At 42.0% G+C, this 57,671-nt stretch carries 39 protein-coding genes, 1 pseudogene and 1 riboswitch (1 of these 41 running past the window's edge); of the genes and pseudogenes, 26 read left to right on the top strand and 14 right to left on the bottom strand.

The features are described from left to right. A protein-coding gene (locus tag LZD48_RS10335; RefSeq protein WP_255770994.1) for a CueP family metal-binding protein crosses the window boundary here: on the top strand, positions 1–321 show its 3' portion. It extends 204 nt beyond the left edge of the window; the window shows 321 of its 525 coding nt (coding positions 205–525); the start codon falls outside the window, past its left edge; it ends in the stop codon at positions 319–321. Positions 322–372: 51 nt separating this feature from the next. Here LZD48_RS10335 and gdhA read toward each other — a convergent pair whose 3' ends face one another. Then, complete coding sequence (gdhA, locus tag LZD48_RS10330; RefSeq protein ID WP_235762668.1) at positions 373–1,755, bottom strand: NADP-specific glutamate dehydrogenase; 1,383 nt, start codon at positions 1,753–1,755, stop codon at positions 373–375. A 131-nt stretch (positions 1,756–1,886) separates the two neighbouring features. Between gdhA and gltC the strand changes: the two genes are divergently transcribed. Continuing rightward, entirely contained in the window at positions 1,887–2,792 is a 906-nt protein-coding gene (gene gltC, locus LZD48_RS10325; protein WP_235762667.1) for a glutamate biosynthesis transcriptional regulator GltC, read from the top strand. A gap of 104 nt (positions 2,793–2,896) precedes the next feature. On the opposite strand, the gene LZD48_RS10320 is transcribed toward gltC, so the two are convergent. The 3 genes from LZD48_RS10320 to LZD48_RS10310 all read right to left on the bottom strand — a co-directional run bounded on the left by LZD48_RS10320 (position 2,897) and on the right by LZD48_RS10310 (position 6,840). Next, positions 2,897–4,054: an N-acetylmuramoyl-L-alanine amidase family protein gene (locus LZD48_RS10320; RefSeq protein ID WP_235762666.1), complete on the bottom strand. Its 1,158-nt coding sequence runs from the start codon at positions 4,052–4,054 to the stop codon at positions 2,897–2,899. A 616-nt stretch (positions 4,055–4,670) separates the two neighbouring features. Continuing rightward, positions 4,671–5,915, bottom strand: coding sequence for an ABC transporter permease (locus LZD48_RS10315; RefSeq protein WP_235762665.1), 1,245 nt, complete (start codon positions 5,913–5,915; stop codon positions 4,671–4,673). Beyond that, positions 5,908–6,840 carry an ABC transporter ATP-binding protein gene (locus LZD48_RS10310; protein WP_235762664.1) on the bottom strand — a complete coding sequence of 311 codons (933 nt, stop codon included), beginning with the start codon at positions 6,838–6,840 and terminating at the stop codon, positions 5,908–5,910. The genes LZD48_RS10315 and LZD48_RS10310 overlap by 8 nt, the downstream gene beginning before the upstream one ends. A gap of 539 nt (positions 6,841–7,379) precedes the next feature. On the opposite strand from LZD48_RS10310, the gene LZD48_RS10305 reads away from it, so the two are divergent. Together LZD48_RS10305 and LZD48_RS10300 are read left to right on the top strand one after the other, a co-directional pair. Next, positions 7,380–8,573 (top strand): MFS transporter, encoded by a 1,194-nt coding sequence (locus LZD48_RS10305; RefSeq protein ID WP_235762663.1) that lies wholly within the window; start codon positions 7,380–7,382, stop codon positions 8,571–8,573. Positions 8,574–8,649: 76 nt separating this feature from the next. Beyond that, the gene (locus LZD48_RS10300; RefSeq protein ID WP_235762662.1) at positions 8,650–11,817 is read left to right on the top strand and encodes a DEAD/DEAH box helicase; all 3,168 of its coding nucleotides are present in this window, start codon (positions 8,650–8,652) and stop codon (positions 11,815–11,817) included. A gap of 99 nt (positions 11,818–11,916) precedes the next feature. On the opposite strand, the gene LZD48_RS10295 is transcribed toward LZD48_RS10300, so the two are convergent. Beyond that, entirely contained in the window at positions 11,917–13,197 is a 1,281-nt protein-coding gene (locus LZD48_RS10295) for a hypothetical protein (protein WP_235762661.1), read from the bottom strand. Positions 13,198–13,487: 290 nt separating this feature from the next. On the opposite strand from LZD48_RS10295, the gene LZD48_RS10290 reads away from it, so the two are divergent. The 6 genes from LZD48_RS10290 to LZD48_RS10265 all read left to right on the top strand — a co-directional run bounded on the left by LZD48_RS10290 (position 13,488) and on the right by LZD48_RS10265 (position 20,255). Continuing rightward, positions 13,488–14,528 (top strand): TAXI family TRAP transporter solute-binding subunit, encoded by a 1,041-nt coding sequence (locus tag LZD48_RS10290; RefSeq protein ID WP_235762660.1) that lies wholly within the window; start codon positions 13,488–13,490, stop codon positions 14,526–14,528. Positions 14,529–14,621: 93 nt separating this feature from the next. Next, a complete protein-coding gene (locus tag LZD48_RS10285; protein ID WP_235762659.1) occupies positions 14,622–15,149 on the top strand; it encodes a DUF1850 domain-containing protein in 528 nt (175 codons plus the stop codon). Beyond that, complete coding sequence (locus tag LZD48_RS10280) at positions 15,142–17,178, top strand: TRAP transporter permease (protein ID WP_235762658.1); 2,037 nt, start codon at positions 15,142–15,144, stop codon at positions 17,176–17,178. The genes LZD48_RS10285 and LZD48_RS10280 overlap by 8 nt, the downstream gene beginning before the upstream one ends. Before the next feature lie 121 nt (positions 17,179–17,299). Next, positions 17,300–18,646: an MATE family efflux transporter gene (locus LZD48_RS10275; protein WP_235762657.1), complete on the top strand. Its 1,347-nt coding sequence runs from the start codon at positions 17,300–17,302 to the stop codon at positions 18,644–18,646. A gap of 45 nt (positions 18,647–18,691) precedes the next feature. Then, a complete protein-coding gene (locus LZD48_RS10270) occupies positions 18,692–19,069 on the top strand; it encodes a RidA family protein (RefSeq protein ID WP_235762656.1) in 378 nt (125 codons plus the stop codon). 16 nt (positions 19,070–19,085) lie between these two features. After that, positions 19,086–20,255 carry an iron-containing alcohol dehydrogenase gene (locus LZD48_RS10265; protein ID WP_235762655.1) on the top strand — a complete coding sequence of 390 codons (1,170 nt, stop codon included), beginning with the start codon at positions 19,086–19,088 and terminating at the stop codon, positions 20,253–20,255. 96 nt (positions 20,256–20,351) lie between these two features. On the opposite strand, the gene LZD48_RS10260 is transcribed toward LZD48_RS10265, so the two are convergent. Both LZD48_RS10260 and LZD48_RS10255 read right to left on the bottom strand, forming a co-directional pair. Further along, on the bottom strand, positions 20,352–20,597 hold the full coding sequence (locus LZD48_RS10260) for a YuzB family protein (protein ID WP_188855923.1): 246 nt from the start codon (positions 20,595–20,597) through the stop codon (positions 20,352–20,354). Between the two features lie 151 nt (positions 20,598–20,748). Further along, on the bottom strand, positions 20,749–21,951 hold the full coding sequence (locus LZD48_RS10255) for an MFS transporter (protein ID WP_235762734.1): 1,203 nt from the start codon (positions 21,949–21,951) through the stop codon (positions 20,749–20,751). Positions 21,952–22,222: 271 nt separating this feature from the next. Between LZD48_RS10255 and LZD48_RS10250 the strand changes: the two genes are divergently transcribed. The 4 genes from LZD48_RS10250 to LZD48_RS10235 all read left to right on the top strand — a co-directional run bounded on the left by LZD48_RS10250 (position 22,223) and on the right by LZD48_RS10235 (position 26,871). Then, the gene (locus LZD48_RS10250; RefSeq protein WP_235762654.1) at positions 22,223–23,110 is read left to right on the top strand and encodes a DUF1002 domain-containing protein; all 888 of its coding nucleotides are present in this window, start codon (positions 22,223–22,225) and stop codon (positions 23,108–23,110) included. A 216-nt stretch (positions 23,111–23,326) separates the two neighbouring features. Beyond that, positions 23,327–24,121, top strand: a complete 795-nt coding sequence (locus LZD48_RS10245) for a 3D domain-containing protein (protein ID WP_235762653.1) — start codon at positions 23,327–23,329, stop codon at positions 24,119–24,121. A gap of 498 nt (positions 24,122–24,619) precedes the next feature. Beyond that, on the top strand, positions 24,620–25,810 hold the full coding sequence (locus tag LZD48_RS10240) for a glycine C-acetyltransferase (protein WP_235762652.1): 1,191 nt from the start codon (positions 24,620–24,622) through the stop codon (positions 25,808–25,810). A 101-nt stretch (positions 25,811–25,911) separates the two neighbouring features. Beyond that, the gene (locus LZD48_RS10235; RefSeq protein WP_235762651.1) at positions 25,912–26,871 is read left to right on the top strand and encodes an L-threonine 3-dehydrogenase; all 960 of its coding nucleotides are present in this window, start codon (positions 25,912–25,914) and stop codon (positions 26,869–26,871) included. 216 nt (positions 26,872–27,087) lie between these two features. Here LZD48_RS10235 and LZD48_RS10230 read toward each other — a convergent pair whose 3' ends face one another. After that, positions 27,088–28,707: an ABC-F family ATP-binding cassette domain-containing protein gene (locus tag LZD48_RS10230; protein ID WP_235762650.1), complete on the bottom strand. Its 1,620-nt coding sequence runs from the start codon at positions 28,705–28,707 to the stop codon at positions 27,088–27,090. A gap of 268 nt (positions 28,708–28,975) precedes the next feature. On the opposite strand from LZD48_RS10230, the gene LZD48_RS10225 reads away from it, so the two are divergent. From LZD48_RS10225 to LZD48_RS10200, 6 genes are all read left to right on the top strand, one after another. Further along, entirely contained in the window at positions 28,976–29,608 is a 633-nt protein-coding gene (locus LZD48_RS10225) for a hypothetical protein (protein ID WP_235762649.1), read from the top strand. Between the two features lie 288 nt (positions 29,609–29,896). Continuing rightward, entirely contained in the window at positions 29,897–40,309 is a 10,413-nt protein-coding gene (locus tag LZD48_RS10220) for a Cna B-type domain-containing protein (RefSeq protein WP_235762648.1), read from the top strand. A 213-nt stretch (positions 40,310–40,522) separates the two neighbouring features. Then, a complete protein-coding gene (locus LZD48_RS10215) occupies positions 40,523–41,470 on the top strand; it encodes a metal ABC transporter solute-binding protein, Zn/Mn family (RefSeq protein WP_235762647.1) in 948 nt (315 codons plus the stop codon). 5 nt (positions 41,471–41,475) lie between these two features. After that, positions 41,476–42,213: a metal ABC transporter ATP-binding protein gene (locus LZD48_RS10210; RefSeq protein WP_235762646.1), complete on the top strand. Its 738-nt coding sequence runs from the start codon at positions 41,476–41,478 to the stop codon at positions 42,211–42,213. Between the two features lies 1 nt (position 42,214). Next, positions 42,215–43,126: a metal ABC transporter permease gene (locus tag LZD48_RS10205; protein ID WP_235762645.1), complete on the top strand. Its 912-nt coding sequence runs from the start codon at positions 42,215–42,217 to the stop codon at positions 43,124–43,126. After that, the gene (locus LZD48_RS10200; RefSeq protein ID WP_235762644.1) at positions 43,123–43,995 is read left to right on the top strand and encodes a metal ABC transporter permease; all 873 of its coding nucleotides are present in this window, start codon (positions 43,123–43,125) and stop codon (positions 43,993–43,995) included. Before LZD48_RS10205 ends, LZD48_RS10200 begins: the two co-directional genes overlap by 4 nt. Positions 43,996–44,096: 101 nt before the next feature. Here the strand turns inward: LZD48_RS10200 and LZD48_RS10195 are convergent, their stop codons facing one another. From LZD48_RS10195 to rarD, 5 genes are all read right to left on the bottom strand, one after another. Continuing rightward, entirely contained in the window at positions 44,097–45,722 is a 1,626-nt protein-coding gene (locus tag LZD48_RS10195; protein WP_235762643.1) for a catalase, read from the bottom strand. Between the two features lie 167 nt (positions 45,723–45,889). Continuing rightward, on the bottom strand, positions 45,890–46,528 hold the full coding sequence (locus tag LZD48_RS10190) for a YpmS family protein (protein ID WP_235762642.1): 639 nt from the start codon (positions 46,526–46,528) through the stop codon (positions 45,890–45,892). A gap of 3 nt (positions 46,529–46,531) precedes the next feature. Next, positions 46,532–47,416, bottom strand: coding sequence for an SGNH/GDSL hydrolase family protein (locus LZD48_RS10185; protein ID WP_235762641.1), 885 nt, complete (start codon positions 47,414–47,416; stop codon positions 46,532–46,534). 176 nt (positions 47,417–47,592) lie between these two features. Then, positions 47,593–49,302, bottom strand: coding sequence for a PLP-dependent aspartate aminotransferase family protein (locus tag LZD48_RS10180; protein WP_235762640.1), 1,710 nt, complete (start codon positions 49,300–49,302; stop codon positions 47,593–47,595). Between the two features lie 113 nt (positions 49,303–49,415). Beyond that, a riboswitch (SAM riboswitch) is annotated at positions 49,416–49,534 on the bottom strand. Positions 49,535–49,808: 274 nt separating this feature from the next. Continuing rightward, on the bottom strand, positions 49,809–50,714 hold the full coding sequence (rarD, locus tag LZD48_RS10175) for an EamA family transporter RarD (protein WP_235762639.1): 906 nt from the start codon (positions 50,712–50,714) through the stop codon (positions 49,809–49,811). Positions 50,715–51,003: 289 nt separating this feature from the next. Between rarD and megL the strand changes: the two genes are divergently transcribed. The 5 genes and pseudogenes from megL (at position 51,004) to LZD48_RS10150 (ending at position 55,522) form a co-directional block, all read left to right on the top strand. Beyond that, entirely contained in the window at positions 51,004–52,191 is a 1,188-nt protein-coding gene (megL, locus tag LZD48_RS10170) for a methionine gamma-lyase (protein WP_235762638.1), read from the top strand. A 294-nt stretch (positions 52,192–52,485) separates the two neighbouring features. Beyond that, complete coding sequence (cls, locus tag LZD48_RS10165; RefSeq protein WP_235762637.1) at positions 52,486–53,922, top strand: cardiolipin synthase; 1,437 nt, start codon at positions 52,486–52,488, stop codon at positions 53,920–53,922. Between the two features lie 18 nt (positions 53,923–53,940). Then, the gene (locus LZD48_RS10160; protein WP_235762636.1) at positions 53,941–54,459 is read left to right on the top strand and encodes an acyl-CoA thioesterase; all 519 of its coding nucleotides are present in this window, start codon (positions 53,941–53,943) and stop codon (positions 54,457–54,459) included. Positions 54,460–54,664: 205 nt separating this feature from the next. Continuing rightward, positions 54,665–55,324: pseudogene (locus LZD48_RS10155) on the top strand (aromatic amino acid lyase); the annotation flags it as partial. Then, on the top strand, positions 55,307–55,522 hold the full coding sequence (locus LZD48_RS10150; protein ID WP_438822757.1) for an arginase family protein: 216 nt from the start codon (positions 55,307–55,309) through the stop codon (positions 55,520–55,522). The pseudogene LZD48_RS10155 and the gene LZD48_RS10150, both read left to right, overlap by 18 nt. A 199-nt stretch (positions 55,523–55,721) precedes the next feature. Here LZD48_RS10150 and LZD48_RS10145 read toward each other — a convergent pair whose 3' ends face one another. Continuing rightward, positions 55,722–56,066, bottom strand: coding sequence for a winged helix-turn-helix transcriptional regulator (locus tag LZD48_RS10145; RefSeq protein WP_255770988.1), 345 nt, complete (start codon positions 56,064–56,066; stop codon positions 55,722–55,724). Positions 56,067–56,276: 210 nt separating this feature from the next. Between LZD48_RS10145 and LZD48_RS10140 the strand changes: the two genes are divergently transcribed. Continuing rightward, positions 56,277–57,521 (top strand): aminopeptidase, encoded by a 1,245-nt coding sequence (locus tag LZD48_RS10140; RefSeq protein WP_235762635.1) that lies wholly within the window; start codon positions 56,277–56,279, stop codon positions 57,519–57,521. The last annotated feature ends 150 nt before the right edge of the window (positions 57,522–57,671 follow it).

Genomic DNA, 57,671 nt, shown 5'->3' with positions numbered 1-57,671 from the left:
ATTTATGAACTGCCAGCAGATAAATTTTTCCTTTCCATTGCTCCATTTGAAGAGGTGACCCATCCTTGCTTTGACCACAGCTTAACCGGTTGTCAGGGAGAAATGGTGAACGAATCATTTGCAGTAGAAATTATCGATAGTGGAGGCGACATGATTGTGAATGAAACGATGGAAACAATGGATAATGGCTTCATCGATCTTTGGTTGCCGCGCAATGATGATTATGAAGTAAAGATATCGTATGAAGATAAAACAGCTGAACAAACTCTATCCACTTATGAAGGGGATGGAACTTGCGTAACAACGATGCAGCTGCTATAAAAAAGAAGACCTGCCAATCAAGAAGAATGGCAGGTCTTTTCTTATCTGTTTTTAGATAACACCTTGAGCAATCATTGCATCCGCAACCTTCTTAAATCCGGCGATGTTTGCACCTTGGATTAGGTTTGTTGCATTATCGAATTGTTCCGTTGCATCTACACAGTTATTGTAAATACTCTTCATAATATCTTGGAGACGCTCATCAACTTCTTCAAACGTCCATTTGAGGCGCATGCTGTTTTGTGCCATTTCTAGCTGGGAAACAGCTACTCCACCAGCGTTTGTTGCTTTCGCTGGTCCGAATGCGACACCATTTTCAAGAAAGACATTCGTTGCCTTTTGTGTGCTTGGCATGTTTGCTCCTTCAGCAACTGCGATGACACCATTTTTGACGAGTGCAATCGCATCTTCTTCATCAAGTTCGTTCTGTGTTGCACAAGGTAAGGCAACGTGACAAGGTACACTCCAAATCCCTTTACAGTTTTCATAGTAAGTTGTATCTGGATCGAATTCCAGATAATCGCTTACTCTACCTTTATCCACTTGCTTAATTTTCTTAAGTACTTCGATGACAATTCCATTTTTATTATAAATGTAACCGGAAGTATCACTACAAGCGACGATTTTCGCTCCAAGTCGGCTTGCTTTTTCCATCGCATAAATCGATACGTTACCAGAACCGGAAACGACGATGGAACTTCCGCTAATGTTATGTCCAATATCTCTCAGCATTTCTTTCAAGAAATAGATTGTCCCATAACCAGTTGCTTCCGTTCTTCCAAGACTTCCACCATAATCTGGGGATTTCCCAGTGATTACTCCAGCCTCATAAGCACCACGGATTCGTTTGTACTGGCCGAACATATAACCAATTTCCCTTGCGCCGACCCCGAGGTCGCCAGCAGGAACATCAACGTCTGGACCAATATATCTGGCAAGTTCCGTCATATAACTTTGACAGAAGCGCATAATTTCATTATCTGACTTACCCTTCGGATCGAAGTCTGCGCCACCTTTACCTCCACCGATCGGCTGGCCAGTTAGTGAGTTTTTAAATGTTTGTTCAAACCCTAAGAATTTAACGATACTTAAGTTAACGCTTGGATCAAAACGAATGCCGCCTTTGAACGGTCCAATGGCACTGTTGAATTGTACCCGGTACCCACGGTTTACTTGGGTTTTGCCGTTGTCATCCACCCATGTAACGCGAAAAGAAATAACGCGTTCGGGTTCAACGATTTGTTCGAGAATACCCATTTCCATATAATGAGGCTCTTTTTCTAGTAGAGGGAGAATCGATTGGAGGAATACAGCAACAGCTTGGTGGAACTCAGGTTCATTCGGGTCGCGTTTCACAACCGAACGATAAATTCCATCCAGATATGCGGATACTTCTTTATTAGCGGTATCTAGTTGATTACTGATTGTGTTCATATATGCTCTTCCTCCTTATGTCTATACGTATAATTATACCTCTATTTTACCTTTTTATATCTATCTAAACAATATAAAAGATAGATATAATCAATGCCGATATGAGATAATAAGTTTGGGAGGGCTCGAATGTGGAACTAAGACAGATTAAATATTTTATTGAAGTAGCGAAAAGGGAACATGTAACTGAGGCGGCAAATCACCTGCATGTCGCACAATCTGCGGTTAGCCGGCAGATTGCAAAGCTTGAAGAAGAGCTGGGGGTGAGCTTATTTATCCGTGAAGGAAGAAATGTCCGGCTCACTCCAATCGGGGAAATCTTTTTAAAGCATATGGAGCAGGCGATTCATGTGATTGAAGATGCCGAACAGGTCATTCATGAATATACCGATCCAGAAAAAGGAACGATTCATATCGGTTTCGTCAGTACATTAGCGTTGTATATTTTGCCGACCTTGATTTCTGCTTTTCGGCGGCATTATCCGGCGGTAAAGTTTAAATTAATTCAAGGGAATTATTATGAGTTAAAAGACTATGTATTGAAAGGGAAAACGAATATGGCATTACTTGCGCCCGTTCCAATGGATGAATCTCGCCTGGTGGGGAAGGTGTTGTCGACCGAAAAAATTGTGGCCTTAGTTCCATTGCATCATCCGAAGGCGAATCAGCAAGCATTACGGCTCACCGATCTTCGTGATGAATCTTTCATCATGTTCCCGGAAGGCTTTATCTTACGGCGTATTCTCATGCAAGCTTGTGAGCAAATTGGCTTTACCCCAACTGTTACGTCTGAAGGGGATGATATTGATGCACTTAAAGGGCTTGTTTCGGCAGGGCTTGGTATTTCCCTCGTTCCGGAAAGCACGCTTGTCGATAACTTACCACGGGCAACCGTCCGAATCCCTTTGATTGATCCAGTCGTCACCCGCACGGTTGGGATGATTATTCCGGCCGATCGCGAACTACTACCGACTGAAAAAATCTTTTATGAATTTGTCGTTGATTTCTTCAGCCGTTTAGAACAATTTAAAAAATAACTATCCTGCAAGTTAGTTCAATGTTTCCACATTATGATGTTAGCCGGAGCAGGTTTATTTGATTATAAAATCCCTTCAACCAAAAATGGTGAAGGGATTCGTGTCTAATGAAAATAATTTAATAATCCTTTGGCAATCGCATCCGCCACCGTTTGTTGATAATCGGCTGTTTGAATAACCGATAAATCATAAGGGCTCGTAATAAATCCTAACTCCAATAAAATGGCCGGTGCATTCGTGTTACGGAGAACTTTATAGCCGGCTTGTCCAATTCCGCGGTTCGCTAAAGGAACAGCAGAACTTATACTCGAATGGACATGTCTTCCAAGTTGATGACCAGCTTCTGTATAATAGAATGTATTGAAGCCTTGAACAGAAACAACTGGGAATGAATTATAATGGATACTAATGAATGCATCCGTATTATAAGCGTTGCTCAAATCTGCTCGCTCGTCCAATGATAAATAGTAGTCCGATGTCCGTGTTTCAATTACGGTTGCCCCGTAATTCCGAAGCGTTTGCGCAATCTGGTTTGTAGTCTGGTGAACAAGTTCTTTCTCATACACACCGCCAAGACCAATCGCACCAGGATCTCTTCCGCCATGACCGGCATCTAATACGATATTGAAGCCAGATAGAGAGCGGTTTGCTGACGTTGGTTCCTTATCGGTATTGACACTTGCAACTTGTGTGGTAGCTGTCTCTGTTGCTTGTTCACTTGAACTTGCAGTGCTCGCACCCGATGAACTTGTCAGCCAGGAAGCAATCCAGCCGGTATTTCCATTGTTAAGTTCAACATTTATCCAATCACCTGATTTGGAAATCGTATTAAATGTTTCCCCTTGGGATGCTCCGGCAATGACCGCATACTCAAGGGTTGGACCAGAACGGATATTGACACTTGGAGCAGTAACGGTCACTGAGTTTGCAGCAGCTTCCGTTGTCTTTGCTGGTGTTGCAGTTTGTTCCGGATTTGCTGCAGGTACTTCGGGGCTCGCCTGAATCAAATGATGCTTTGCAACCCAAGCGGTGCTTCCGCCATAATAAGTCTGCACCCAGCCGTATTGTTCCTGGAAGACTGTAAGCCTATCTCCCTTATGTAGAAGTCCAATAATAGTTGCATCACTTGCAGGATCCTCGCGAACATGAAGAATATTTGCTCCCACTTCATAAGTTTGTCCGCTTGCTGCCTCCATTTTTTCCACATGAATAAAGAAAGTAAGTAATACTATTACGATAAAGCTAATCTTGAGGTTCCTCATAAATGCCTCCTTGTATTTGGAAAAAATTAGATTAATAGTTTTATAATAATATGAATGAAACGAGTAAACAAGGGAATAGAAGAAATAAATCCATAATGATGATAAAGAACTATTCGGAATAATTGGGAAAAAGGTCCTTAGAGACTGGTTGCTTAAAAGGCTTACTTTCATTCCGGAGTATAACCTTCTCCCCCCTAGGCTCTGGATTGCTTTGTGAGAAAGCTTAATTTGAAACGTTATTTCATATATTTTCCGAGTAGCTCGTTTACCTATCTTTAGTGGGAAAGCAATCACGTTTAATCTTCCCATCAATACGCTGACTTTACTCTAATGGAAAGTAACCAGGTTTATTCTCAATCAGCATATGCATCTGGTTTTCATCGGAAAACGCCCGTCCCAAGCAGGGCAACTGGACACTACATAAAAAAAGAGCACATCCAAACCGTGGATGTGCTCTTCGCATCTTATTAATCCCATACTTCGCTTGCGATAATTAAACTGATGCTTACTCCGATACCTAAGGCTATAACATACATTAACATATGAATACCTCCCACAAGTGAATGCTATTATACTAATATTATAGTATATATTTAAATGAAAAGGAAAAAGAAGTTTAGGCTTTTAACCATTTCCAAATTTCACCCGGGGTTGCGTTCTTCCCGTACATGAGAATTCCGACCTTAAAGATTTTGCCAGCAAGCCTGACAAAGATAAAGACACTGACGATGATAATCGCAAGAGAGATGCCGATTTCAAGCCATGGCCAAACATCGAGCATCGTAAGGCGGAGCAGCAATACTCCTGGAGCAGTGAACGGAATGTAAGTTCCGATTTGCGCCATTAAACCAGAAGGGTCTGCAACGACCGGACCGATGAAAATGAATGGCAAGAATGGCAGCATCATGACGATCCCTTGGAAGTTGCCGGAAGTCGTCACATCTTCAATCGTAGCACCGATTCCCACAAAGATTGCTGCAAACATCAAGTAGTTCAGCACAGCAATGAATACAAACAGCAGTGTTTCCGGAACGAATAAATACTCAAACAGCGGGATATCGGTCGTGAACAGGATAAATGGCACTAAGAACACGAGCAATACAGCCGCTTGCACAAGTCCAAGAACAAAATAGCCGATAATTTTCCCTTGCATTAATTCTTCAGGAGTGACGGAAGAGAGAATGATTTCGGCGATTTTATCTTTTTTCTCTTGAGAAGCACTTTGGAACATTGCCATCCCGGTGAAAAGAATCGAAATGAAAATGATACCACCAAAAGATGCTGGAACGATTCCCGCTAGGAAATCTTCACCGGCTGCCTCGTCTTCAAGAGCTCCATCGTCCGTGATTTCTTCTGCATCCATTTCCGCAAAATGAATCCCGCGAGAGACAGCAAGTGATTGCTCTTCCGTTAAGCCAAGCGTCTCCATCTGATAGCTAAGAATTGGTGCTTGAAAAATGGCCAGCTGATTTGAAAAGAATGAATCCACATCTTCAGCGATATACACTGGAATGACGCCTTCGTTCAAGGCAGCCTCATTTAAGAATACATAGGCAGTATCTTCCGCTTCCTCTAACTCAGCAGCAACTTCGCCAATTTCCACATTCGTTTCCTCTATCCGAAAGTCCAGTCCACTTTCGGAAGCATACTGCGAGAGTTCATCGATAATGCCAATCTCATCATTGATGAAAACAGTCATCTCATCTCCTTCAGCGCCATCGTCTGAATCGCCGCCAATCCAGCTGCCAATCAGGCCGAAACCGACAATTAAGAGGGGAGTAAGGAATAATCCGATTAGAAAGGTTTTATTTTTCATATTTCGCTTGATTTCCCACTTCGCCACTTTCATCGCATTACGCATGGACTTCACCTTCTTCCGGCATTAAGTGCTTATCTGTTGCGATATCGATAAAGATTTCATGAAGAGATACACGGTCAATCGCTAGTTCCTGAATCGTAACATCGTCTGGCAGTTGTTTCAGCCAATGGTTTGGATTGACATCCTTCGTTAAATAAAGAATCGAGACATCGCCGTCCTGTTCAATATTTTCAACGTCAGGAATGGCCTCTAAAGTGCTTCTTTCATTGCTGCCGCGGATGGTGCATTTAAAGTTGGCATACTCTTGTTTCACAGCATCAAGTGAACCATAAATGACCTTCTCTCCGCGTTGGATCATAAATAATCGGTCACACATTTCTTCCACTAAGTTCATTTGGTGGGATGAAAGTAAAATTGCAGTGCCATTATCCCGGAGACTGCGAATTTCATCTTTGAAAATTTCCTGACTTACCGGGTCAAGACCAGAGAATGGTTCATCAAGAATCAATAATTCCGGTTCATGAATGACTGCACCGATAAATTGTACTTTCTGTCCCATTCCTTTTGATAGCTCTTCCATCTTGACGTTTTCTTTACCTTCCAAGTCAAATTTTTTCAAGTAGGCAAGTACTCTTTCTTTTGCCTTCCCAACGGGATAATCTTTCAAATCGGCAAGGTAAAGCAAGATGTCCATGACCTTTACGTTTTTGTATAAGCCCCGTTCTTCAGGAAGGTAGCCAATTTTATTTTGCGGTATTCCTTTCCCTTGGTGGTTATGGAACGTGACAGTTCCATCGTCGGGGTACATGATTCCCATTATATTGCGGATGGTTGTTGATTTACCAGCACCATTCGGGCCAAGAATCGCCATTATTTCACCCTTCTTGACTTCGAAGGAAATGTTTTTTAAAACTTGTTTGTCTTTAAAGGATTTATTAAGCCCATTTACTTCCAACATCAAATCCATTCCAGCACCGACTCCTTTCGAATAAAAAATATGTATGTTTCGTTGTAGTAGGTTATACGGGTGAAATGGATAAAAGTTTCAAGAAATAGCATATTAAAAAAAATCCTTCTTAGCCGACCTCCCGCAGGAGTCTCGAGGTGTCTGGACTGCTACCAGCAAAGGTCGAATTTGAATCACTATTTAATGTTCTGGAAAAAGTATACTCCTTATCTTGACGGAATAATTTCTATTTATAATAATCATCTTACCAGTTCAGTTGCCCGGGGGACGGTGACTCCTACGGGAAAAGCACGTGTCCGAAGACCCCGCAGGAAGCGGTTTTCTTCCGAGGAGGCTGAGGCCGTGCCCGTGGAAAGCATCCGTCCCCCGGGCAACTGAACGGTAATTAAAGCTCTGAATATGTTAATGAGCCAAATCACTTACGCTGAATGAAAGCAATTATCCTCTTCAGTGTGCGGGTTGGGATATTAAATATTTCCATTCTCGAAATAATCCGGTATAATCTAGTATTAAGCATTTAGGAGAGGGAGTCTGATCAAATGGGAGAGGCAAGACTTTATTCGAACCCAAAAGAGAACAGAATTTGGACAAAAGACTTTGTTTTTATTTGGTTAGCGAACTTTTTTGTTTTTCTTGGCTTTCAAATGACACTGCCGACTCTTCCGCTTTATGTAAAAGAACTTGGCGGCAGTGACCAGATGGTTGGGATCATCGTTGGAATCTTTACCTTTTCAGCGTTATTATTGCGCCCCTTTGCAGGTCATGCACTAGAATCAAAAGGGCGTGGTTTTGTATATATTATTGGACTTACTATTTTTGTCATAACAATGGGAATTTATGGGTTCCTCGCAAGCATCTTCCTGCTTGGCCTGGTTCGGATTCTTCAAGGTGCGGGCTGGGGATTTTCAACAACTGCAGGAGGGACGATTGCTACTGATTTAATTCCACCGAAGAGAAGGGGAGAGGGGATGGGATATTTCGGTTTATCGGGAAATATCGCATTGGCTATGGGGCCATCACTCGGGCTCTCTCTTGTCGGTATTATTTCGTTCCGAGATATCTTCTTCATTTCTGCGGCGCTTGGGCTTACCGCTTTACTATTATCGCTTGGCATCGGATATAAAAAGGTAGAAGTACCGGATAGGCGATCAAAACCTGCCCGTTTTGATGTACTGGAGAAGACTGCGTTACAGCCGTCGATTCTTATGTTTTTTATTACGGCGACATTTGGCGGGATTGCTACCTTTTTACCCCTCCATGCGCTGGAGCGGGATGTGGAAGGAATCGCAACGTATTTCCTTGTCTATGCCATTTTTCTCATGATATCCCGGCTTTTTGCAGGGAAAATTTATGATAAGAAAGGACATCTCTATGTGTTCGTGCCAGGTGCAATATTCATATTTGCCGCTATGCTATTGCTCGCCTGGTTGCCGAGTACGACGATTCTGTTGACGGCAGCAGCGTTATATGGATTTGGATTCGGAACCGTTCAGCCAGCACTTCAGGCATGGGCGGTCGATAAAGCGGATGCAGACCGAAAAGGGATGGCAAATGCGACATTCTTCTCCTTCTTTGATTTAGGGATTGGGGTTGCCGCAATATTTTTCGGAATGCTCGCATCGAATTTTAATTACGCATCAATTTATATCGCATCATCCATTTCAATTCTTTGTTCGATCATCATGTATATTTATTTTTATATAAAAGGAAGAAAGCAGGAGAGCAATGCATGATTTCTTTTCACTTTTGTTCTTGCTTCCTTTAAAATAGAAATTGAGGCAATAGCAGATAAAGGCAGGTAGTATGATCTTGAAACCATTAAAGGATGTTAACATCAGCAGATTATTCCCATCGGTTATCTACCGGCGGGGACTCGATTATTATAAAAAGGGCAGGGTCAGTGAACCGCTTTATGATAGGAATCATGGAGTATGGACAACAACCGTTGCTGGTACAGAAGATTACTTTGTCGAAATCGATGTAAAAGACATCGATAAAGGTACGATTGATACGTATTGTGATTGTCCTGCTTTCGACACATACGGGTCTTGTAAGCATATCGTAGCAACTTTGCTCATGATCCAAGCGAAGGACGGAGCCGGAGAGCAGGCAGTTTCCTATGATTATAAAATTACGGATCGTTTCATCGAGCAGATCAGCGAACTGCAGCAATTGGAACAGAAGAATCCGAGCCTAGTCATGGATCAGACGCCGGTGCAAGTAGAGTATCATTTGCACGTAAGCTATAGTGGGAACTTGCTCATCGAACTGAAATTTGGTGAGAATCGCACCTATGTTGTAAAAGAACTGTTCGAGTTAATTGATGCAGTCCTAGCTGGAAAAGAATACTTTTTCACGAAAAACTTCACGTACAGACCAGAAGAAAATTACCTCCTGCAATTGGATGAAGAAGTATTCCAGATGCTCCACGCGATTCAAAAGAATGAAAATATTTATCATTCCACCTTCTATTCCATGACAAATACAGCCGATGACCGGTATATGACAATCCCACCGCTTGCCGCCCGTGATTTGCTTTTAAAGCTTGCAAACCGGAAGACAACGGTTACGGTAGCAGACCGGACATATGAGGATATAACGATTGCGGAAGAGGGTTTCCCTTTTCAATTTATGCTTGAAAAAAGTAATGAACAAGACATTTTGCTGCGTCTTGCTGAAGGCAGTGGAATGTCCATTTTACAAGAATATAATATGCTGTTAAATAATGGGGTCTTTTACTTTATTACGCCAGAGCAAACGAAGATCGTCGCTAACCTTTTTAAATTCAATATCAATCATTACGCTCTTGCAATTTCAAAACAACAGGCAGATCGTTTCTTTTCAGAAGTCATTCCGTCTTTAAAAACGGTAGGTGATGTGACGGTTGCTGAGAATATTATTGAAGAAGTCATTCAAGTACCACTCCAGGCGAAACTGTACCTCGAATTACAGGAGGACGTAGTGAATGGAAAACTGGAATATCATTATGGAAAGCATCTCGTTCATCCATTTAACGGAGGCGGTCAGGAAGACGTCATTATTATTCGTGAAGTCGAGAAAGAACGGGAAATCATGGAGCTGATCGAGCATGCGAACTTCCGGTATAATGGAAAAGAGCTCTACCTGGAGACGGAAGCAGAAGAGGAGCTTTATGAATTCCTTTATGAAATCCTGCCGCTTCTAGCAGAAAAGGTGGAATTGTTCCTGACGTCAGACTTGAAGTATATGATTGTGGAGCATGAACCGACAGCAACGACGAATGTGAATCTTGATTCAGCTTCCAATCTGCTTGAAATCAGCTTTGATATCGATGGAGTGGATGAGTCGGAAGTGGATGCGATTTTGCAGGCTGTTATTGAAAAAAGACGATTTTATCGTTTAAACAGCGGAGCATTGCTCTCGCTTGAAAATGATGCCTTTTCCTCGATAAATGACTTTTTCGATCAACTGGATATTAAAAAACAAGATGTAACTAGCGGAAACGTGCAAATGCCGCTGTACCGGAGTACGCAAATCGATGAACTGATCGATACAAAGAAGAGCTATGATCCGGAATTCCGCTCGCTCATTCATCACTTACGTTCACCGGAAGAACATGTCGATGAATTACCGAAGCAGCTTGATGCCGAACTTAGGACCTATCAGGTTACTGGTTACCAATGGTTCAAGTCACTTAGCCGCTATCACTTAGGTGGAATTTTAGCAGATGATATGGGACTTGGAAAAACATTGCAGACGATTGCTTATCTTGCATCTGAACCGAGTGAGAAGCTGCATCTTGTCGTCGCACCTTCATCCGTTGTTTACAATTGGAAGAATGAATTCGATAAATTCACACCACATTTAAACGTTGAAATATTAACCGGGACACCTGCGGAAAGACTGGAAAAAATCAAGAATAAGCAGGGTGCCGATGTTTGGATTACGTCCTATTCTACGGTACGGCAGGATATTGAACACTATAGCCAACTCGACTTTCAGACCTTGATTCTAGATGAAGCACAATATATTAAAAATTATGCAACAAAGACATCCCAGGCAATCCGCCAGATCAATGCTTCCCGCCGATTTGCTTTAAGCGGAACGCCAATTGAGAACTCGATAGAAGAATTATGGGCCATTTTCCAAGTCATCTTGCCAGGTCTAATGCCGAATATACGGAAGTTCAAGCAGCTTTCCAATGAACGAATCGCGAGTATAACAAGACCATTTATTTTACGCCGCCTGAAGCAGGATGTATTAAAGGAATTACCTGATAAAATTGAATCTGTCAGTCTTTCTGAATTGACCCAGGAGCAGAAGGAGTTGTACGTCGGTTATCTTCAGCAAGTACAGCAAGATGCTTCCGAGTCATTAAAAGACAGCGGCTTTAATAAGAACCGGATGAAAATACTGGCGGGACTCACGAGACTGCGTCAGATTTGTTGCCACCCATCCTTGTTTATCGAGAATTATCAAGGAGAATCGGGCAAGCTGATGCAACTGATGGAGACGGTGAAGACGACTCTTGAAAACGATAAACGGATGCTGATTTTCTCCCAATTCACGAGTATGCATGAATTGATTATCAAAGAGTTGAACAAAGAAGGAATTGATTTCTTTTATTTGAGCGGAGAAACGGGTTCCGAGGAACGGCTCCATATGAGCGAACGCTTTAACAGTGGAGAGAAGAGTGTCTTCCTGATTTCACTGAAAGCAGGGGGGACCGGGCTGAATTTGACAGGGGCCGATACGGTTATTTTATATGACCTTTGGTGGAACCCTGCCGTGGAAGACCAGGCAACCGGGAGAGCTCATCGTTTCGGACAGAAGAAGATTGTTCAAGTGATCCGTCTCATCGCGGAAGGAACGATTGAAGAGAAAATTTACGCCCTGCAACAGAAAAAACGCGAACTCATCAACCAAGTCATTCAACCAGGCGAACAAATGCTGAGTAGCCTAAGCGAAGATGACATCCGTGAATTACTGAGCTTGTAAAACGAAACTTCATTCCGCGGGGGTTTTACACTTGGGTTCGCATCATCATGAATGAAAGAATCCTCCATACCGTCCTTTTAGGAACGATAGGGGGATTTTTTAATGATTCAACGTAAATAGTTTTCGTGGTCTGCCTTTTTTATAGGGGCGTTCTTCACCGGCAATTTTAATAACATTACCCGTCAACAATTTATTTACTGTCCGCTCGGCACTTCTTTTCGTCACTTGATAAAACAGTGCCACATCATTTGTTGAAAAAGGCTCATTATTTCGGTCGGTAATAAAGTCAATGAAATTATAGGAAAGCTCATTGTTCAGGCGGGCATGATGAATTAAAGCCTGATAAAGACTGGATGTATCGATTTCTTTTTTCACGCCAATCGGCCCAATCATCTCTTGCCTCTCATTCGTAATATAGCAGATGCTGTGTTCGCTGCGTTGACAGCTTTCATGGGCTATTTCCGCATTTTTTGCAGATTCAAGTGCACTGAGCCCAAGACCGAACCCAAGATGAACCGGAAGTTTAATACTGCTTTTCATTTCTTGTAATAATGGAAACGACCGGTAATGTTCTTTCAAATGTTTATGTAGCTTCTCACTGCCGTATAAAACAAATTTTCTTTCCTCTGTTTCTACAAAGGTTGTGTCTGTTCGTGTACTAAACCGCGTCAATATTCTCCTAATCCGCTTTAAAATATCTAAACTATGACCGATGATTTCTGTTTTTTCGTCAATGCCTTTAACTGAAATATAGCCTGTAACCATTTGGTTATTCTCTGACTCACTCAGTTTAGCGAGTGAAATTGTTTGATTGAGTGCTTCTTTCAGCCGAAGCTCAGGCAGATGGAGTGTACTTGCCGGAATATCTCGTCCTCTTAACTCTGCAGCGATTTCCTCTGTGCTTGCAAGTACATATTCAATATTACCTTCGTTCCAAAGAGTTGTATAAGAAGTGATTAGCTTCTCTGTATCTGGCTTTTCCCAGCTGTCAAATAGGATAGGCTTGATTGGTTCCTCATCCAAGTTCAGCTCTCGCACAACATCATCAAGATATGATTCATCAAACAAATCAAAGGCAATTCGTTTAACGTTTTTTTCCGCTTGTAGACGGTATAGAGCCACGCTCACCATATAAGGATCCGGTTCAATCTGAATCGTAGGCAGGCGTTCTTTTTCAATCTTGTTGTAAACATATAAGTAAGATAGATATTCTGTAAATAAATAAACATCACAATTATAAACGGTATCAAGGAGAGTAGTTGTCTCCTCTGCTTTTGAATAGGTGAAAGGTAGTAGTTCAATTTCTTTATTTTCTTCTAAAAGCGAATGGATTCGGTCGATCGTCGGTTGTATTCCAAATACAGCTAATTTTAGTTTCATCTCATTACCTCCAATCATGAGAAACATCTAAATATTTACACATCATCATATTGAATTTTCGTAATATTGTCAAGAACTCTGCTGGAAGCGGATACAATATTATTGCTTTTTTTATTTAAAGCAGGTAAAGTGGATAGAAAGAAATAGTGCAAACAGAATCTATGTTTATCTAATAGATTATCGTTAATTATCTGTTAAATATTGCTAATTTGTCGATAATTACTAAGAATTATATTGACAAAATAAAGCTTTTTGTTAGAATTTTACGTATAACGAAAGGGGGATGTAAGATGAAAAAGAATAAATTATCCATTATCTTCGCACTATTGATAGCGCTTGCTTTGTTTTTAGCAGCGTGTGGTGGCGGTGGAGATGATGAGGGAGATGCAAACGGCGACACTGGCGGCGATGACGCTGGTAGCGAAAATGGTGAGGAAACAGAAGCAGGAGAAGATGCACCAGAGTTTCTAAGTATGCTTACTGGTGGAACAGGCGGTACTTATTACCCACTTGGAGGAGAAATGGCGCAGATTATTTCTGAGGAGACAGGGATTCAGACAGATTCTCCATCATCCAATGCTTCTGCGGATAACGTTATCTCTCTCAAGGAAGGGGAAGCAGAGCTGGCGTTTGTCCAGACGGACGTTGTAGCTTTCGCAAAAGAAGGAATTAATGCATTCGAAGGGGAGCCGGTTGATAATGTATTAGCACTTGGATCCCTTTACCCGGAAACGGTACAGATTGTGACAACCGCAAGTTCGGGAATTGAATCGATAGAAGACCTGGCAGGTGCAACTGTATCAGTAGGTGCGCCAGGTTCAGGGACTTACATCAACGCAGAACAAATTCTTGAAGCGCATGATCTAACAATGGATGACATCGATGCTCAGCACTTGGATTTTGATGAATCTACTAGCGGTATCCAAGACGGTAATATTGATGCTGCATTCATTACAGCTGGCACACCAACTGGATCAGTTGAAGGTCTAGGCGCAACTACAGATGTTACTGTTATTCCGATTGAGCAGGACAAGATTAATGCGATCATTGAAGAGTATCCGTACTATGCGGAAGATACGATTCCTGGTGGAACATATAGCGGGATTGATGAAGAAATCAAGACGGTAGCTGTTCTTGCGATGATAGCCGTGACGGATTCTTTATCAGAAGATGTCGTTTATGAGATTACGAAAGCAATCTATGATAATGCGGACTCGATCTCACACTCCAAGGGAGAATTCATCTCACCGGAAACGGGAGTTGAAGGAATTGGAATTGACTTCCACCCTGGTGCCGAGCGTTATTTCCAAGAGGCAGGAGTACTTGATTAATAATTGATTTAATATAAAGGCCGGCAATCAAGACGGTAAACTAGTTTTGAAAGCCGGCCGTTTTATTGACCGAAAAACTGGTGGTTACATAGAATGAAACTTAAAATTATAATTCCTATTTTTGGCATCCTGCTAATTGGCTTCATTTTATTGATTCCTTCAAAGTCAGCACTTACTTTTCATGAAAGGAATTCAAATGAACTGGTTGCATTGTTGCCGCTCGATCAAGGTGACCGATTCGATATTATATTCACTCATTCCATCCACTTAACCGATGTGGTAGAAAGATATATTGTAACCGCGGACTTGAATATTGAGCAGTACGAAATGATTTTTGAATCCTATGGAATTGGCATGCCTTCCAATGCCGAGGAAGGGCAGACGTTTGAAGTAAAGGATGGCAAATATCATGTCGGCAATTTAAATTATATCTTTGAATCGATGGATATCCGCAACGGGAAGACAGTATCTGAGCATCGGCTCCGCTGGCAGTACGGAGGTGAAGCGGAGAAGCAGATGGTTTGGTTCAATGACTATTTTGAACCTGGTGAAACATATACTGTACAAATAGATAAACTGCCGCTATGGAAATACTTGAAAGGAGTGAAGATAGATGAGTGACAAAAATGAACAAGTAGATATGGTACAATTGTCAGAAGAAGAACAGCAGAAGTTGATGGAAAAGTATGATGTGGAATCAAACCAGAGAAAATTAGGTGGGATTCTTGGCTGGCTTGTCTTTATCATCCTTATCGCATTTTCTCTATTCCATCTTTACACCGGAGCATTTGGTGCCTACACCGCATATATCCAACGAACGATTCACCTAGGTTTCGCTTTATCACTCATTTTCTTACTGTTCCCGGCGAAGAAGGGATTAAAGAAATCAAGTGTTCCATGGTATGACTGGATCCTCATCATCTTGTCCGTTACCGTGAGTGCCTACTGGCCTGTATTCTATGAAACATTGGTAATGAAAGTCGGAGGAATTGATAACACCCAAATGATCATTGGGGGAATCGCAATTCTGCTCGTTTTAGAAGCGGCGAGACGAGCAGTTGGATTACCAATTGTCATCATTGCAGCGCTGTTTCTCGTTTATGCTTATTTAGGTCCGCATATGCCGGGAATGCTGGCCCACCGTGGGTTGACGTTGAATCAGTTAATTAATTCGATGTTCTTTACGACGGAAGGGATCCTGGGTACGCCGTTACAAGTATCGTCCACGTATATTTTCTTATTCCTTTTATTTGGGGCATTTTTAGTTCAGACAGGTGTTGGTCTTTACTTCAATGACTTGGCACTTGCAATTGCAGGACGTCGGGTTGGTGGACCTGCAAAGGTAGCTATTTTCTCCAGTGCCTTGAATGGGACGATTTCTGGAAGTTCCGTAGCGAATACGGTAACAACCGGTTCATATACGATTCCAATGATGAAACGTCTTGGATATAAATCGAACTTTGCAGGTGCAGTTGAAGCAGCCGCTTCAACCGGCGGACAGATTATGCCACCGATTATGGGGGCAGCCGCATTTCTCATGATTGAATTTGCCGGTGTCCCGTATTGGGATATTGCAAAAGCAGCGGTTATACCCGCATTACTCTATTTCACTGGTATTTGGGTGATGACACATCTGGAAGCCAAGCGATTAGGGCTAGTTGGATTACCAAAAGAAGAGCTTCCGAATAAAATGCAAGTGCTGAAAAAACTGTACTTGCTTTTACCTATCGTAGCGATTGTCTATTTCCTGTTTGAAGGTTTTAGTATTGAGCGGACTGCTCTTTATGGTATCCTTGCTGCAATTATTGTGAGCATGTTCAGTAAGGAAACGAATATGTTCCTTGACAAGAAGGGCAAATTTACACTTGGTAAATTCTTGACTGCGTTAACAGACGGTGCACGAACTGCTTTAGGGGTAGCAGCAGCGACAGCCTGTGCGGGGATTATTGTTGGGGTAGTGACCAGAAGTGGGCTAGGATTAAAATTAGGAAATAGTTTAGTTGGAATGGCAGAAAGTATTGCATTCAATGATATGATGCTTATCTTGCTCACGCTATTCTTTACAATGATTACGTCGATTATTATTGGAATGGGATCACCGACAACTGCGAACTATATTATTACTTCAACCATCGCCTTGCCAGCAATTTTAGCCTTGAGTGATCAGCTGGAGCTGGCAATCCCGATTCTTGCAGCGCACATGTTTGTGTTCTTCTTTGGAATTGTGGCAGACATCACTCCACCAGTTGCACTGGCAGCCTTTGCTGCGACGGGTATATCTGGCGGAGAACCGATACGAACGGGTGTAAATGCTACGAAACTAGCGATTGCAGCCTTTATTATTCCATATATGTTTGTCTTCGAACCGCAACTGTTAATGATTGACGTTACCATCTTAGGGATTACTTGGATTATTATTACCGCAATTACCGGTATGATTGCAATCGGAGCAGGCCTAATCGGATTCTGGTACCGGAAGCTGCACTGGATTGAACGAATCATCGCTTTCGTTGCAGGTATCCTGCTTATGTATCCGGAAGGTAATACGGATCTTTTTGGTGCAGTCATTTTCGCAATCATGCTCGTGATTCAGTTCATGGATAAAAATAAAAACAAAAACGATGCGGAAAAACAAGTGGTAAATGCTTAAACAAAAAATATGTTACAAAGAGAGGCTCCTGATTCGGTTTCAGGAGCCTCTCTTTTGCTTATATTTATCAATCCGGTATTATGAAGGATAGACTAAATATGGATATAAAGGCTGATCGGATATGACAAGGCAATATGACTTTACGGAAGGAAATATTTTAAAGCAATTATTTCATTTCTCCTGGCCGATTCTACTTACGAACTTGCTGCAGACATCCTATCAATTTATTGATAGTTTATGGGTCGGTAACCTACTCGGCGCAACTGCGCTTGGGGCGATTGGAATATCAAGTACAATTCTATTTACTGTCCTCGCGTTTATTATCGGACTGAACAATGCAGCACTCACAATCCTTTCCCAGCAGAAGGGGAAGCAGAATGATGATGGTTTGAAGCGCTATTTAAACGCATTTGTTGTACTGATGACCTCACTTGCTGTTCTCCTTGGTGTCATTGGTTTCTTTTTTGCTGAACAATTATTGAATCTATTAGGCACGCCGGAAACGATGATGCAGGATGCGAAGGCATACCTCCAAATTAATTTTATGGGAATCTTATTTTTGTTTGGCTATAACTTCATCAGTACGGTCATGCGCGCACTCGGTGACAGTAAGACGCCACTTCGATTTGTAACAGTCGCAGTAGTTGCCAACGTTATCCTTGATCCGTTATTCATTTCGGTGTTTGATTGGGGAATTCAAGGAGCGGGCTATGCGACGATTGTATCTCAAGGACTTGCATTTTTATATGGATTCTATTATATGAGACGCGAGCGCTTGGCACCATTCACCGTGCCGACTGTTCCCGCTTTAAAAGATATTCGCCTCATCTTTCATCTTGGAATTCCATCTGGTCTGCAGATGGCGGTTATCTCAGCTGGTTCCGCTGCGATCATGAGTGTTGTGACGTCATTTGGCGGACCTGTTGTTGCCGGTTTTACAAGTGCTCAGCGCCTTGACAGTATTATTATGCTTCCTGCTCAAGCTTTAAGTACAGCTATAACGAGTATGGCTGGGCAAAATATAGGGGTGAGAAACTGGAAGCGGGTAGACAAAATCGCCAAATATGGTGTGTTATTTAACTTTGTGATTATGGTGACGATTGGCATATTCATCATTTTATTTGGTGAATATGGTATTAAATTATTTACACGAGACGCAGCTTCGGTTGATTTCGGCGCCAGATATTTATCGATTATCGCGCTCTGCTATCCGTTTTTAGGAATTAACTTTATTTTGAATGGAGTCGTACGGGCTGCAGGAGCAATGTATCAAGTGCTCATTTTGAATCTATTATCTTTTTGGGTATTGCGTTACCCGCTCACCTGGCTCTTCTCTCGGTGGTTCGGTGACACGGGGATTGCGATGGGGATGGGTGTAAGCTTTATGATTAGCAGTATTTTTGCCTTTTTATATTATCGTTATGGAAAATTCCGTGAAAAAGACTTATTCGAATCGAAAGATAATTAGTATAATGGTAGAATAGAGTTAGTTGAAGAAAGAGGAGGAATATTCATGGTAAAAGCAATTCATACAGAAAATGCACCAGCAGCAATTGGACCATATTCACAAGCGATTCAAGCAGGAGATTTCCTATATATTTCCGGACAGATTCCAGTTGACCCGGAAACAGGGGAGGTTGCGGAAGGTATTGAGAAGCAGACAGAGCAAGTAATGGAAAATCTGAAGGCAATCTTGAAAGAAGCAGGAACCGATTTTTCTCAGGCGGTCAAATTCACAATTTATTTAGACTCGATGGAACACTTTGGAACCGTGAATGAAATCTATGGGTCTTACTTAATTGAGCCATATCCGGCACGGGCTACCATTGAAGTGAGCCGGTTACCGAAAGATGTCTTAGTTGAAATGGATTGCATCGCACATATCGAGTAATAGAGGAGGGTATATAATGGATAACTTCGTATTTCGAAATCCAACGAAACTATTGTTCGGGAAGGATCAGATTCAAGCCTTGCCGAAAGAAGTCTCCCGTTATGGCAAGAAAGTGTTGCTCGTCTATGGCGGTGGAAGTATTAAACGAAACGGCATTTATGATGAAGTGATGGGGAAGTTACAGGAAATGGAAGCGGAAGTATTTGAGCTTCCTGGAGTAGAACCGAATCCAAGGCTCTCCACTGTTCGAAAAGGAGTGGAAATCTGTAAGCGGGAAGGAATTGACTTCTTGCTTGCAGTCGGTGGCGGGAGTACGATTGATTGTACGAAAGCGATTGCGGCTGGCGCAAAAACGGAAGCGGATGTGTGGGATATTGTCATGAAGAAGGAAAAGGCAACAGACGCCCTTCCGCTCGGTACTATACTTACATTGGCTGCAACCGGATCAGAAATGAATACGAGCTCGGTCATTACAAATTGGGAGACGAAGGAAAAGCATGGCTGGGGTTCTGTATTTGTTTATCCGAAGTTTTCTATACTTGACCCTGCTTATACGTTTAGTGTGCCGCGAGATCAAACGGTTTATGGAATTGTTGATATTATGTCCCATGTGTTTGAACATTACTTCCATGTTACAACAAATGCACCGATGCAGGACCGTTTCTGTGAATCCATTTTACAAACGATGATGGAAACAGCGCCCAAACTGATTGAGCATCCGGAGAACTATGAATATCGGGAAGTCATGATGTTAAGCAGCACGTACGCATTAAATGGCATGATTAATGTTGGAGTCCGCGGTGACTGGGCAACCCATAACTTGGAACATGCAGTCTCAGCAGTCCATGATATCCCGCATGGAGGAGGGCTTGCGATTCTTTTCCCGAACTGGATGAAGCATGTACTGAATGAAGGAAATGTCGCTCGTTTCAAACAGCTCGCTGTTCGGGTTTTTCATGTTGAGACAGCTGGAAAATCTGATGAAGAAGTGGCGCTTGAAGGGATTGAAGCATTACGGATGTTCTGGAACGAAATCGGCGCACCGAGTAAGCTCTCTGATTACAACATAACCGCTGATAGCCTTGAACTTATTGCAGACAAAGCGGTCGCTGTCCGTCCAGAGTATGGAGTGTTCAAGAAATTGAATAAACAAGATTCCTTGGAAATTTTACAGGCAAGCTTATAAGCACTGACTGTTTTCGACAAAAAGAGTTAAATTATTTCCAGGGAAATGACGGACAAAGGCGGAAGTGCCCGCTTAACAACAAAAAAAAGAACTTGCTCATTCAAATTGAGCAAGTTCTTCTTTTATGGCAACTCTTATTTTATCGAGACATTCTTCCGGTGTTTTTCCGAAGACTCTCTTGTTATTGACTAATGCATACGGGCGGACGGCACATAATCCGCAGAAGTTTAAGCATTCATTCATAATGACTGCAACTTCTGGAAATTCGGATTCTAAAATACCTTCGACGTCAACTAACGTAATGGTATTTCCATCGCAAATTTCTACGACAACAATTCCCATTTCCATCACACTTTCTCTTTTAGGCTGACAATTGCTTGCCTCGTTGTCTTATTGCTGTTGCTAGTATAATCGGTTGCTTCGTCAAATGCAATATTTCTGCATAAAAAGGCCGGGACGGAGCAATTAAGCTACGTTCCGGCTTTTACTTCATCTATTGTTTCAGCATGGAAAACAGTTTCGATTCTTTTCCTTCGTATTCGGAAGTGTACCATGTATAGAGCATAATGACACCACTTAAAACAAGTATTCCGCTCGTAATATAAAATACAGCTGAGAAACCAAATGATGCGGCAATCAGACCACCGAGTGCTGGTCCAATGACGTTCCCTAAAAAGCGCAGACTCGTATTGTAGCCAAGCACTTCACCTTGCATGGATAACGGAGCGGCCTGCCGGATATAAGCGATCCGCAGCGGAACGAGTCCACCAAGAGCAACTCCAAGTAAGAATCTTAGGATAATTAGTTGCCACACGCTTGAGACGAAGGCGCCTGGGAAGTAGACAATACCTGCCGCAAATAAGAGAACGGTCAGTACTTTGACATGACCAACCTTATCGCCAAGCTTGCCTAATCTGCGTGAGAATAATAGGTTCCCAAGTCCTGCTGCCGAGAATGCCATCCCAGCAAAAAAGGCGATATTTACAGGTCCATGAATCTCCTCTACAAATAAAGAGAGAATCGGCTGGATACTGAAATGTGCCACTTGTATGAGTAACGATAATAGCATGACGACGAGCAGTACTGGTCTACTAACAATGTGCTTTAATACTTGTTTACTGGAATATGTTTTATAATCTCGTTCATCTTTTGAAACCTTATATTGAACTTCTTTAACAAAGAATACGAGAATAGCAGAAATGAAAATTGTGACGGATACCCATTTGAATGTATTCGTAAATCCAAACGCATCTGCTAGAGCTCCGCCGAGCATTGGTCCCATTAATGCACCAGTAACACTACCTGTCTGCAGGGTACCGAGTACTTTACCGGCTGTTTCCTTAGGTGTTTGCACGGCGATAAGCGCTTGGGACATTGGGATAAATCCTGTTACAACCCCCATGATTAATCGCAATAAAAAAAGCTGCCAAACTGTTGTGGCAAACCCCATCAATAGTACGGATAGTCCAATTCCAATAGCGGACATGATCAAAATCTTTTTTCTTCCGAACCGATCGCCAATCCTACCCCAGATTGGTGAAAAGATAAATGCAGTAATGAACGTAACTGCAAATGTCAGTCCGGACCACGTTTGCACATACGCATCAGAGAAATTCCCCATTGAAGCGATGTACAATGAAATAAATGGAATTACCATTGTCATACTTCCGCTAACAAAAAAGTTAGCAAACCACATGATTGCTAAATTCCGATTTGTTATTTGACGATAACTAATTTGTAATGCCCTTCCTTCCAACGAAATGTTTCGTTACTCTAAATATAACGTATCCCGAAGTAAAAATAAAGGGATTAGCTCATATTTATATAAATTTGTCAAATATGAGTGCGGTTATTTTAAAGTGTTCATTTTCACGGAGAAAAGGTATAATAAATGCAAGTTCCCTTTCCATATAATAGGGAGCAAGGAAAGGTAACATTGAACTTCTCTATTCAAAGGAGTGTTTATGATGCGAAAAATAACAAAATCGATACTATCCCTTCTATTAATAGCCGTCTTATTGGTCGGACTTGCTACACCTGCAGGAGCTGTGTCAGAGAGTATCCTGATATACGGGGAGAAACTTTCAGAGTCCGAGCGCCAGGAAGTACGAGCTGAATTAGAGCTCGGTGAGAATGCTGCAGTGGAGGAGCATGATGTAACTGGACAGGATTATGCAAATTACATTAATGGAAATCCAAATGCGAATATGTACTCTTCTGCCATGATTACAATGGATAATGGTGGAGAAGGGCTTGTCGTTAATATCTTAACGCCAGGAAACATTACGAAGGTGACGAGTGAAATGTATGAGAACGCACTGCTCACTGCCGGTGCGGAGAATGTGACTGTCGATGTTGTATCTCCTGTGGCGGTAACCGGTCACTCAGCACTGACTGGTATTTATAAAGCATATGACGTGGAAGGTGTGGAACTTGATAAAGAGCGGATGGAGCTTGCGAATGATGAACTTGTCGTAGCGACAGATCTCGCAGAAAACGAAGACGTCTCTGATGAAGATGTTGCCCATCTTTTAACGGAAATTAAACAAATGATCGCGGAGCAGAACCCGGTAACCAGGGAAGAAGTTGAAGAAATTGTCAGCGAACAATTAAGTAAACTCGAAATTAACTTAAGTGAAGAAGATCGTCAAATGTTAATCAACTTAGTTGATCGCATGCGTGAATTAGATATTGACTTCGGCAGTGTACGTGATCAATTGAAGGATATTGCGGACAGTGTCGCTGAGCGGGCAGAAGAGCTCGGTCTTGATGAAGGATTCTGGAAGAGTGTTGCCAATTTCTTCGCTGACATTTTCGGTGCATTGAGCAATTTCTTTAAAGGATTGTTTAACTAAGCAAAAAGGCAGGGGGATTTTATACTCCCTGTTTTTTCTTTGTAACATTGTAATATATCTTTACGCTTACACCCGCTAATATTTCAGGAACATTACACCTAGACGATTATGTAGGAAAACTGTAAAACCTGTCATGGACTCTTAATTTTCCTGTAACTGTATTCCTCTTTTTCCTGTGGTACGATAGTGACTGTCAGAAATTAAGGAGGAATTGATTTGAAGAAAATAGTAGCGGCTTTAATGACTGGATTAATCCTGTCAACTGTAGCTGTAACTACTGCTTCAGCAGAGGAACATGAAGTTCAACCAGGAGAGAACCTATGGGACATCGCAAATGAATACAATACAACGGTTGACAAGCTCGTCCAAATCAATGATTTAAAAACGACAGTGATTCAACCAAAGCAAACTATATATATAAATAACACATACGTGGTACAACAAGGAGATACCTTACTTAGTATCGCAAAAGACCATGAAGTTTCCCTCGAAGAACTAAAAGAGTGGAATAACTTGGATTCAGCCCTGATTGTCATTGGTCAGGAATTAGAGATTCAAAATGTCGGGGGCGATCAAGTTAAGCGTGAGGCTCCTGAAGAAGTAAAAGAAGAGGAACAAGCTGTTGCGAAGAAAGAAGAAGCAACACAACCGGCACCAAAACAAAAAACAAGCAGCAATACAGCAGATTCATCTAATACAACAAAAGAACAACAGCCACAAGGAAAAACAATTTCCGTAACTTCAACTGCATATACAGCAAGTTGTGATGGCTGTTCAGGAATTACTTCCACTGGTGTTGACTTGAATAAGGATCCGTTCGCTAAAGTAATCGCGGTAGACCCAAATGTGATTCCCTTAGGTACAAAAGTTCATGTTGAAGGCTATGGTTACGCAATTGCAGCTGATGTTGGCGGAGCAATTAAAGGAAATAAAATCGACGTTCACGTCCCAACGAAAGACGAAGCATATAACTGGGGTGTACGTACGGTTAACGTTACAATTGTAGAGTAATAGATTCACAATAACACAAAGATAAAAAAGGAAAGCATCCATTTAAATGGGGTGCTTTCCTTTTTTGCTGTCAATTCGTTTCTATCGTTTGCTCGATTTCACGAGACGGGCTGTCATCATAGAAATAACCAAATAGAACGAGTGCAATCATGAATGTGATTAATAGGCCTAACAATGCTTTCTTCATCTTTTTCTTTTCCTCCAACAAAATATTCCTTCCAATTGAATGAATTTCATAATTACCAAAGTCGGCTTTGCCATCACCATATGTAGTTGGGAACGAACCAACTCAACTACATATGGTGATGGTGAAGCATTAAATACGTATTATGAAATTCATTAAATTATATAAAAGTCTTTAACAGAACGCGACAGGGAACTTGAGGAAATGTTGAAAAGAATAAAATTGGGTTAGCTTTTAACATTTTCCAATGTCTATGTTAAACTTATAGATATAAAGTAAGCGCATACATTATAGTTAAAAGGAGGTTTCCCACAATGTCCAGCAAAGCTTTGGAAAAGTTTATCCATGATCATATTGCAGATTTAAAGAATAAAGGTTTATATAATGAAATTGACACTGTTGAAGGGGCAAATGGACCAGAAATACAAATAGACGGTCAGAAGCTCATCAACTTATCCTCGAACAACTACCTTGGTCTTGCAACAAACGTTACGTTAAAAGAAACAGCGAAAGAAGCGGTCGATTCTCATGGGGTTGGAGCAGGTGCAGTTCGGACGATTAATGGGACACTTGATTTGCACCAGGATTTAGAGGAGAAGATAGCTGCGTTTAAAGGAACAGAAGCGGCCATTTCCTATCAATCTGGTTTTAATTGTAATATGGCTGCGATTTCAGCAGTAATGAACAAGCATGATGCTATTCTCTCCGATGAATTGAATCATGCCTCGATCATTGACGGTTGCCGTCTTTCACGAGCAAAAATTATTCGCTACGGGCACTCAGATATGACGGACTTACAGAAGCAGGCAAAGGCAGCAGTGGAGTCTGGTGAATATAATAAAATCATGGTGATTACAGATGGGGTATTTTCCATGGATGGAGATATCGCTAAACTACCTGAAATTGTTGAGATTGCGGAAGCGTACGACCTCATCACCTATGTCGATGATGCTCACGGCTCCGGTGTCCTCGGAAGTGGTGCCGGTACAGTAAAACACTTCGGCCTGCAAGACAAGGTAGACCTGCAGATGGGGACGTTATCAAAAGCAATCGGTATTGTCGGAGGTTACGTGGCAGGGAAACAAAACCTAATTGACTGGCTGAAAGTGGCTTCCCGTCCATTTTTATTCTCCACAGCAGTTACTCCAGCTGACGCAGCGGCGAGTACGAAGGCAATTGAACTATTAATGGAAAACAATGAATTGGTTGAGAAACTCTGGGAAAATGGTGATTATTTAAAAGCAAGATTGAAAAAGTCAGGTTTTGATATCGGGAACAGTGAAACACCAATCACCCCGGTCATTATCGGTGACGAGAAAGTGACACAGGAATTCAGCAAACGCTTGTTTGAATCTGGTGTTTATGCGAAATCGATTGTCTTCCCAACGGTTCCAAGGGGCACAGGACGCATACGCAATATGCCAACAGCTGCACATACGAAGGAAATGCTTGATGATGCAATTGGAGTATATGAGAAAATCGGTAAAGAGATGGGCATCATTTAATCAGGGGAATGAATTTCATCATTACTAAAGCACTAAATACGTATTATGAAATTCATTAAGGAGAATATAAATATAGAAGAAGAGTGAAAGGAATTTTTGCCATGAAAAAAATTCTCGTAACGGGAGCATGCGGCCAAATCGGTTCTGAACTGGTGATTAAATTACGGGAGCTTTATGGAGAAAACAATGTGGTGGCTACAGATATTAAGAAACCGCAAGACGGATCAGAAGATTCCTTATTTGAAACCGTGGACGTCATGGATGAAAAACAACTCCATGAAACTGCGAAAAAGCATGAAGTGGATACGATGCTGCACTTAGCCGCAATCTTATCCTTTAAAGCAGAAGAAACACCAAGGCTTGCTTGGAGACTAAACATGGGAGGCTTAATGAATGCGCTGGAAGTAGCCCGTGAGCTCAATCTTAAATTCTTCACCCCAAGTTCCATCGGTGCCTTTGGTCCGAAAACGCCAAAGGAAAACACCCCGCAAGAAACATTGCAACGCCCGACAACGATGTATGGCATTAATAAAGTGGCGGGAGAGCTCTTAGCTGACTATTATTTCGAACGGTATGGAGTTGACACGAGAAGCGTTCGTTATCCGGGGCTCATTTCTTCCAAAACAATGCCGGGTGGCGGCACGACTGATTATGCCGTCGAGATATTCTATGAAGCATTGAAAAATAAAAAATATAACTGCTATATTGCTGAGGGGACGTATATGGATATGATGTATCTGCCTGATGCATTGCGTGCCGTGATTGATTTAATGGAAGCGGACCCGGATAAACTTATTCACCGGAATGCGTTCAATATTACAGCATTCTCCGCAGCACCGGAAGATTTTGAAAAAGCGATTCAACAGCATATTCCAGAATTCCGGATGACTTATGAAACAGACCCAGTCCGGCAAAAGATCGCCGACAGCTGGCCGAACCGTCTTGATGCAACTGCTGCTAGAGAAGAGTGGGGTTACACGTATCAATATGATTTAGATAAAATGACGAAGGAAATGCTAGAGCGATTAAGTAATAAATTAGGGTTGGGTAATGTATCTTAAGCAGATGAAACAAGACATGAGGAAATACAATTGTGTTTCTTTATGTCTTTTTCTTGACTGTGTGATCCTGTAATCACCTTGAAATAAGGATTGATATGCAATTCGGTCGTTTATATCCCCCCTAATCACTCGCCCTCACACCCGAGCATATTTATCAATAGTTAAGAAGTGGTTGAACAACAAAAACGTTCCTCCAATAAAAGAGGAACGTTCATTTTAGGCATACATTTTATCAATTTCTTTCTGTAATGCTTGATCACGTACATAATCATCATAACTCATCTCTTTATCGACGATGCCGCTTGGTGTAATTTCGATCAAGCGATTCGCGATACTATTAACAAACTGATGGTCATGGGATGCAAACAACATGGAGCCTTTGAATTTAATTAGTCCGTTGTTGAGTGCTGTAATGGACTCTAAATCCAAGTGGTTGGTCGGCTCATCCAAGAGGAGCACGTTCGCATTGGATAGCATCATTTTCGAAAGCATACAGCGGACCTTTTCTCCGCCGGAAAGGACTTTCGCTTGTTTCAACGCTTGTTCCCCGGAAAATAGCATTCTCCCTAGGAAGCCGCGCAGAAATGTTTCTGTTTGGTCCTCTGGTGAGTATTGCCGGAGCCAGTCGACAAGATTCAATTCCACTCCATCAAAATACTCCGAGTTGTCTTTCGGGAAATAGGACTGGGAAGTCGTGACACCCCATTTAAATGTCCCGGCATCCGGTTCCATTTCACCCATTAAAATTTTAAACAGTGTGGTCTTCGCAATATCATCGCGACCAACGAGTGCAATCTTATCGTCCTTATTCATGATGAAGCTGACATTATCGAGTACAACCGTATCACCAATTTTCTTCGTTAACCCTTCGACGCGCAGTAAATCATTCCCGATTTCACGTTCCGGAGTAAAAGCGACGTATGGATATTTTCTCGAAGATGGCTGGATATCATCAAGTGTAATATTGTCGAGCATCTTTTTCCTGGAAGTCGCCTGTTTCGATTTTGAGGCGTTCGCACTAAAGCGCGCGATAAAGGCTTGAAGTTCTTTAATCTTCTCTTCCTTTTTCTTATTCTGATCTGCCGCCATTTGTGCTGCTAATTGACTTGATTCATACCAGAAGTCATAGTTCCCGACTGTAATCTGGATTTTACCGAAGTCAACATCAGCTATGTGGGTACAAATCTTATTCAAGAAATGACGGTCGTGGGAAACGACGATAACCGTGTTTTCAAAGTTGATCAGGAACTCCTCCAACCACTGAATTGCATGGATATCAAGACCGTTCGTTGGCTCATCCAGCAGCAGGATATCCGGGTTTCCGAATAGGCTCTGGGCAAGCAAGACTTTAACCTTCTCATCATCTGCAAGCTCGGACATCAATTTATCATGAAGCTTTTCTCCGATACCCAACCCTTTCAGAAGGATTGCGGCATCTGATTCTGCTTCCCAGCCGTTCATCTCCGCAAATTCACCTTCAAGCTCTGCAGCACGGATTCCATCTGCTTCTGAGAAATCTTCCTTCATATAAATTGAATCCTTTTCCTGTTTCACTTCGTATAATTTACTATGACCCATTAAGACAACTTCAAGTACGGGATATTCTTCATAAGCGAAGTGATCCTGTTTTAATACAGCAAGTCGCTGACCCGGCGTGAGGGACACTCCTCCAGTTTGAGGCTCGATCTCACCGGATAAAATTTTAAGGAAAGTGGACTTCCCTGCACCATTGGCACCAATTACTCCATAACAGTTACCAGGAGTAAATTTCAAATTGACATCTTCAAACAGCTTCTTATCGCCGAAACGTAAGCTGACATTCGTAACTGTAATCATATAAATCCTCCATTATAAAAAATCCAGGCTGTTTAAAATTGAACAACCTGCACGATTCGTGTTAATTGTAACTATCCACAGTAAGCTTACGTTATTTGCATGGATTCGTCAATGAAAAATCGCTTGTCATTCGCATTTCAATGGGGTTTGAACAGGTTCCTGAAAAAATTAATATAATGGATAAAAAAGAACTTGGCGAAAGATGATTTTTGTGTAATAGTAAATGAAGCTCGCCTCTTCGTATGAATGGAAGAAAGGGGGAATGACAATGGAAGAAAGAGAGATTTATTTTCTGTTTACGGACACAGGTACCAGCTTAGCGAAAGTGATCAAATTTTTTACGAGGCGGGATTTAAATCATGTTTCGATATCCTTTACAAAGGATTTTTCAACCGTATATAGTTTTGGCAGGAAGCGGCCAAAAAATCCGTTTATCGGAGGATTTGTGAAGGAAGATATAACGAGCGACTTCTTGGCGAATGCTGACTGTGCCGTTTACTTACAAACGATCAGTGAAGCAGACTACTGCATCATGATGAAGAAAATACAAGAAATAGAAGCGAGACAACATGAATATCGCTATAATTTTATAGGACTGTTTGGTGTACTGTTCCGAGTCAGGATAGAGCGGCGCGCTGCCTTGTTCTGCTCGCAATTCGTCGCAACAATTGTTCAAGATTCAGAGAAGTTCAATTTTGAAAAGCCGACCCATTTTATCACGCCATATGATATCCGGAAATCCTTGGAGAACAAACTGATTTATTATGGGAAGTTAAAATATTATAGAGAGAGTTTACAATCAATTCCGGTACCTCGGCTAGTCTTCGGGGAAGGCACGATACCAAAGCAATCATTTATATTTTATATATCTAATAAATTTAAGAGGTTAGTTATTAAATAGTGGGAGCCGTATACGTGGGTATAGGCTCTTTTTTTATGGTCTTAAAAGCTCTGGGTGCTGGCTCTGGGAAGGGGTTAGCGCTTTTTTTTCTGTAGACATGATATTTGTCATATTACATCTTAAAAAGTTAGAGACTTCTCCTATAATTATCATATTCCGAATAGGTCTTTATACCTGTATTTTGGGTTTTTGAATGGAAATTATGATGATTTGTATAGTTTTTGTTTAGAAAGCATACATATACTTAGGTTTGGTGAAAAACGAATGGAAAGGAAAGGGGTACGAGGAATGTCTAGGAAAATGGGCAGTAGAATCAGTGTATTGTTCGCAGTAATGTTGCTGTTCCAAACCTTGCTAAGCAGCTTTGCTTATCCGAGCCAGATTTTTGCAGCAGGTTATAATGACTCTGTCTTTACCGGTATTTCAGCCGAAGAGACAGGCGAACAGCAAGATACAGAAGATGGAACCGTTGATTTAGTCGATGTGCAAATTAATTGGTCCATTGAACATCTAGAGATTAAACCAGGAAATACGGACTCACTTCAACTTTCTGAAGATCTGTCAATTGAAGCAGATCAAACAGGAAGACTTCTTACGGAAGAGGGGGTGGATATTGGGGAATACAAAGCCTCCATAAATAATACGGTAATGGTAACTTTCGAGGAGGCGACGGAAGAATATCCAGACTCGAAGGGAGTATTTGTTGTAGAGGCGACACAACCACATCCGGAGAGTGAAGATGTGAGCTCAGAAGAAGTTGCTGAAGAGGGAGATGAGGATAAACCTACAACAAAACCTGAAGAAGAGATTGATAAGGTAGAAGAAACTCCTGAGGAAGACGAGGAATCTTCAGAGGAAATTGATAAAGAGGAAAATTCCGAAGAGGATCCCCCAGTGCAAGAAGAAAATGAAGAATATACTGATGAAAAGGCATTAGAAGATAAATCGATAGAAGATAAAGAGGATAAAGAAAGAACTGTTAGCACTTTCGCAGAGTTACAGGAGAATATCTTTACTTTCTCAAGCCTGACTCTTAACGGAGAAAAAATTGAAGATGGAGAAGTCATTGATGTAAGTGATGGAACTGAAGTTCAAGTTGAATTTACTTGGGATACAATCGGGCTTGATGTTTTTGCTGGAGATACTGCTACCATGCAATTGCCAGATGTTTTCCTACAGGTTAGTACCCCAAGTGCGCCCATAATGGTAGAGGGTGTTCAAGTTGGTACTTACAGCATTGTTGATGGTGAATTACAATTTGTATTTAATGAAAATATTGAAGGCCAGGAAGTGCACAACGGGGTTGTAGGATTAAAACTACAGTTTAACTTGGAAAAATTCCAGGGAAATATTGAACAGGAAATCCAATTTCATGATGAACAAGAAAGTACATTCACTGTTATTGCAAGGCCAGGTGGTGACATCAGTGGTATAACAAAAGAAGGTCATCCGGACAGAGAACGTGATGCAAGAGAAATAACCTGGACGATTGATGTGATGAATGATCATGAAGAACCAATAACGGAGGCCACTTTACGTGACATTCTTCCAGAAGGTTTAGGTGAACCAAGAGATTTTGCTGTTAATGAATTAACAGTTGGAATCAATGGTGATAAACATGTTGGGGCTGGAGTTGAAGCGAATCCACAAGTGAGTGGAGATGAATTCAGTATTGATTTTGAAAGTATAGCACCATTTCAGGGTTATAGAATTCAATATACAACTACGATAGAAGATTATACAATCGACAGCTTTACAAATGATGCATTATTCTCTTATGGAGATACTGAATTACCTGCAAAAGCGACTGTAGATAAACTTGAAAGAAGTAATCCTATTCAAAAAGAAGGTTCTTATAATTGGGAGAACCATCAAATTGACTGGGAGATAATAGTGAATGAGTCAGGTGGAGAAATTGATGAGGCAATTGTAGATGACATTCTTCCAGACGAACTGTCTTTATCAGAGGGTTCTATTGAGGTTTATCGTTATGATAGTAACTGGCAAAATCGGGAAAGAGTGCAGATAGATTCAGATGACTTCCCGATTAATTTAGGCCAAGTAAATGCTAATGAAATCTATAAAATAGAATTCAGCACAGATATTGACTGGACCGTGGTAAATGGTGGCGAATATCAGCATCATAACCAATTTACCAATCAAACGGAGTTATATGATGGGAACATTAAAATTGGTGAAGCTGAAACAACTGTTGACCATTGGAGAGACACGCTTCTTGAAAAATCAGGAGCATCCAATGTAGATTACGACAATAATACACTTACTTGGACAGTTGAAGTGAACAATGCTAAACATCCATTAGATAATGTCGTAGTAAATGATGTCATACCTGAAGGTTTAAGCATCGATGAAGGCGATATTGTCATTACAGGTGAAGATGATGAGCCATACAAAGCAAACAACGTATCAGTCAATGGACAAAATATTCAAATTGACTTGGGGAATATTGGAACAGAAACAATCACAATAACGTATACAACGACAATTGAAAAATTCACAATTGATGAGTTTGACAATAAAGCATCATTAGATGGCGATGGTATTGGAGAAGATAAACCTGAGGATAATGATGTTATTTATCCGCCAGCCAATAGCTTTGCCAAAGATTTCGCAGGTATCAACTATAATGAAAAGACAATCGATTGGAATTTAACAGTTAATCCGATTAGAGAAGCAATCACAGAGTTGACGATTGCTGATACATTCCCGAATAAAGGAATGATTTTACTTCCTGATACATTAGAAATAACAGTTGATGGAAAAGAAGTTGAAGAAGGCTTTACATTAACACGAAACGAAGAAGATGGAGAAACTGGCTACCATAAAGGTTTCATAATCCAATTTGACAATGAACTTTTACCATTGAATGCGCAGATGGAGATATCCTATCAAACTTCTTATGACCCACAACTTGATGTTGACGGGAACACCTTAGACCCGCATGTTGGCGGAGAAGGTCAAGATAGAGTTTATGAGAACCATGCTCAATTTACAGGTAAAACTGAGCAAACAGAGTTTGATGAAGGTAGAGATGCAAAAACAACAGTAAGAGAAGATTCATGGAACAGTGGATATAAAGAAGGTCAATTGGTCCATGAAAATGAAGATGAAAATCTGATTGATGGCTGGATAAGCGGTTCGGAAAGAAAAATCGCATGGCAGTTATACACGAACTACCAGCAGCAAGATCTTGGAACTGGAGTTGTCATTGAAGACACGCTCGATTATGAAGGAACAATCGATGAAGGCAGTGTTGTAGTATCTGTTTATAATGTGGCTGCTAATGGCGACACAACAATCACAGATGAAGTTTTAAGTAATGAAAACTATACAGTGAATTATGATGGTGACTCCTTCACGTTAACATTCAATGATGATTTTAAAGTGGATGAAAGATATGTCGTACAATTCACAACAACCGTTCCAAATATCTCACAACCAAATTACACCAATAATGCAACAGTAAAAGTTGGTGATAATGACTATCCTTATGAAGGAACAGTGAATTATGATAAACATGATCACTTCCTGAAAAAGGGAACTGTTGGTCTTGACGGTAATGATGTCTTCACTGGAGAAGAAATTGATTGGCAAGTTACATTGAATGAAAGCTTATCTGTTATTCTGCGTGATGTGGCAATCATAGATACAATCAGTCCAGGACTGGTCTATGTAGAAGACAGTTTAAAGCTTGCAACAATTGACGGCACTGTTTTTGAAGAGGGGGAAGATTACTCTCTTGATGTAGAAATAAATGAGGATGGGGAAACAACATTAGCTATAGAACTTCTATTTGATTTGGAAGAAACACTAGTATTAAACTACACAACGGTTGTAACCGAAACAGATGGTGAAGTTAATAATACAGTTTCTTTTGAAGGTACTGGTATTGAGGAAGAAAACGTAACAACTGAACAGCTAAACGCTAGGGAATTCTCATGGGTAGACGGCGAGTTTAATCCTGAAAGAGGCGCGTTCAGGGTTACGAAGTTAGATGCTGAAGACAATCAAGTAATTGAAAACAACGAAGCTACATTTATACTTGAATTCGACCTTAATGGAGAAAGAGTTCAATTTGGTGAAGAGTTTACGACAGAGAATGGTATTCTGGAAATTGGAAACTTACCGCTTAGAACTTACTATCTGAAAGAGGTAGAGGCGCCTACAGGGTATATTATTGATGAAGAAGAGAAAACAATTGATGTCACTGAACCATATGGCACTGAAGAACATGTTTATGAAGTAGAGTTTACAAACACTAAAATGAAAACAGATATTTCAGTAACAAAAGAGTGGGATGATGAGAATAACCAAGATGGTCACCGCCCAGGGAGTATTGAAGTTCAATTAACAGCTGATGGTGAAGCAATTGACGATGCCGTAGAAATACTTTCAGTTGATAATGAATGGTCATATACTTGGACAGATTTAGATGAATATCATTCTAATGGGAACCTAATTGAGTACTCTGTTGAAGAAATCAATGTTCCTGAAGATTATGAGTCTACATCCGAAGTTGGAAACAATGGTGAAATAACCATCACAAACTCCTACGAACCAGAAACAACAGAAATCGCAGTAAACAAAGTCTGGAATGACGAAGAAAACCAAGATAACGTCCGTCCAAACAATGTTACAGTAAACCTATTAGCTGACGGGGAAATAGAACGACAAACTGTTCTAAATAAAGATAATGAGTGGCAATACCTATTTACGGATCTTCCGGTCTATGAAGATGGTCGTGAAATCAAATATACTATCACGGAAGATGCTGTAACTCATTATTCAACAGATGTTGAATCTACTGGAACAGAAGAAGAAGCAGCTTACACAATAACCAACAACTATACACCAGAAGAAACATCCGTAACCGTGACGAAATCTTGGGATGATGACAATAACCGAGATGGTAACCGTCCGACTGAAATTCAATTACAACTTCTAGCAAACGGTGAGCCACACGGGGACTCTGTAACAGTAGACCAATCAGATTGGACTTATACATGGTCTAATTTACCTGCTAATAAAAATGGTGAACCAATTGAGTATACAGTTGAAGAAGTTGATGTTCCAGAAGGTTATACTGAAAGTGTAAATGATAATGATCATGGAAACATTATAATCACGAACAGTTACGAACCAGAAACAACGGAAATAGCTGTAAATAAAGAATGGGATGATGCAGACAACCAAGATGGCAATCGCCCAAGTGGCGTAACTGTCAATCTATTAGGTAATGGAGAAGTTGTTAAAACAACTGTTTTAGATGAAGAGAATGAATGGAATCACACATTCACAAATCTGCCAGTCTATGAAAATGGAGAAAAAATTACCTACCGAGTGACAGAAAATAATGTGGAAGGCTACACTCCTGACATTAAGTCGGATCCAAACAATGAAAATGGATTTGTTATCACGAATAGTTACACACCTGAAGAAACAAGCGTAACCGTAACAAAGGGTTGGAACGATGTAAACAACCAAGATAATAAACGTCCAGAAAGCATTGACGTTCAATTAACAGCTGATGGTGAAGCGATTGGCGACACACAAACATTATCAGAAGAAAATAATTGGACATATACTTGGGATGAACTAGATTTAAATGCGGATGGTAAACCAATTGATTATTCCGTGGAAGAAGTAAATGTTCCAGAAGGCTATACATCATCTATTAATGATAACGACCACGGCAATATCATCATTACCAATAACTACACACCAGAAGTAACAGAAATCCCTGTTAAAAAGGTTTGGGATGATGATGACGATAGAGACCGCGTTCGTCCAAACAACGTAACAGTAACCCTTCTTGCTGATGGAGAAATTGAAAGGCAAGCGGTACTAAACGAAGCGGGAGATTGGGAGCATACATTTAAAAACCTTCCAGTCTACGAAAATGGCACGAAGATTAACTACAGTCTAACGGAAAACACTGTTCTAGAATACTCTACTTCAGTTCAACCGGATGAGAATGGATTTGTAGTAACAAACTCTTACACGCCAGATGAAACAACAGCAACCGTAACAAAAAATTGGAACGATGCCGAGAACCAAGATGGTGTCCGCCCAGAAAGTATCGAAGTTCAGTTATTAGCAAATGACGAACCAACAGGAGACCCAGTCGAAATCCATGCAGAAGATGGATGGACGTACACTTGGGAAGGTCTGCCGCTAAATGCGGATGGTGAACCGATTAAATATTCTGTTGAAGAACTCAATGTACCAGAAGGGTATGAAATGACGGTAAACGATGAAGATCATGGCAATCTCATCTTAACGAATAATCATACACCTGAAGAAATCAATATTTCCGGTACGAAAACATGGGATGATGCGGACAATCAAGATGGCATCCGTCCAACAACAATTACAGTAAACTTATTTGCAAATGACGACTTTGTTAAGTCAGTTGATGTAACAGAAGCAGACGATTGGAGCTACAACTTCAATAACCTGCCGAAATACGAAGCAGGTGAAGAAATAACTTACACGATTACAGAGGATGAGGTTGAAGGATACGAAACTGAGATAGACGGATTCGATATTACGAACACTCATACACCTGAAGTAATCGATGTAAACGGCACGAAAACGTGGGATGATGCAGATAACCAAGACGGCATCCGTCCAGACACAATCACAGTAAACCTGTTGGCAGATGGCGAGCAAGTTGCTTCTACTAATGTAACGGAAGAAGATAATTGGTCCTATAGCTTCACAGATTTACCGAAATTTGAAGCAGGAGAAGAAATTGTCTACACCATTACAGAAAATACAGTAGAAGATTACACGCAAACCATCGATGGATTCGATATCACGAATGAATACACACCAGGTGAAACAGCAGTAACCGTAACGAAAGACTGGGATGACGCCAACAACCAAGATGGTATCCGCCCAGAAACGATTGAAGTTCAACTAACAGCTGATGGGGACGACCAAGGCGAACCGGTAGAGCTTTCTGAGGATAACAACTGGACACACACTTGGACGGAACTAGATGAAAAGGCTGCAGGTGAATCAATTGTTTATTCCGTTGTTGAAGTTACCGAATTACCAGAATATGAAACAAGTGTAAACGATGAAAACCATGGCAACATCATCATTACAAATAGCTACACACCAGAAACAACAGAAGTAGCTGGAACGAAGACTTGGGATGATGCGGATAACCAAGACGGTATTCGTCCTGAATCCATTACAGTAAACTTGTTATCAAATGGCAATCCAATTAAATCCGTAGAAGTAACCGCAGAAGAGGATTGGAGCTATCAGTTCAACAACTTGCCGAAATACGAAGCAGGTGAAGAGATAGCTTACACGATTACGGAAGATGCAGTGGAAGGCTATGAAGCATCGGTGGATGGATTCGACCTAACGAATACACACACACCTGAAGTAATCGAATTAAATGGCACGAAAACATGGGATGACGCGGATAACCAAGACGGTATTCGTCCAGCGTCCATTACAGTAAATCTTCATGCAAATGGAGATGAGGAAGCAATTGATTCTGTAGAAGTAACAGCAGATGACAACTGGGAATACAGCTTTGATAACTTACCGAAATTTGAAGCAGGCGAAAAAATAACCTACACGATTACAGAAGATGTTGTAGAAGGCTATAACACAACAATCAATGGCTTCAACATTACAAACAGTTACACACCAGAAACAACAGAAGTAGCTGGCACGAAAACATGGGATGACGCTGATAACCAAGACGGTATCCGTCCTGCATCCATTACAGTGAACCTAGTTGCAAATGATGAAAAAGTTGATTCTGTAGATGTAACCGAAGAAACTAATTGGAGTTACCATTTCGATAACTTGCCGAAATACGAAGCTGGTGAAGAAATCGTCTATACGATTACGGAGCAACCTGTAGAAGGCTATGACACCATAATCAACGGCTTCAATATCACAAACAGCCACACACCAGAACTAACCGAAGTAACCGGCACGAAAACCTGGAATGACGGTGACAACCAAGATGGCATCCGTCCAGACTCAATCACGGTCAATCTTTTAGCAAATGGTGAGCCAGTTGATTCCGTCGAAGTATCAGCAGAAGATAACTGGAACTACAGTTTCACGGATCTACCAAAATACGAGAATGGCAAGGAAATAAAGTATACGGTAACCGAAAATACAGTCAAAGATTACTCACAAGAAATCAATGGTTACGATATTACGAACCACTACACACCAGGCGAGACTGCAGTAACCGTAACAAAACATTGGGATGATGCCGCTAACCAAGACGGCAAGCGTCTCGAAGTGATTGAAGTTCGGTTAACAGCAAATGGCGATCCGGTAGGTGACCCAGTTGAATTATCAGAAGCGAATAACTGGACACATACATGGACAGAACTTGATGAGAAAGCAGCAGGCGAAGCAATTGTTTACTCGGTGGAAGAATTAACAGAGGTACCGGAGTATGATACAGAAATAAATGATGAAAATCATGGCAGCATCGTTATTACGAATTCCTATACCCCAGAAGTTATAGAAGTTTCTGGTGAGAAGACGTGGAAAGATGCAAATAACCAAGATGGGATTCGTCCAGACTCGATTATGGTCAATCTTTTAGCAAATGGTGAGCCAGTTGATTCTGTCGAAGTATCAGCAGAAGACGATTGGAGCTATAGCTTCATAGATCTGCCGAAATACGAGAATGGCAAGGAAATCAAGTACACTATAACGGAAAACACGGTCACAGATTACTCGCAAGAAATCGATCGTTACGATATTACGAACCACTACACACCAGGCGAGACAGCAGTATCTGTAACAAAACATTGGGATGATGCGGGTAACCAAGATGGCAAGCGACTTGATGCAATCGAAGTACAATTAACAGCAAACGGCGATCCGGTAGGTGATCCTGTTAAACTATCAGAAGAGAACAACTGGACATACACATGGACAGAACTCGACGAAAAAGCGGCAGGTGAAACAATCATCTACTCTGTCATCGAACTTACGGAAGTGCCAGAGTATGACACGGCAGTAAATGACGCAGATCATGGAAATATCATCATCACGAATGCTTATACGCCAGAAGTTATAGAAGTTTCCGGTGAGAAGACGTGGGATGATGCGGATAACCAAGACGGTATTCGCCCAGACACTATCACGGTGAATTTATATGGTGACGGTGAGTTTATTGCATCCGTTGAAGTGACGGAAGCAGACGACTGGAGATATAGTTTTACAGATTTACCGAAATATAGTGAAGGCACAGAAATTGAGTACACGATCACTGAAGTTCCGGTAGAAGGCTATGAAACGGAAATTTCCGGATTCGATATTACAAATATTCACGAACCGGAAGTTGTAGACGTTTCTGGCACGAAAACGTGGAATGACGAGAACGACCAAGATGGTGTACGGCCAGATTCCATCACGGTCAATCTTTTAGCGAATGGCGAACTCGTTGATTCTATAGAAGTAACCGCAGAAAATGACTGGAGCTACGAGTTCAGTGACTTACCGAAATACGAAAATGGTGTAGAAATTAAGTACACCATTACAGAAAATACGGTCGCAGATTACTCGCAGGAAATCGATGGTTATGATATTACGAACCATTACACACCAGGCGAGACAGCCGTAACCGTAACAAAACAGTGGGATGATGCGAATAACCAAGATGGCAAACGACTTGATGCTATCGAGGTACAGTTAACGGCAAATGATGATCCGATTGGGGACCCTGTTGAATTATCAGCAGCGAATAACTGGACATATACATGGACAGCGCTTGATGAGAAAGCAGCGGGCGAAACAATCGTCTATTCCGTAATTGAGTTAACAGAAGCAGCAGATTATGTAACGGAAATCAATGATGAAAATCATGGCAATCTCATCATTACAAACAGCTACACACCAGAAACTATGGACGTTTCCGGTGAGAAGACGTGGCTCGATGGTGACAACGAAACGAATGATCGACCGGAAGAGATTACAGTTAATCTCTTGGCAAATGGTGAAGTTCTTACGAGCACGAATGTGACGGAGGCAGATGACTGGAGCTACCAGTTTACAGACTTGCCGAAGTATAGCGCTGGTGAAGAGATCACCTACACGGTTGAAGAAGTACCGGTAGAAGGTTATGAAACTATCATTGATGGTTATAACATGACGAACCTTCGAGTAGGTACGATTGATGTAGAAGGTGTGAAAACATGGGTTGGTGACAGCGAGGAAGTTCGTCCAGAATCCATCACCGTCCATCTTTTACAAAATGATGTCGTCATTGATACGGAAGAAGTAACAGTGGCAGATGACTGGAAATACAGCTTTACAGATCTTCCGGCGTTTGACGAAGTAGGTGCAGCTTATGTTTATACCATTGAAGAAGAAGCAGTAGAAGGTTACGAAACAACAATCAATGGCTATAATATTACGAACACGTATACCGTAGAAGTTGATGAAGGCGGAGAAGATCCGATAAGCGGAGATGAAAAAGATAAAGATAAAACTCCGAGCACACCAGTTGATAAAGAGGATACAGAAACATTAGCGGGTGTGGACAGTAAAGATTTAGACCCTGGAAAAGGAAGCAAGCTTCCGAAAACAGCGACAAACATCTTTAACCTGTTAGCAATCGGAATCGGCTTAATTGTATTAGCAATCGCGATTACAATTTACCGCCGTAGAAAAGCTGCATAAACAAACAAAAAGGACTCTAATCGTCTTAACGACGGTTGGAGTCTTTTTTTGTGCCGGACATGAGGTGGGGGCGGGACAAATGCTCTGATCCCAGTGTCCCGCTGTTTAAATTAAAATTTTTAGTAAAAGGTCTTGACAAATGTGGGGAGAGGTAATATTGTGGTGTTTAGAACATAATGTTGCGTGAGGGAAACTTTGGGGGAGGAAGTAAAAATGAAGGTGTTCAGTAAAAAGTTGTGTGTAGTTACAGCATTAGTTTTTACGCTTTTACTAGCCGCTTGTAGCGGAGAAGAAAAGTCGGCAAATGATTCTGAAGCCTCTTCAGATGAGAAGATTCAAGTTTTAACAACGATTGCTCAAATTGGTGAGCCGCTTTCGGCAATCGGGGGTGATCGTGTAGATGTCGAGAGTTTGATGGGACCATCGGTAGATCCACATTTATACAATCCGACCCAGAGTGATATGACCAAGGTCGATGAAGCCGAAGTTATTTTTTATAATGGTTTGAACCTGGAAGCGAACATGGTAGATATGTTCCAGTCCATCCGTGATTCGAAACCGGCATTGGCGATTGGGAAAACACTTCCTGAAGAAAGCCTTTTAGATGATGAAGACGGGGCGCGTGACCCGCATATATGGTTTGATATTGATCTGTGGGAAGCGGCACTGGATGCGGCTGTAGAGGAGCTTAAGGCTTATTCACCGGATGATGCGGATTACTTTGAAGAGAATAAACAAAATTATTTTGCAGAACTGGATGAGTTGAGGGAAGAGGCGAAGAAGTTAGCTGAGATTCCGGAAGAAAACCGGGTTCTCGTAACTGCGCATGATGCTTTTGGCTATTTCGGAAATATGCATGATATTGAAGTTGTTGGTTTACAAGGTTTAAGTACAGAAGATGAGATTGGCATCTCTGATATTGATGAAACAATTGGAATTATTAAAGAACGTACGGTACCAGCGATTTTTGTAGAGAGCAGTATTAATTCCAATACGATTGAAGCAGTACTCGAAGGTGCACAAAGTGAAGGGGTTCCGGTTGAACTCGGCGGGGAGTTATTTTCCGATGCAATGGGAGCGCCCGATTCGGAAGAAGGCACATATATTGGTATGTACCGCTATAATGTGAATACGATTTATGAAGCACTAAGTGGAGAGTGAAGGAAATGAATGAAGTCGTGTTAAACGTGAACAATTTATTCGCTTCTTACCGGAAGACGAATGTGTTGCACAGTATCAACATTGATGTGCATGCGGGATCATTAACAGGGATTATTGGTCCAAATGGAGCGGGTAAATCCACTTTAATCAAAACAATATTGAATTTGCATCCACCGCTTACCGGTTCTGTGAAGTTTTTCAATGAACCTTTCCGGAAAGCGAAAAGGCGTATTGGATATGTCCCACAGCGCGGGGCGGTGGATTGGGATTTTCCGACCGATGCTTTAGATGTTGTGACAATGGGGCTATACGGTAAAATCGGCTGGTTGAAGCGGCCGACGAAGAAAGATAAAGCGAAGGCATACGAAGCATTGGATAAAATGGGGATGGCTGACTTTGCTGATAGGCAGATCAGCCAGCTCTCAGGAGGTCAGCAGCAACGTGTGTTTTTAGCAAGAGCCCTTGTACAGGATGCTGATTTATATTTCATGGATGAACCGCTTGCCGGTGTAGACGCGGCAACAGAACGGGCGATTATGACGATTCTCCAGGAATTAAAGGCAAAAGGGAAAACCGTGCTCGTCGTTCATCATGATTTACAAACCGTTGAGGATTATTTTGACCATGTCCTTTTGCTGAACCGTACAGTCATCAGTCATGGACGGACCGCAGAAGTTTTCACAAGGGATAAGATTGCGGAAACGTACGGCGGAAATATGCGCTGGATGGGAGCGAGCAGTTAAGATGCTGTCAACTTTATGGAATAGTAATCTTGGTTGGGTGCTTCTGAGTACGATGACTTTAGGGATTGCGGCTGGTGCAATCGGCTGTATCGCTTACTGGAAACGGCAGAACTTGATGAGCGATGCCCTTTCCCATGCGGCACTCCCGGGTGTAGTGATTGCATTTTTCATTTTGGGAGAGAAAAATCTCCTCGTTATCATTATAGGTGCTGCGATCAGTTCCTTGATTGGGGCGCTATTTATCCAATGGATCACCACCTCCAGTAGGATTTCAGAAGACTCGGCAATGGGCATGATTTTAGCTGTGTTTTATGGCTTCGGTATTATGCTTTTGACTATTGCGAACCGGTCAGCTGGAGGAAATCAGAGTGGACTGGATAGCTTTATCTTCGGTCAGGCGGCAGCAATGGTGCGTTCGGATGTCATAACGATGCTTATTCTTGCGCTCATCGTATTGTTTATTGTGTTCATTGGATTTAAAGAGTGGAAAATATTTCTGTTTGATCAGCAATTTGCGGGGGGAATCGGCCTATCCGTTAAAGGGATGAATACGTTATATACAATCGTACTTGTGCTGACGATTGTGATTGGAATCCAGGCTGTTGGAGTGATTTTAATGGCGGCATTGCTTATCATTCCTGCGGTGAGTGCCCGTTACTGGACGCAATCCTTTCGAACGATGATTCTTTTATCAGCAGTAATTGGCGGTTTGTCAGGAGCAATTGGCACGTTGATTAGTTCCTATGGGCGTGGATTACCGACCGGGCCGTTCATCGTTGTGATCGGTGCAGGATTTTTTGTATTATCGTTAGTTTTTGGAAAGGAAAAGGGAATACTGATCCATTATGTACAGTATAAACTTCAGCGGAAAAATCAGCTGCAAGGTTGGAAACAGGAGGTGGGAGGACGATGAGTTATACAGCATGGATTCTGTTGACAGCTTCATTAGTAGGCTTATCTTGCGGTATTATCGGCGTCTTCCTCATCTTGCGGAAAACGGCGATGATGGCAGACGCGATCAGCCACACTGTTTTACTTGGAATCGTACTAGCGTTTATTGTAACAAGGGAAGTAAGCGGGACGGCGATGTTAATTGGTGGAATACTTGCAGGGTTACTGACAGCTTTTCTTGTGCAGGCCCTGCATACCCTCGATGTGCAGCATGATGCCTCGATGGGGATTGTGTTTACGACATTGTTTGCAATTGGTGTGATTTTAATTGCTACATCAATCGGGAATGCCCACTTGGACGTTCAGCATGCATTAATGGGGGAAATTACCTTCATTCCATTCCATACGATTACATTGCCGATTATCGGGGAAATTCCCCAAGCGACTGCGATGTTGTTATTTGTATTTCTCGTTGTTTTAATTTCGATTGTGGCATTTTATAAAGAGTGGAAGATTACCACTTTTGATCCAGCATTGGCAGCAAGTTTGGGAATTCCGGTGCTGTTGATGCATTATGTATTTATGGGGTTAGTTTCCGTGACAACGGTCGCTTCTTTTGACGCGGTGGGGGCGATCATGGTCGTTGCGATGCTCATCACTCCAGCAGCATCTGCCTATTTATGGACCGATAAATTGTCGCTTATGATTGTACTAAGCGGCGGTTTCGGAGTTGTGTCCGCTCTTGTCGGTTACTGGATTGCTGCATGGATTGACACATCGATTTCAGGCTCCATGGCCTTTGCTACCGGACTGGTCTTTCTATTAAGCTTCATCTTCTCAGCAGCCCATGGCCTCATCGCCAAACGAATGAAACCAGAAATCGGGACATAGGGGGTCAGAGCATTTGTCCCACTGTGCGTCGGGACAAATGCTCTGACCCCGTGTCCCGCCTACCACAACTGGGACAGCTGCACTGACCCCAATGTCCCGCTTTAATATGGTTCGGCGTCGTGTCCTTTTCGGGTTGCTTCTTTAACAGCTTTGTCTGCGTTTTTTGCGCCGAGGGGATGCATTTCTTCCGCAGCTTCCGCCATAGTGGAAGCTTTTTGTTTATTTGCTTGTTCCAGACCTTCGCGTAATCTTCTGCCATATTCTTCATCCGCTGCCTCCGCAAGAGCAATCATTTTATCCTGGATGACTTGCGCACAAGTTGCAAGGTCGTTCACGAGGTTATGGATGAGCTCATCTTTTTCCCATTGTTCGAATTTACGATAGGTTTCTCCAGCTTGTTTCGTATTATCATCCCGGTCGATCGATTTGCGGACAATATTACCTTCTACATAAGGAGTGTACTCTTTCCCGGTCTGTTCAGCTTCTTCAAGACCGCCTAAGCTGGAAGGTTCATAGTTCACATGTAAGTTTTGTTTGGATCCTTTATCATTATCAAAACGCATTTGGCCGCCTTCCTGATTCGTTGCGACACGTCTTTTTGCGGCATTAATTGGCAATTGTAAGTAGTTGGCGCCAACGCGGTAACGCTGAGTGTCAGAGTAGGAGAAGGTACGTCCCTGCAGCATCTTGTCATCGGAAAAGTCTAACCCATCGACAAGTACCCCTGTTCCAAAAGCGGCTTGTTCTACTTCTGTAAAATAATTCTCCGGGTTGCGATTTAAGACCATTTTTCCAACTGGAAGCCACGGGAATTGGTCATCCGGCCATAATTTTGTATCGTCAAGCGGATCGAAATCCAGTTCTGGGTGTGGGCCGTCTTCCATAATTTGGACGAACAGCTCCCATTCAGGATATTCTCCTCGTTCAATCGCTTCATATAAATCCTGTGTTGCATGGTTAAAGTTTTTTCCTTGGACTTCTTGCGCTTCTTTCGTAGTAAGGTTCTTGATTCCTTGTTTCGGTTCCCAGTGATATTTAACGAGAACCGCTTTACCTTCCGCGTTTACCCATTTATACGTGTTCACGCCGGACCCTTGCATCATACGGTAATTGGCAGGAATGCCCCAAGGTGAATAAATAAATGTCACCATATGGAAAGATTCCGGTGAGTTCGCGCAGAAATCAAAGAAACGCTCACTGTCCTGAACGTTTGTCACAGGATCTGGTCGGAAAGCGTGGATCATATCAGGGAACTTCATCGCATCACGAATGAAGAATATTTTTATATGATTTCCGACTAAGTCCCAATTTCCATCTTCTGTGTAAAATTTTACGGCAAAGCCTCTTGGGTCACGTACGGTTTCAGGGGAATGATTCCCGTGTACAACGGTTGAGAAACGGACAAAGACAGGGGTTTGCTTCCCTTTCTCTTGAAAAACTTTCGCCCGGGTATACTTAGCAACAGGTTCATCTCCGACGGTACCGTATGTTTCAAAATAACCATGAGCTCCGGCACCTCGGGCATGTACAATCCGCTCCGGAACTTTTTCGCGGTCGAAGTGGCTGATTTTCTCAATAAAGTCATAGTTTTCAAGCATCGCCGGTCCGCGGTTTCCAACGGTTCGGATATTCTGGTTATTCGTAACCGGATGACCTTGCCGCGTCGTTAGCGTGTTCTCGTCTTCCTTATGTGTCTCGTAATTGTCTTTGGGTGGTTCTTTACTCATTGTTCATCCCTCATTTCGTAAAGTTAACAATGATTAGCCTGCCCTAGTAAGAAAAATTCATGCAAAAAGGAACGAGAGGCTCAGAGCAGTTGTCCCACTGGGACAGTTGCTCTGACCCTCACGTCCCGCTCCCAAATGGGACAAGTGCTCTGACCCCAATGTCCCGCTCAAGGGAACATTTTCCAGCTTTCGATGCCAAATGTTTCGTAGGGGACGCTGATGCGGAAGGCGAGATTGTTTTCCTTCAAGTCAAGACTTTCGACGGCAAGTTCGAAGTTACTGCGGATATCCATGTCTGTAATTGCAATATAAATTTCTTCTTCATTTGGATCGACAATGACCCAATCTGGCATTGGTAAATATCTGTCCAAGTATTGCATAATTCTTCGGTTCGGTAGTTCCAATAGTCCAAGTGAAATCGATTCCTGTCGCAAAATAATATCCCCGTTTTCCACGACTTCCGGTTCAAAGCGCATGGAAATAGGAACAGTGGTTGAGAAAACCGGAAGTTCACCGATTAAATGCACATCCTCCTCTAACTCAATGCGGTACTTATGACGCGTATTTTCAGTTAAATGTTCAATATATGCGTTAATCAAGCTATTTAAATTTTCCTTGGATGTCCGGACGACGAATTCGGAGCTTTCCTGTTTCACTTTTTCTGTTTCGCTAGGCAGTTCCACATCTTCCGCCGGCCAAAAAATCAAGCTGATAAGCAGCAGGAAGCCGGCAATATTTAACGCTAGAATCAGGAAAAAACCTTTTTTCCAATTTAGTTTTGGTTTATGCTTATCGGTTCTTGCCATGAGTCAACCTTCTTCTCTAGAAATATAGTCTAACACGCGCTCTGCCATCAAATAATAACCAGCATAATTTGGGTGAAAATTATCATCGGCAAATATAGGATCCTCATTCCCGGCAAATAAATCGATGATCGGGATGAACGTAATATTATCCATTTCGTTCGCCAAGCTGCTTCCTGTCTCATTCCAGGTATTTACAATCTGATTTAATTCCTCGATATCTTGGAAATACCTTTCAAAGGGATTGTAAATTCCGAGCAGATAAATATCGGCATTCGAATTAATGTCAGAGAGCGTTTCAAGAATTTCCTCAAGCCGTTCTTCGTAATCGCTATGTTCTTGAATGAAGTCTTTTATTTCCAGGTTTGTAATATTTTCCTTCGCCACTTCCATAATGTCATTCGCACCAATTGTGACAAGAACAATATTCGCTTCTTCCAGCGCTTCAATGATTTCAGGTTGCCCTAAACGGATTAAAAGCTGATCCGTCCGGTTACCAGGTATACCAAAGTTTTCAAATGTCGCAATTTCTTCTTCCTGGTTTAATGAGCGTTCTAAAATTCCTACATAACCGCCGCTATTTGTCGTATCACCGACTCCGCGGGTGAGTGAATCCCCAATCGCGACTATTTTTACTTCACGCTGAAAAATCCTTCCGAACGTATCTTTAACGACGTGGGATAGCCGTTCGGAAAAGCTGTTTTCTTCCTCTGCCGTTTCCTCTACCTCATCCTGGTCATCTTGAATTGGTTCAGTTTCTTCCATTAATTCTTCTTCGTTCTCCTCAGGGATTAAAGGCTGGTTTAATGCCGGGGGCTGACTATCTATATAATAAAGTATTCCTATTGTTAAAAGAATGATTGCAAAAAGGATAAATAATATTTTTTTCATCGTATCACACCTATAATCTGTCTACTACCAGTATAAAACGTGGATTTAATTTGTCTACTATTCTCTACTTACCCTATTATACTACTCCTAAAAAACTTAAGTTAAACAAGAGGAAGGGAGGAGACAAAAAAGAAACGAACGCACCTGGCATTCGTTTCTTTTTGAAAGCTCCATTTCTATATTTCAATTGTCTCTTTTGCTGCTTTACTGCCGCGAATACGGTCCAATTCACTCGCAATGGACTTGCTTTCAACCACCTGAATGCCTGCAGCTTGCGCATGTTCAGCTGTAGCGTCATCAGCGTTAGTTTCAAGCCAAAGAATCTTGCTTTCTTTATTGATAAGCTGCTCGATGATTTCTTTTGGAAGCTCCTCTGCGTTTACGACAAGTGCATCAAGGGATCCGGAAACATCGCTCAATTGTTCCGCATTTTCAACAGCTATTACTTCAAAACCGTAGTTCCTTAGTTTTTTCTCTGTCGCATCTTCAACGCCAGCAACCGCAATTGCTTTCTTGCGTAACCCTTCTGAACGATCAAAAGGCGAATGGAGCAGCCAGTTTACTGCATCTTCTGCTGTCGGTGTGATTTGCGGTGCCTCGCCAGTTGCTTTTGCAATTGCTTGGTCAAGGTCTTTTAAAATATCTTTCGTTGATTCAAGACCAATTGACAAGCGGACGAGTTCTTCCGGTGTACCGCTCTTTTTCAAATCTTCCGCATTTAGCTGCTGGTGTGTCGTTGAAGCAGGGTGGATGATCAAGGATTTCGAATCTCCAACGTTTGCCACATGGGACCAAAGCGTAATGCTATCGATGAGTTTACGTCCCGCTTCCCGACCACCTTTAATACCGAATGTAATGATGGAACCTGCACCGCGTTTTAAATATTTCTTCCCTAATTCATAGGAAGGGTGCTCTTCAAGACCTGGATAGTTGACCCATTCTACTGCCGGATGGTTTTTCAAATAAGCGACGACATCTTTCGTATTCTCCAAGTGACGGTCGATTCGCACTTGTAAAGACTCAAGCCCTTGGATGAACGTGAAAGCACTCTTTGGACTTAATGAAGCACCAATGTCACGTAATAGTTGGACACGTAACTTTGTTGCAAATGCAGCTGGTCCAACGTCAACGTATTTTAAGCCTTTATAGCTCTCGTCCGGTGTTGTGAACTCAGGGAAACGCGGGTTATCCCAGTTGAAGCGTCCACCGTCTACAACGACTCCACCAATAGTTGTACCGTGACCGCCAATCCATTTCGTTGCGGAGTGGATGACGATATCGGCACCCCAGCTAATTGGTTTTGTAATGAATGGGGTTGCGAACGTGTTGTCGATGATGAGCGGGAGTCCATTTTCATGTGCGATTTCGGCAACTGCTTCAATATCGAATACGTTTAAGCTCGGGTTCGTGATCGTTTCACCGAAGATTGCTTTCGTGTTGTCGGTAATTGCTGCACGGAAATTCTCTGGGTTTGTCCCGTCGACTAGTTTGAAGTTGATTCCGTATTTTGGCAATGTATTCAGGAAAAGGTTATACGTTCCACCGTAAAGGTTGCTATCTGCAATAATTTCGTCACCTGTTCCAGCGATATTTAAAATAGCGAGTGTAATGGCAGCCATTCCAGAAGATGTTGCTACTGCTCCAACACCATCTTCAAGATCTGAGATTCGTTGTTCAAAAGCTGCCACCGTCGGGTTCGTGATCCGTGTGTAGACGTTTCCTGGAGTTGTAAGTCCAAAAACACCCTGCGCATGCTCTGTACTTGGGAAAACGTAGGAAGTTGTTTCGTAAATAGGTACTGCTCTTGCTCCGGAAGCTGAATCTGGCTCCTCTTGACCTGCGTGAAGGGCTTGTGTTTCTAAATCGAAAATATTGAATTCTGACATTGTATTTCCTCCTTGGTTTTTTAAAATATGTAGTTCGTTTGTTCTGGAGAGAGGGATAATAAAAACGCCCTCTTCCTTAAGAAGAGGGCGTATAGTTTACTATACATGTCCTCTTCTTATCTTCCAGATCAGGTTAGATCTGTAGGAATTAGCACCATTAAAAGTAAAAGTTGCTTACTTCAAGGTTGCCGGGCTTCATCGGGCCTAATCCCTCCGCCGCTCTTGATAAGAAGATTTCTAACTTAAAATTTTCAGGAAAAGCGCTAACTGCGCTACTTGAAAATCTTTTATAAATTTACTGATGATTATAACGCCTTCCTCAACCGAATGTCAACCCCTTTAGTTGGTTTTCTTAAAAAAGATTTTAGCGTGGGGACAGATGGAGACAAGGGGGTCAGAGATCTTGTCCCAGGCGTCGCGGGACATTGGGGTCAGAGAAACTGTCCCGCTGGTGACTGGGACAAATGCTCTGACCCCAAGACCCTAAGCAAAGTTTTTCCTCAGTTTTATGTTTTTGCACGTTTTTTTGCTGGGTGATGATAAACCGAACTTAAATAAAGAATGAGTGCAAACCAGATAAATAAGAAGGCGATAAAATTTTCCATTGAAAAAGGTTCATGATAGACGAACACACCGAGGAAAAGCATCATTGTCGGTGTGATAAATTGTAAGATCCCTACCATGGATAATGGAATTGCCCTGGCACCACTTGCAAATAATAAAAGAGGAATCGCAGTGGCAATTCCTGCTCCGACAAGTAACAGATTTGTCCCTGAAATAGCTGGTGAGAGTGTGAAAGCTTGAGCCGGAAGCAGGAAAAGATAGCCTGCTGCAATCGGGGTGACAAGCATTGTTTCAACCGTAAGCCCGTGAGTTGCACTAATGTTGATTTTCTTTTTTAACAGACCGTAAATTGCAAAGCTTGTAGCAAGGGCAAGAGAGACCCAAGGGAATACGCCGCTAGAAATTGTCAGATAGAGAACACTTACGATACAGAGCAAAAAAGCGAACCCTTGCCGCATCGTAACTTGTTCCCTTAAGACGACAATACCTAAGAAAATGCTCATTAATGGATTAATATAATAGCCGAGACTTGCTTGGAGGACGTATCCATTCGCGACTGCCCAAATAAATAAAAACCAATTGGTCGAGATGAGGACGGAAGCAGCTGCAATAGCTAATAAGTTCTTGGGATTTCGTAATAAACTCTGGCACGTAGCGAGGAATGACCAAAATTGCTTGAGTGTGAGCAGTAAAGCGATCATGAAAATGAACGACCAGACAATCCGATGGGCGAGCGTTTCCATCGGATTCACATGGTCAAGAAGTTTCCAGTACATGGTCAAGAAACCCCAGAGCAAATACGCGCTAAGCGTATATAGCGTACCTAACTTCATCTCCTTTGACTCCATCGCCACAACCTCCTTCCGATTCCTCTGTTAAGTATAAAAACAATATTAAGACTAATTACGCAAAAACTCAAGAATCGGGACACGGGGTCAGAGGTTTTGTCCCGGCTATCGTGGCGGGACATTGGGGTCAGTGTAGCCGTCCCACTGGGACAAATGCTCTGACCCCAAGTCCCACTTCCAACTATAGAAACCGATTTCATTAAAGGCGTTTTTCTTGTATGCTAGTAATAGAAGTAATGCTTCATGAATTGTCATATTTTCGAGTAGGAGAATAAAGGGGAGGAAGCACATGGCAAACAAATATCAGAGATTTGAAACGGCAGTGATTCACGAGGGATATGATGAGTTGGAAATGCTCGGAAGTCTTTCCGTTCCACTCTTTCAAACATCCACCTATGTCTTTAATTCGGCGGAACAAGGCGAAAGACGCTTTAGCGGGGAAGAGGAAGGATTCGTTTATTCTCGTTTAGGAAATCCGACTGTTCGTGTTCTCGAGGAGCGGATTGCCCGGCTTGAAAATGGGGAGAAAGGTCTTGCGTTTGCTTCGGGTATGGCGGCTGTTTCAGCTGTTTTATTGTCTTTGACGAAAGCGAATGATCATGTTCTGTGCTCTGCAGGTCTCTATGGTTGTACGTATGGCTTGTTGATGATGCTGAAAGAAAAATACAATATTACTTCAGATTTCTCCTTGCTCGATTCAGAAGACGAAATCCACGCTAAAATAAAACCGGAAACGACATTGATTTATGTTGAAACCCCGATTAACCCGACAATGAAGCTCATTGATTTAGAACTTGTTAGCAAGGTTGCGAAACAATATGGTATACCAGTCGTCGTTGATAATACATTCTCTACCCCCTATTTACAGCGGCCGATAGATTTAGGATGCGATATCGTGCTCCATAGTGCTACGAAATATATCGGGGGTCACGGAGACGTGATTGCCGGTCTTGTCGCAGGGAAGGCCGATTTTATTGATGAACTTGCTATGTCTGCACGCAAGGATATAGGCGGGATTATGTCTCCATTTGATGCATGGTTGCTGCTCCGAGGTCTCAAAACATTGCCAATCCGCATGGACCGTCACTGTAAGAATGCAACCCATATTTTTAAAAAGTTAAACGGACATCCAAAGATTGGTTCGATTTACTTCCCAGGGAATACCGATGCTGAAGACGGAAAAATTGCAGCAAAGCAAATGCATAAAGGTGGCGGGGTGATTTCTTTTGAAATAAAGGGAAGTAAACGAGATGCCCAGCGCTTTATGAATCGGCTCAAATTTATTAAAATCGCAGTGAGCCTTGGCGATGCGGAAACTTTGATTGAGCATCCGGCAACGATGACACATGCGGTTGTGCCGGAAGAATCGCGCTTGGAAATGGGGATTACCGATCAGTTGATCCGGCTTTCAGTTGGTCTGGAAGCATGGGAAGACATTTGGGATGACTTGGAACAAGCGTTAGCTGCGAGCACTTAAGTTATCCGCAGCATTTATTATAGTACGCTATGCAATAAAAAAACATCATATTCCAACCTGGATTAAGATGTTTTTTTGTGTTCATATTGTCTTCTAGGGGTATAGTAATTGGGACAAATACTCTGCCCCTCTTGTCCCAACTAAAACCGGGACAAATGCACTGACCCCCTGTCCCACCAGCACAGACCGGGACAAACACTCTGACCCCGTGTCCCGCTCGAAGTGGTGGGGGAGTTGTGCTATATTAGAGGTAGTTATGTTGGTTTGATTTGATTGATGAAGAGGGCTGGTTAGATGAGCTTAGTTGCAATTTTGTTAAATATTACGATATTAATTAATATCATTCTCGGGTTGTCGATTATCTTTCTGGAGCGGAAGAACGCTTCATCCACCTGGGCTTGGCTCATGGTTCTTTTATTTATCCCTGTTGCAGGATTTATTCTCTATTTAATATTTGGAAAACCAATCAGTAATGGGCGGATTTTCGTCTGGGATACGAAAAGCAAGCTCGGTCTAAAGGCTGCCGTCCAGTCTCAGCTTCGTGACATTGAGAATGATGAGCTTGAGTATAGTGACCAGGACATGAAGAAATATGCAAGCTTGACTTATTTAAATTTACGAACAGACTCATCCCTCTTCTCCCAGAATAATGCAGTTGATATCCTCCTTGACGGAAAGGAGAAGTTTGACCGTTTGATGCAGGACATGCGGCGGGCGAAAGAGCATATCCACTTGATTTATTATATTGTCCGGAACGATGAGCTCGGCACGCAACTAGCCGATGTTATGATCAAGAAGGCAAATGAAGGGGTCACCGTCCGTTTCCTTTATGATGCGATGGGTGCACGTCGGTTAAGTAAAAGCTATATTAAACGGCTCCGTGAAGCTGGCGTCCATGTCGAAGCGTTTTTCCCGGCGAAGGTCATCAACTTTAAAATCAATTACCGGAATCACCGGAAACTCGCAATCATTGACGGGAAAATCGGCTACATCGGCGGTTTCAATATAGGTGATGAGTACCTTGGTAAAGATAAAAAATTCGGTTATTGGCGTGATACCCATCTCCGTGTGAAAGGTTCTGCTGTAGAAGGGATGCAGACACGGTTTATCCTTGACTGGAACCAAGCAGCGAAAGATAATATTCATTACGAAGACCATTATTATCAATCGGAAAAAGCAGGAGATGCCGGTATGCAAATCGTCTCTAGCGGACCCGACCAGAATCTAGAACAGATTAAGAATGCATATATAAAGATGATCCTCGAGGCGAAGGAGTATATCTATATTCAAACACCTTATTTCATTCCAGATGAAAGCTTGCGGGATGCGTTAAGAATCGCCGCCTTATCGGGCGTGGATGTAAAGGTCATGATTCCGAATAAACCGGATCATCCATTTGTTTACTGGGCAACATTATCCTACAGCGGAGATTTGCTCGAAGCAGGCGGAGAAATTTACATTTACCAGAACGGTTTCATGCACGCGAAGACATTAATTGTCGACGGAAAAATATCCACGGTCGGAACAGCGAATATTGATGTACGCAGTTTTCGCCTGAATTTTGAAGTGAATGCCTTAATTTATGATAAAGAAATTACTGAGGGGCTTGTTGAAGCATTCCATGACGATATTCGCCGCTCCACGCAAATGACGAAGAAATTGTACGAAAAACGTTCCATCGGAATTAAATTGAAAGAATCAATTTCGCGGCTTTTATCACCAGTTCTGTAAAAGCTTAAGGAGGACACCATGAAAGCAAAACCATGTGCCAATTCATTGGCGATTAAAACGACCCATGTTCACCCACCGGATACGAACGTCCATAACACATTATTCGGTGGAAAGCTTTTAGCACATATTGATGACCTTGCAGCAATTTCAGCTGTAAAACATTGCCGAAATCCTGTTGTGACAGCTTCAATTGACTCGGTTGACTTCTTAACTCCGGTTCGTGCAGGAGATGCGATCTTAATCGAATCATTTGTGACGTGGACACGGAATACATCGATGGAAGTCTTTGTCCGGGTCATTACGGAAAACCTTGTTACAGAAGAGAAGGAAGTATGTAACACTGCATTTCTCACCTTTGTAGCGATCGACGAATACGGCAGACCGACCCCTGTTCCGCCCGTTTACCCGGAAACCGATTATGAAAAGACGCTGCACGAGTCCGCACCAGAACGTGCTGAACAACGCGGGGAACGCCGAAGTAAATCGAAAACCTTCGCTCAAAAAATCGGTTCCGAATATATTTGGGACAGAAACTGAAAAAAGAGTGTGCCTAAGCACCTCTTGCATTTCTGCCTGAAAGCGATTACGGTTAAGTGTAACAACGACTTCATAGCCAAAAAACGAGGTGTTCTTATGTTTAAAAAACAAATTTCATACGCAATAATTCCAGGAGGCATCGGTTTTCAACCATTGCCTCCTTTTCTCATGCTTCTTTACTAAAGTAATGCCGTGGAGGTGTGAAAGGATGCGTCACATTCTTACCGGAAGCAAGCTTGTTACAAGACAAGGGGAACGACGGGTGCAGAATGCTTATTCTTTACGTTGCATCCCGCAAGTGCTCGGGGCATGCTCGCAGGCGTTACACTATGCAACAGAAAAGCTTGAAATCGAAATGAACGCCGTAACAGACAATCCGCTCATTTTTTCTGATACGAACGAAATAATTTCAAGGGGCAATTTCCACGGGGAGCCGATCGCTTTTGCAATGGATTTTTTAAAGCTCGGGATTGCCGAACTTGCTAGCATTTCCGAACGCCGGAATGAGCGCCTTGTTAACCCGCAGCTAAATGATTTGCCAGCATTTTTAAGCCCGAATCCTGGCCTGGAATCCGGAGCAATGATTTTACAGTATACAGCAGCACCCCTCGTCTCGGAAAATAAAACATTAGCACATCCGGCAAGCGTCGATTCCATACCTTCATCCGCCAATCAGGAAGATCATGTCAGCATGGGAACAATCGCTGCCAGGCATGCACATCAAATGCTTCAGAACACACGCCAAGTCATTACTATTGAACTCATCTGTGCCCTTGAAGCATGTACGTACCGCGGTCCAGAGAAATTAGCTGAAACGACACTAGCTTTCTATGAAAAGGCACGGGAAATTATCCCTGAGATCACCCCAGGTTTCCCGGCAAATGGACCAGGAGGAATGCATACCGATACGCTTATTGAAGCAATTGAAATCGCTGCAAAACATCCATTTGTAAAAGTGATGGACGTCGTGGAAATTGAGCCTACCCAGGATATCCGCGATATGACGAGTAAAACAGCTGCTTATCTCTTGTTAAGTTTAATGAATTTCATAGTACGTATTTAATGCTTCACCATCATCATATGTAGTTGAGTTAGTTCGTTCCCAACTACATATGGTGATGGAAAAGCCGACTTTGGTAATGATGAAATTCATTCAAGTTATATGAAGCATAAACAATAAATATAGGGCTTGGAGAACTACTGCATTCTCCAAGCCCTATGAATGTGCCCGGGACTGAAAAGCCAAGTGCACATCTGGTTATTTACTTCACCTTATCTGATTTTTCCGCTTCAACTTCTTCTTTCGTAATATGCCCTTCAGCCCAATTTTGAATTTCGCGGATGACTGGCTCTAAAGCCCAGCCCTTGTCAGAAAGCGAATATTCAATCCGGACAGGGAACTCAGAATATATTTTACGCTCAACAATACCTTCTTTTTCGAGCATCTTCAAGCGATCGGAGAGCAATCTGCCACTAATAGGTAAATCAGCTTCCATCTCTGAAAATCGTTTTGTCCCTTTCAGCAAGTCAAATAAGATTAAGCCTACCCAGCGGGTACTTAATAACCCCATCGCCTTTTCAAAACGTGGACATAAGATTTCCTCCATGTTGATCACCTCACTAATCCAATGTCAAGCCTTAAGAAAAGGAGTTACAGTAATTACAAAAAGTAACTTAATATTAGTTTACCATAAAATAGCTCTATTCGCAATAAGAGATAGGGTAAGACAAAGGGTTCGCACACAAAAAAGTTGGTCAATTCCATAATATATGAAATAATAGGAGTTATATCATTTGAACTAATGGGAGGCTATAACATGGCAAGTATTGAATCGCAAGAAAAATATGCAGAACTCGCTTTAAAAACCGGCGTCAATTTACAAAAAGGTCAGGCACTCATGATCAATGCACCGCTTGAAGGCGCTGATTTTACAAAAATTGTAGCAAGAAAAGCTTACGAAATCGGAGCAAAAGATGTTCATATCAATTGGGTGGATGATGAGTTAACCCTCTTGAAGTACCAGCATGCACCGGATGAGGTCATTGCTTCATTCCCGGAATGGCGTGTTAAATTGCATGATGAATTTGCTGAAGACGGGGCGGCCGTACTTCATATCCGTTCGACAAACCCGGATTTATTAAAAGACATTGACCCATCTCGAGTTGCAGCAGCAAATAAAGCAGCGGCTGAAGCAATGGTGAATTTCCGAAAATATACGATGAATGACAAGATTCCTTGGTCGATCATTTCCATTCCATCCAAAGACTGGGCGCAAAAAATTTTCCCTGATAAATCCCCGGAAGATGCGGTAGAAAGCTTATGGAAAGCTATCTTGAAAATCGTCCGTGTTGACCAAGCCGACCCGCTAGCAGCGTGGGATGAGCATAACGCAACATTGCAGAAAGCCCGTGAAGTTTTAAATAACAAGAATTATAAAAAGTTAATCTTAAAAGCTCCAGGTACAGAATTAGATCTGGAATTACCAGAAGGGCATATTTGGAAAGGCGGCTCAGCAGTTGCGGAAACTGGTGTTACGTTCAACCCGAACATTCCTACTGAAGAAGTATTTTCCTTGCCGCATAAATATGGGGTAAACGGCACGGTCTCCAGTACGAAACCATTAAACTATGGCGGCAGCTTGATCGACAACTTCCAGCTTACATTCAAAGACGGAAAAGTAGTCGATTTCAGAGCCGAAGAGGGAGAAGAGGTGCTCAAGCACTTACTCGATTCCGATGAAGGAGCCCGTCGTCTCGGTGAAATCGCACTCGTTCCGGATGAATCCCCAGTATCTCAATCGGGACTCATTTTCTATAACACGCTATTTGATGAAAACGCATCCTGCCACATTGCATTAGGTAAAGCGTATCCGACCAACGTAAAAGGCGGTTCGGCAATGAGCGATGAAGAACTTGATCAACATGGGGTGAACGACAGCCTTATTCACGTAGACTTCATGATCGGTTCCGATAAGCTCGATATCGATGGCGTCAAACAAGATGGCACAACCGAAGCCGTTTTCCGGAGTGGTACATGGGCATTAAATGTAAAAGGTGAATAATAAAAGTGGGACAAGAGGGTAGCCCGAGGCCACTGAAAAAGTCTCCTTAGAACAGCTAACAAAAATGATTTGTTAGCTGTTCTATTTTATAATCAAAGTAATAACGATGAAAGTAGCGGGTGATTACATGTTACAAAAGCAAGAGAGTCT

This window comes from Oceanobacillus alkalisoli, assembly GCF_021556485.1.
Taxonomy (GTDB): domain Bacteria; phylum Bacillota; class Bacilli; order Bacillales; family Amphibacillaceae; genus Oceanobacillus; species Oceanobacillus alkalisoli.
Note: the sequence above shows the minus strand (reverse complement) of the source record. Positions and strands in the feature narration are given on the sequence as shown.

What these genes read in the sequence shown, in the direction of transcription:
- gdhA (WP_235762668.1), bottom strand. Translation starts at nt 1,755, where the DNA reads ATGAACACAATCAGTAATCAACTAGATACCGCTAATAAAGAAGTATCC.
- LZD48_RS10320 (WP_235762666.1), bottom strand. Translation starts at nt 4,054, where the DNA reads ATGAGGAACCTCAAGATTAGCTTTATCGTAATAGTATTACTTACTTTC.
- LZD48_RS10315 (WP_235762665.1), bottom strand. Translation starts at nt 5,915, where the DNA reads ATGCGTAATGCGATGAAAGTGGCGAAGTGGGAAATCAAGCGAAATATG.
- LZD48_RS10310 (WP_235762664.1), bottom strand. Translation starts at nt 6,840, where the DNA reads ATGGATTTGATGTTGGAAGTAAATGGGCTTAATAAATCCTTTAAAGAC.
- LZD48_RS10305 (WP_235762663.1), top strand. Translation starts at nt 7,380, where the DNA reads ATGGGAGAGGCAAGACTTTATTCGAACCCAAAAGAGAACAGAATTTGG.
- LZD48_RS10295 (WP_235762661.1), bottom strand. Translation starts at nt 13,197, where the DNA reads ATGAAACTAAAATTAGCTGTATTTGGAATACAACCGACGATCGACCGA.
- LZD48_RS10290 (WP_235762660.1), top strand. Translation starts at nt 13,488, where the DNA reads ATGAAAAAGAATAAATTATCCATTATCTTCGCACTATTGATAGCGCTT.
- LZD48_RS10285 (WP_235762659.1), top strand. Translation starts at nt 14,622, where the DNA reads ATGAAACTTAAAATTATAATTCCTATTTTTGGCATCCTGCTAATTGGC.
- LZD48_RS10280 (WP_235762658.1), top strand. Translation starts at nt 15,142, where the DNA reads ATGAGTGACAAAAATGAACAAGTAGATATGGTACAATTGTCAGAAGAA.
- LZD48_RS10275 (WP_235762657.1), top strand. Translation starts at nt 17,300, where the DNA reads ATGACAAGGCAATATGACTTTACGGAAGGAAATATTTTAAAGCAATTA.
- LZD48_RS10270 (WP_235762656.1), top strand. Translation starts at nt 18,692, where the DNA reads ATGGTAAAAGCAATTCATACAGAAAATGCACCAGCAGCAATTGGACCA.
- LZD48_RS10265 (WP_235762655.1), top strand. Translation starts at nt 19,086, where the DNA reads ATGGATAACTTCGTATTTCGAAATCCAACGAAACTATTGTTCGGGAAG.
- LZD48_RS10260 (WP_188855923.1), bottom strand. Translation starts at nt 20,597, where the DNA reads ATGGGAATTGTTGTCGTAGAAATTTGCGATGGAAATACCATTACGTTA.
- LZD48_RS10255 (WP_235762734.1), bottom strand. Translation starts at nt 21,951, where the DNA reads ATGTGGTTTGCTAACTTTTTTGTTAGCGGAAGTATGACAATGGTAATT.
- LZD48_RS10250 (WP_235762654.1), top strand. Translation starts at nt 22,223, where the DNA reads ATGCGAAAAATAACAAAATCGATACTATCCCTTCTATTAATAGCCGTC.
- LZD48_RS10240 (WP_235762652.1), top strand. Translation starts at nt 24,620, where the DNA reads ATGTCCAGCAAAGCTTTGGAAAAGTTTATCCATGATCATATTGCAGAT.
- LZD48_RS10235 (WP_235762651.1), top strand. Translation starts at nt 25,912, where the DNA reads ATGAAAAAAATTCTCGTAACGGGAGCATGCGGCCAAATCGGTTCTGAA.
- LZD48_RS10230 (WP_235762650.1), bottom strand. Translation starts at nt 28,707, where the DNA reads ATGATTACAGTTACGAATGTCAGCTTACGTTTCGGCGATAAGAAGCTG.
- LZD48_RS10225 (WP_235762649.1), top strand. Translation starts at nt 28,976, where the DNA reads ATGGAAGAAAGAGAGATTTATTTTCTGTTTACGGACACAGGTACCAGC.
- LZD48_RS10220 (WP_235762648.1), top strand. Translation starts at nt 29,897, where the DNA reads ATGTCTAGGAAAATGGGCAGTAGAATCAGTGTATTGTTCGCAGTAATG.
- LZD48_RS10215 (WP_235762647.1), top strand. Translation starts at nt 40,523, where the DNA reads ATGAAGGTGTTCAGTAAAAAGTTGTGTGTAGTTACAGCATTAGTTTTT.
- LZD48_RS10210 (WP_235762646.1), top strand. Translation starts at nt 41,476, where the DNA reads ATGAATGAAGTCGTGTTAAACGTGAACAATTTATTCGCTTCTTACCGG.
- LZD48_RS10205 (WP_235762645.1), top strand. Translation starts at nt 42,215, where the DNA reads ATGCTGTCAACTTTATGGAATAGTAATCTTGGTTGGGTGCTTCTGAGT.
- LZD48_RS10200 (WP_235762644.1), top strand. Translation starts at nt 43,123, where the DNA reads ATGAGTTATACAGCATGGATTCTGTTGACAGCTTCATTAGTAGGCTTA.
- LZD48_RS10195 (WP_235762643.1), bottom strand. Translation starts at nt 45,722, where the DNA reads ATGAGTAAAGAACCACCCAAAGACAATTACGAGACACATAAGGAAGAC.
- LZD48_RS10190 (WP_235762642.1), bottom strand. Translation starts at nt 46,528, where the DNA reads ATGGCAAGAACCGATAAGCATAAACCAAAACTAAATTGGAAAAAAGGT.
- LZD48_RS10185 (WP_235762641.1), bottom strand. Translation starts at nt 47,416, where the DNA reads ATGAAAAAAATATTATTTATCCTTTTTGCAATCATTCTTTTAACAATA.
- LZD48_RS10180 (WP_235762640.1), bottom strand. Translation starts at nt 49,302, where the DNA reads ATGTCAGAATTCAATATTTTCGATTTAGAAACACAAGCCCTTCACGCA.
- rarD (WP_235762639.1), bottom strand. Translation starts at nt 50,714, where the DNA reads ATGGAGTCAAAGGAGATGAAGTTAGGTACGCTATATACGCTTAGCGCG.
- megL (WP_235762638.1), top strand. Translation starts at nt 51,004, where the DNA reads ATGGCAAACAAATATCAGAGATTTGAAACGGCAGTGATTCACGAGGGA.
- cls (WP_235762637.1), top strand. Translation starts at nt 52,486, where the DNA reads ATGAGCTTAGTTGCAATTTTGTTAAATATTACGATATTAATTAATATC.
- LZD48_RS10160 (WP_235762636.1), top strand. Translation starts at nt 53,941, where the DNA reads ATGAAAGCAAAACCATGTGCCAATTCATTGGCGATTAAAACGACCCAT.
- LZD48_RS10145 (WP_255770988.1), bottom strand. Translation starts at nt 56,066, where the DNA reads ATGGAGGAAATCTTATGTCCACGTTTTGAAAAGGCGATGGGGTTATTA.
- LZD48_RS10140 (WP_235762635.1), top strand. Translation starts at nt 56,277, where the DNA reads ATGGCAAGTATTGAATCGCAAGAAAAATATGCAGAACTCGCTTTAAAA.